Genomic DNA, 54,838 nt, shown 5'->3' with positions numbered 1-54,838 from the left:
ACGACACGGTGAAGGCCTCTCGCGGAAGCGAGGGGCCTTCACCGCGTCCACCGTGCGTCTACCGTGTGGTGATCCGTACCGTCCACGCCCCCGACGGCGTACGCCCCTCCACCGCCACTCGTACGGACTCCCCGGGCACCGTGAAGCTCTCGCCGAGGGCGACCGGGGCGTCGGCGAGAGGCGGGTAGACCGAGTCCTCCCGGCACGCCTCCGTGTGCGGGTGGGCGTCGACGACCTCGATGGGGCCGCGCCCCGACCGGGTGCCGCTGCTCACCCGGTACACCAGCACCCCCTGCCGGCAGACCGCGTGATCGTTGCCGACCGGCTCGCGGGCCTCGAGGACGAGCACGCTGTCGGGCCCGGTGCGCACGACCGCCAGCTTGGTGCCCTGCCCGAGACCGAAGGACGGCGTCCCGGCGGCGCCCGTCACCGGCGTCCCCGGCCCCGCCCCGAGCGGCTCCAGCGTCAGCCGTACCGGTCCCGCGTCCCGCACGCACCGCACCTGCCGGGACCCCAGCCAGCCCAGCTTCCACTTGTGCCACCCGAAGAGGTCGGGTGCGAGGGCGAACTGGCTGCCCATCAGGTCCCAGTCGCCGACGTGGGTGTCCCAGTCGCCCTTGCCGTCCATGGGCCGGTGGTAGAGGTCGGGCAGGTCGAAGACGTGCCCGGTCTCGTGGGCGAGGACGAGCCGGTCCGGGGGGTGGTTCTCGAACACGGTGACGATCCGCCGGATGTCGGCGCCGTCGACGCGCAGCGGACGGTCGAGGTTGACGACCTTGGTGGCGTCGGAGTCCACGCCCGGCGCGTCCGGGTCGGCGACGAAGTACACGATGTCGTAGCGCGAGAAGTCGACGTGCCGGTCGGCCACCGAGAACGCGTCGCGCAGGTAGGCGGCCCGGTGGGGGACGGTCCAGTCGCGCCGTATGCCGTACGCCGTGGAGGGGCGCGGCATGCGGAACCACTGCCGCAGGGCGTGCGGGCGGAGGGTGAACCTGCCGTAGGAGGCACGCTCGAAGAAGCGGCTGGTGGCGGGGAAGTGGTCGGCGGAGAGTTCGGCGGGCGTGGTCAGGGGGTGGGAGTCGGGGAAGGACAGGAACACCATCACCGCGTCCAGGCCGCGGGTGGGGCGGGGGTAGGCGGTGTTCCAGGTGTCCAGGCCCTCGGAGTGGTGGGCGGCGGTGCGGCTGAGGGCGCAGGGCGCCGCGGAGAAGGGCTCGGTGGCGGAGGGGACGTTCACCATCGAGGTCGCCGCGAGCGCCGACATCGTGGTGCACATCGCGGCGGTGCTGCGCAGCCGGGGCCGTACGCCCGAGGCACCCGATCGGCGCAGTCGTTCCCGGAGAGTCTCCCGGCCGAGGCCTCTCGGGATGAGCTGACGCGGCACGGGGACCTCCGGGAGACGGTTCACGGGACACCGCACCCAGATTGTGGGGACTTGTCGTACCGCGTCATGTCCGGCTGCACCGGACGAGTGAGAAACACGGGTATCCGGGCGGGACCGACATCCCGGACACTCACGGAACGTCACAACTGGTCGGACGTCCGCAGAACCCGTCCCTCCCTGAGCAGAAACGGTCGGGCGGGGATGCGGATCCGTCCTGGAAACCGGACAGTGACTGGAAGGCCCCGACGTGGGCCTCTATGATCGGCACACTTTCCTGAGACTTTCTGCACGGACAGCGATCGAGTGCACTGCGGGAGCGAGCGGTGAGCGGAACGTCCGAAGGGCCGGCGCCCGCGACGGAAATCGACCGGTCGAACGTCACAGAGAGTGAGATCACTACGTCTCCGCGTGCGGAATCCCCGCCCCCGTCGTCCCCCTCCGTCCCCTCGCCCTCCTCCGCCCCACCGCCCCCGTCGTACCGCTCCGTCTTCACGGCCGCGCCGCTCGCCATGGCCGTGGTCGACCGCGCGGGCACGGTGACCGGTGCCAACCCGGCCCTCGCCACCCTGCTGGGCCGCGCCCCGGAGGCCCTGACCGGTGCCGTCGCCGCCGATCTGGTGGACCTGGCCTCCGACGCCCGCGTCCGGCACGCCTACCAGGAACTGCTGCGCGGGGGCCGGGCCGGGCTGAGCTGCACGCGCCGGCTGAAGCACCCGGAGGGGCGCGCGCTGTGGGTGCGGGTGACGGTCACCCCGCTGCCCGCCGGCGACGAGGGGGTGCTGCTGTCGGTCGCTGACATCGGCGACCACCGCGAACTCCAGGCCCAGCTGCGGCACCTGCGGATGCACGACCCGGTGACCCGGCTGCCCAACCGCACCCTGTTCCTCGAACGGCTGACGGCCGCGCTGGACGCGGAGTCGTACGAGGAGGGCGGCACCGGCCGGATCGGGCTGTGCTACCTCGACCTGGACGGGTTCAAGGCCGTCAACGACACCCTGGGCCACCGCGTCGGCGACCAGCTGCTGGCCGCCGTCGCCGGGCGGCTGACGCGCTGCGCGGAGGAGGCGGGCCGGGCCAGGACCGGCACCCCGCTGGTCGCCCGGCTCGGCGGGGACGAGTTCGCGCTGCTGGTCGAGGACTCCACCGGCACCGAGCAGCTCGCCGACCTCGCCGAGTCGCTGCTCGACGCGGTCCAGGCCCCCTTCGACCTCTCCGGGCGCCGGCTGTCGGTCTCCGCGTCGATCGGGGTGGTCGAGCGGCACGCCGCCGGGACCACGCCCACCGCGCTGATGCAGGCCGCCGACACCACGCTGTACTGGGCGAAGGCCGACGGCAAGGCCCGCTGGACGCTGTTCGACCCGGAGCGCAACGCCTCCCGCGTGACCCGCCAGGCCCTCGCCTCCACGCTCCGCCCGGCCATCGACCGGGGCGAGTTCGCGCTGGAGTACCAGCCGCTGGTGGGCATGGAGGACGACCGGGTGCACGGCGTGGAGGCGCTGGTCCGCTGGCACCACCCCCGGTTCGGCACGTTGACGCCGAATCGGTTCATCTCACTGGCGGAGGAGGACGGCTCGATCGTGCCGCTCGGCCGCTGGGTGCTGCGCACCGCCTGCCGGCAGGCCCGCGACTGGCAGGTGGAGCACCCGGACGAACCGCCGATCTTCGTCAGCGTGAACGTGGCGGTCCGTCAGGTCTGGGACTCCGACCTGGTGGCGGACGTCGCCGCCACCCTGGAGGAGACGGGCCTCGCGCCGGAGCTGCTGCAACTGGAGCTGACCGAGTCGGCGGTGATGGGCTCCTCCGGCCGGCCGATCGAGGCCCTGAAGGCGCTCAGCGACATGGGCGTGCGCATCGCCATCGACGACTTCGGCACCGGCTACTCGAACCTGGCCTACCTCAGCCGGCTGCCGGTGTCGGTGCTGAAGCTGGACGGCTCCTTCGTCCGGGGCTTCCAGTACGAGGAGCGCGCCGCCGCCCCGCCGAACCCGGCGGACGAGGTCATCGTCGAGGCGATGGTGCAGCTCGCCCACCGGCTCGGCCTGACGGTCACCGCGGAGTGCGTGGAGACCTCGGCGCAGGCCACGCGGCTGCGCCGGATCGGGTGCGACACCGGTCAGGGGTGGCTGTACTCCCGTCCGGTGTCGCCGGACCGCATCTCCGAACTGCTGGGCACGCCCGGGGTTCAGGCGGGCGTGGGCAACCCGTAGGCATCGGCGATCAGTTCGTAGGAGCGCAGGCGTACGTCGCCGCCGTGGGCGTTGGCGGTGAGCATCAGCTCGTCGGCGCCGGTGCGCTTCCGCAGGTCGTCCAGGCCGGTGCGGACCTCGTCGGGGGTGCCGTGGATGACGTTGGCGTTCCAGGAGTCGACGAACTCCCGCTCCATGGGGCTGAAGTCGTACGCCTCCGCCTCCTCCGGGGTGGGGACGAGGCCGGGACGGCCGGTGCGCAGCCGGACCATGTTGAGCGCGGCGGCCAGCACCTGACGGCGGGCCTCCTTCTCGTCGTCCGTGGCGAGCGCGGAGACGCCGATGAGGGCGTAGGGCGCGTCGAGGACCTCGCTGGGGCGGAAGGTCTCGCGGTACAGGTCCAGGGCGGGGACGGTGTTCTGGGCCGAGAAGTGGTGGGCGAAGGCGAACGGCAGGCCGAGCATGCCGGCCAGCCGGGCGCTGAAGCCGGAGGAACCGAGCAACCAGATCGGGGGGCGGTGCGGGGACTGCACGCCGCCGGGTGACGTCGCCTGCACCGGGCCGGGGACGGCGTGGATGCGGCGGTAGGGGTGGCCGTCGGGGAAGTCGTCGTCGAGGAAGCGGGTGAGCTCGGCGAGCTGCTGGGGGAAGTCGTCGGCGCCCTCGTTCAGCCGGTCGGAGCGGCGCAGGGCGGCCGCGGTGGCGCCGTCGGTGCCGGGGGCGCGGCCGAGGCCGAGGTCGATCCGCCCCGGCGCCATGGCCTCCAGCGTGCCGAACTGCTCGGCGATGACCAGCGGCGCGTGGTTGGGCAGCATCACCCCGCCGGAGCCCAGGCGGATGCGCCCGGTGTGGGCGGCGAGGTGGGCCAGGATCACGGCGGGCGAGGAGGAGGCCACCCCGGGCATGGAGTGGTGCTCGGCGACCCAGTAGCGGTGGAAGCCGCGGGACTCGGTGAGGCGGGCGATGTCCACGCTGGTCCGCAGCGCGTCGGTGGCGGTCCGGCCCGCGCCGACGGTCACCAGGTCCAGCACGGAGAGCGGGACGGGTGCGGTGCCGTGGGCGGTGCCCCGGATCTCCTCTGCGGCGTCTGCGGCCATGGTGGGGTGCCTCCTGTGGGGTGTGACGGTCGCTGCGCGACGTAACAGGAGACGGTCCCCGGTTATTCCCTCCCCCGCTCCGGAACCTCGCGGTGTGCGCGCCCGGCGATCATGCGATACGATCATCTTGTTCACCGAGGGGGTCGCCCCCGACAGTGATCACGCGTTGGTGGTCCAAGGAAAGACGCCCCGCTTCCTGCGGGGAGATGCAGGTGCAAGGCCTGCCCGGCGCTCGACGAGAACCCCGGCCCCGCTCCAACGGGACCGGGGTTCTTCCGTGTCCGCCCCGCGACGCCGTCCCCGCGGGCCGGGGCGGAAGCGCCACCCCGGTCCGCGGCGGGCCCGGATCAGCCGAGCTTGGCCTCCTGCGCCTCGATGACGGCGGTCGGCTGCTCGAACGCCTCGCCCCGGCTGACCGCCGCGATGTTGAAGGACGAGAATCCGGCGAGCGTGGTGCCCTGGCGGAAGACGACGACCTTCGTGTCCGCGGCGGTGCCGTCCAGCTCGGTGCCCACCGTCCAGGCGACCGCGTCCTCGCCGGCCGTGAGCTTCTCCTCGGTGACCTTGGTGACCTGCTGCTTCTCACCGTCGATGGACATGCTGAAGCCCCCGGCGCACTTCTTGCCGGCCTCCCGCAGCGCGGTGAGGGCCTGCTCCGCGCCGTCGGCGTCGTAGGACCGCAGGGAGGTCATCGTCTTGGTGATGTCGAGGGAGTCGAGCATCGCCTCCTCGGCCTCCTTCTCCGTCATCCCCGCGAAGTCCGGCGTGCCCTTCTTCGCCGCCTCGGACTCCTGGGTGACGAGCCGCTGGGCGCTCGCCGCGGGCTTGCCCGTCGGCACGGACGACAGCGCCTGGGCGACGGGCTCGCACTCGGCCCGCTCGACCGAGAGGGTGCCGGGGTCGAAGACGTCGTCCTTGCCCGGCTCGGCGACCTCGTGGTCCTCGAGGTCGGCCGAGGCGATCACGAGCTTCTCCAGTTCGGCGGCGGTCAGCGCCTTGGCCGCCGGAGCGCTCGACGCGGCGTCGCTCTTCGCCGCCCCGTCCCCGCCGCTGCCGCCCTTCTCGTCCCCGCCGCCGCACGCGGTGGCCAGCAGGGCGAGGGCGGCCGCGGAAGCGGTCAGGGCGGTACGGCGGACGACGGTGGTTCTCATGGTGCTCACTCCCTGGTTCCGGCGCCCGGCGCCGGGCGCGGCGCAGGGCTCACGGGAGTGAGACCGCCGTGAGTCGATCAAGGTTGTACCGAAGCGCCCTCAGACCTGGACGATGGGCTCCCGGGTGAACAACGCGCCCAGTTGCGGGGCGTTCACCCGGCGGTCGGCCAGGCGCAGGCCCTCCCAGGCGGTGACCTGGTTGGCGGTGAGGACCGGCTTGCCGAGTTCCTTCTCCAGGGCGGGGATGTGGGCGATCGTGTGCAGGGCCGTGTGCGGCAGCAGCAGCGCGTCCGCGTCCGGGGTGTCGGCCGCGCGGGCCAGGGCGAACAGCTCCTCCTCGCCCCAGGTGCCGACCTCCGCCGCCGTGCCGGTCCCCGAGCCGCGCACCCCGGTCACCTCCGCGCCGCCGGCCCGCAGGAACTCGGCGAAGAGCACGGCCACGTCGTCCGGATAGGCCGCGCCGACGGCGACCCGCCGCGCCCCGATCTCCCGCACCGCGTGCACGAAGGCGAACGACGTCGACGACGCCGGCATGCCCGCCGCCCGGGCGAGGCTGCGCACCTGCTCGTGGGCGCCGTCCCAGCCGTGCACGAAGCTGCCGCTGGTGCAGGCCCACACCACCGCCTCGGCACCCGACAGGCGCAGTTGCTGCAGGCCGGCCGCCAGCCGCTCGGGCGCGCCCATCTGGAGCAGCACGTCCACCCGGTGCGCGTCCTCACCGAGGTCGGTGTGCACCAGGTCCACCCGGATGTCGCTGCCCAGCAACTGCTCGATACGCGGATAGTCGTCCTCTGCGGAGTGGCCCGGGTAGAGGAATCCCAGTGCGGTCATGTCCAGCCTTCCTGCTGCTTCTCTTCCGGCACGTCCGGCGCGTCCGGCACGTCCGGCGGTACGGTCCCGGAGCGCGCCGACGCGGTCCCGGCGTCCGGGTACCCCGTCGGCGCGACGCCGCCCCTCACGGCCACCTGGTTGGCCGAGACGAGTGCTGTACGCGATCCGGCTTCGAGCCGTGGGCCGGCCCGGGCTCTGTAACCCTCCGGTGCCCGGCGTCACCGGGGCGCCCCGGCACGCGTCCAGCTCCACCAAGGCCTCCGGGAGCACGCCGGGGGTGATCGCGGGGGCCGAGGTGCGGCGGACGCGGTGTTGTCGACGGAGGTGGCCGGCGGGCCGGGCTCCCGTGACCGGACGGCGTCCGGGTCCTTCCCGACGGGGCCCGCGGGCGGGGTGCGCGGACCGGGGGTGGCGCAAGGGATTTCCGGACGGCTCCGCGGGTGCGCGGCGCCCGGTCGCCGGGGGTCGGGCCGGGTGGCCGATCCCGCGCCCGACCAGGGAGATTTCGGGGAACCGGGCCGCCCCGCCCCTCGTCGTCCCGCGCCGGTCAAGGCCACCCGGCCGCCGGACGGGACCGAAACCGGCTGGAATAACTCGCATCACTTCGGGTAGCGGCGCCGCCATGGCTCCACCACTGCAACCACTGAGACGATTCCGAGATACCTCCGGTCCCTCACGCCGGTCGCTGCTCGCGGGGGTCGCGGCGCTCGGCGCACTGGGGGCCGCGGGCTGTTCCCGCGTGCCGACGGCGGCCACGGGCGGTGGTGACCTGCTGGACCGGCTGAGGGCGGCGGGGGTCGTCCGCCTGGGCATAGCCGGTGAGATCCCGTTCGGTTACATCGACAGGAACGGCGGTCTGACCGGCGAGGCGCCGGAGCTGGCCAAGGTCATCTTCAAACGGCTCGGGGTCGACCGGGTGCAGCCCGTGCCCACCGAGTTCGGCTCGCTGATACCCGGGCTGAACTCCCAGCAGTTCGACGTCGTGGCGGCCGGGATGTACGTCAATCCCGAGCGCTGCGAGCAGGTCCTCTTCTCCGACCCCGACTACCAGATGCTCGACTCGTTCATCGTGCGCAAGGGCAACCCGATGGGCCTGCACGACTACCGGGACGTCGTCGAGAAGAAGGCGAAGTTCGCCACCGGCACCGGGTACGCGGAGATCGCGTACGCCGTCGAGGCCGGGTACGAGGAGAGCGACATCCTGATCGTCCCCGACCAGGTCGCCGGCCTGAACGCCGTCGAGGCCGGACGCGCCGACGTCTTCGCCGGGACCGCCCTGACCACCCGCGAGGTGGTGAAGAAGTCGGCCAAGGCGGAGGTCACGGAGGCCTTCAAGCCGATCGTCGACGGGAAGCCGCACGTCGACGGCGGCGCCTTCGCCTTCCGGCCGACCGAGACGAAGCTGCGGGACGCCTTCAACGCCGAACTGCGCGAGCTCAAGAAGAGCGGCGAACTGCTCCGCATCCTCAGGCCCTTCGGGTTCACCGAGGACGAGATGACGGATCTGACCGCGAAGGAGCTCTGCGGCGGATGACATCGGGACTCTGGGAACTCGTACTCGACGGCGTCTGGGTGACGGTCCAGCTGCTCGTCCTCAGCGCGCTGCTGGCGGCGGCGGTCTCCTTCGTGGTCGGCGTCGCGCGCACCCACCGGCTGTGGATCGTCCGCTTCCTGGCCGGCTTCTACACCGAGGTGTTCCGCGGGACCTCGGCACTGGTGATGATCTTCTGGGTGTTCTTCGTGCTGCCCCCGGCCTTCGGCTGGCAGCTGGTGCCGCTGTGGGCGGGCACGCTGGCACTCGGCCTGACCTACGGGGCGTACGGCTCGGAGATCGTGCGCGGCGCCCTCGCCGCGGTCGACCCGGCCCAGCGCGAGGGCGGTGTCGCGCTCAGCTTCACGCCCTGGCAGCGGATGAGGCTGATCCTGCTGCCGCAGGCGGTGCCGGAGATGATCCCGCCGTTCTCCAACCTGCTGGTCGAGCTGCTCAAGGGCACCGCCCTGGTGTCGATCATGGGCATGGGCGACCTGGCGTTCAGCGGCAACCTGGTGCGGCTGGCGCTGCAGGAGAGCGCGGAGATCTACACGTACGTCCTGCTGATCTACTTCGTGATCGCCTTCCTGCTGACCCGCCTGATGCGCGGTCTGGAGAAGAAGCTGAAGGCGGGGGTCGGCAAGACCCCGGTCCGTGATCCGGACGTGGAACTGAAGCGGCCCGAGACGACCAACGTGGGGGGTGCCGTCTGATGAAGTGGGACTGGAGCGCGGTCTCCGACTTCATGCCGCACTTCTGGGACGGCCTGCTGGTCACCCTGCAGATCCTGGTCCTGGGTTCGCTGATCTCGTTCGCGCTGGGTCTGGTGTGGGCGCTGCTGATGCGGGCGCCGACGCACTGGGTGACCTGGCCGGTGGGCGGGGTGACGGAGTTCGTCCGCAACACCCCGCTGCTGGTGCAGCTGTTCTTCCTGTTCTACGTGCTGCCCGAGTGGGGGATCACCTTCTCGGCGCTGACCACCGGTGTCTTCGCCATCGGGCTGCACTACTCGACGTACACGATGCAGGTCTACCGCGCGGGCATCGAGGCCGTGCCGGTGGGCCAGTGGGAGGCGGCGACGGCGCTGAACCTGCCGCCGCGCCGGACGTGGACCGCGGTGATCCTGCCGCAGGCCGTGCGCCGGGTGGTGCCCGCGCTCGGCAACTACGTCATCTCGATGCTGAAGGACACGCCGCTGCTGATGGCCATCACCGTGCTGGAGATGCTCGGTGAGGCGCGGCTGTTCTCCCAGGAGAACTTCCAGTTCACCGAGCCCCTGACGGTGATCGGCCTCGCCTTCGTCGTCATCTCCTACCTGGCCTCCCTTGCCCTGCGAGCCCTGGAGCGACGCCTTGTCCACTGACACCCACACCCCGTTCGACAAGAAGCCGGAGAGCACGGCGGGCAACGGCGAGCTGATCCGCCTCGAGCAGGTCACCAAGCGGTTCGGGGACCACACGGTCCTGGACCACCTGGACTTCTCCGTGGACGCCGGCAAGCACGTCACGCTGATCGGTCCGTCCGGTTCGGGCAAGACGACGATCCTGCGGCTACTGATGACGCTGCTGAAGCCGGACGAGGGGACGGTCACCGTCGACGGGGAGCGGCTGTTCCCGGCGCCGGAGAAGCAGGTCCGCGAGGTCCGCAAGAAGATCGGGATGGTGTTCCAGCAGTTCAACCTGTTCCCGAACATGACGGTGCTGCGGAACATCACCGAGGCCCCGGTCACCGTGCTCGGCATGTCCAAGGACGCTGCCGAGGAGCGGGCGCGGGAGCTGCTGGAGATGGTCGGGCTGACCGACCACCTCGACAAGCACCCCGCGCAGCTGTCCGGCGGCCAGCAGCAGCGGGTGGCGATCGCGCGGGCGCTGGCGATGCGGCCGCGGGTGCTGCTGCTGGACGAGGTGACCTCGGCGCTCGACCCGGAGCTGGTCGCGGGCGTGCTGGACGTGCTGCGGGACATCGCCCGCTCCACGGACATCACCATGCTCTGCGTCACCCATGAGATGAACTTCGCCCGGGACATCTCCGACCAGGTGCTGATGTTCGACCAGGGCCGGATCATCGAGGCCGGTCCGCCGGAGGAGATCTTCAGCGAGCCGGAGCACGACCGGACACGGGAATTCCTCAGCGCGGTGCTGTAGCTACGGACCGTGAACGGGGCAATGCCCGAGGTCCACGCCATGGAGCATCCCCCTGGCATGTGCCAGGGGGTCGGCGCCGCAGATGAGAAGGCCGCGTTCTCGTCAACACCCGCTTCCCCAGGGCATCTTGAGGGCTATCGTGGAGGGGATTCGCCGACCGGATTACGGCCCCACGAGCGAGCGCAGGGGGAAACCGTGGCGTTGAGGCACGAGCCGACCGCGCCGTACCACTCGGTCCAGGACGCGCTGCGCGTCCTGGAGACGGTGGCGCGGCACACCGCAGGAGTCACCGAGGCCGAACTCGCCCGCGGGACCGGCCTCGGCACGGAGCGGCTGACCGCGCTCCTGCGGATGCTGCGCCGCGAGGCCTACGTCGCGCAGATCACCGACGGCGCCTACGTCACCGGAGCGGCCTTCGCCCGCCTGGGCGCCGCCGAGGGGCACGAGGAGGCGCTGCGCGAGAAGCTCCAGCGCACCCTGGACCGGCTCCGCGACCGCGTGGGCGCCGCCGTCTACCTCAGCCGGTACGTCGACGGCGAGGTCAGGATCACCCAGTACGCCGACGGCCCGGCCACCCCGAAGGTCAACGAGTGGGTGGACTTCCGTCACTCCGCGCACGCCACCGCGATCGGCAAGAGCCTGCTCACCCAGCTCGACCACAACGGCCGGCGCGACCACCTCGCCCGGCACCGGATGGCCCGGCTCACCTCGCGCACCATCACCAGTGACACGCTGCTGCTCTCCCGGCTGGCGGCGCAGCCGCCCTGCGTGCCCGTCCTCGACCTCCAGGAGTACGCGGTCGGCACGGTCTGCGCGGCCGTCCCGATCACGGCCGGCTCCTCGGCGGGCTGTCTGGCGCTCTCCCTGCCGGTCGCGCACGCCCACCGCCTGCGCCAGGCCGCCGACACCCTCAACCGCAACGCGGCCCCGGTGCTGCTGTCGCTGACGATCTAGGCGATCCGGCGGTGGTGCGGACCACCCCCGGGGACCGGGTATTATTTTTCTCGTCGCCGACCGCGGGAGCGGGAGGCGGGAGTCATGCGCCGCTAGCTCAGTTGGTTAGAGCAGCTGACTCTTAATCAGCGGGTCCGGGGTTCGAGTCCCTGGCGGCGCACCGAGAAGGGCCTCTCGTGGGAGCGAGAGGCCCTTTGACATGCCCGGACGGGGATCAGAACGTGACGTCGGAGCAGGCGTAGAACGCGTTACCCGTGTCGTGGACCGTCCACACCGCGAGGATCACGTGGTGTCCGCTGAGCCCGGACGGCAGCCGGCCGCTGTGCGACAGCGTCTGCGGCGGACGCTGGCCGTTGTAGGGCACGGTGAGGAACGGCGTGAGGTTGAGGTCGGACCGGGACAGGTTGTGGTTCTGGTTCCAGCCCGGTTTCGTGACGTAGTACTTGAAGTCGGTGGTGGCGTGCATGGCCGTGAACTGCCACCGGAAGGTGTAGTTCTGGCCGCCGGACACCCGGGTCGTGGGCCAGGCGCCGCCCGAGGGGGTCTTCGGGCTGTCGAGCTGGGCGAACCGCGTGTTGCCCGCGGAACAGAGCTGCCCGTCGGCGGGGCCCGAGGCGGGGAAGCCCTTCGGGCCCTCGACGCTCTGCGGCTCCCACTGGATGGATCCACAGTTGGCCACCGAGCCGTTCTGGCAGAGCTTCTGCCGGCTGACCGGCAGATCGGTGTAGCCGTGGCCGCTGGCACCACCGGAGGAGAGCACGAGTGCTCCGGTCGTGGCCAGCCCCACCGCGGCTGCGTACATCGTGGTCCTGGTGCGCATGCTGCCGCTCCTGGTGAACGTGGGGGAGTTTTCCTGAGCCGTGCAGGTAGGTCTAGACCAAGTCTGAGATTATGGGCGCAGACTGAGCATGTCCATACCAATCACAGGGTCCGTTCCCCCTGCGTTCACGGGCCCGCCTCCCCCCGTCCCGCGCAGAACGCCACCGTCAGGTCCTTCACCAGCGCCTTGCGTTCGTAGTCGTCCAGCTCCACCAGCCCCCGCGCGGTCAGCAGGGTCACCGTGTCCTCCACCGAGTCCACGACCGCACCGAGCACGCTCGCCCGGTGCCGGGCGTCCAGCGCGGCGATCCGGCGCCGGTGCATCGCGGCGGCCACCTCGGGCGCGTACTCCACCCGGACCGGCCGCACCGCGAACACCTCCACCCCCACCGGCGCGGTGTCCGCCGCCACCAGCCGGGTCAGCGCGTCCTGCGCCGCCTCCACCGCACCCCTGTCCGCGCCCGGCGCCGCCACCGGCACCCGCACCAGTGCCGCCTCGACGCACGCGCGCAGGTACGCCTCGTGGTCCTCGACGCCCAGCGTCGCCCGCGCGGTGTCCCGCACCCGCCACACCACCAGGACGGCCACCCGCAGCGCGACCCCGTCGCGGTCGGCCGCCCGCACCGGTTCACCGCGCCAGTGCCGCAGCCGTACGTCGACCCGGCGGCGCAGCAGCAGCGGGTTGACCCACATCAGCCCGGTCCGCCGGACGGTCCCCCGGTAGCGGCCGAACAGGCCGAGCACCCAGGCCCGCCCGGTCCGCCCGCGGGTCAGCCCGCCGAACCCGAACAGGCCGAGCGCCCCGGCCCCCGCGTACGCCGCCCACTGCGCGGGGCCGAGCCCCGCCGCACCGGCGCGCGCCGCCGGCCCGAGCGCCTCCGCCACCGGCGGCGGCAGCACGCCCGCCCACCACGAGGTGACCGCGCAGCCGGCCGCCCCGCACATCCCGGCGAGCACCCCCACGAGGCCGGGCAGCACCCGGGCGGGCCGCTCCACCAGCTCGGGATCGACCCGCGGAACGGTGGTCGTCGCCCGCCCGCCGGCCGGGCCGCGCGGACGGGGCCCCTCCCCCGTGCCGCGCGCACCCCCGTCCGCCCGGCGGGCGACGACCACCGGGCGCAGCCGCACCGGCGCCGGTTCGGGGGCGTCGCGGAACAGCAGGTGGACGGGGATCTCGGTGGTGGACTCGGTACGGATGAGCCGGGCGGACCGGCCACCCACCACACCACCCACCGGACCACGGTCCGCCGGGGCGCGGTCCACGGGACCGCAGTCCACCAGGTCACGGTCCACCGGACCGCAGTTCACCGGACCGCGATCCACGGAGCCGCGATCCACCGGACCGCCGGACTCGGGGAGGCGTCCGGGGACACGCCCGGGAACGTGTTCGGGGGTGCTCTCGGGGACGGGGGATGCCGTCGTGGTCACGCGTGCCTCCAGCCTCCGCGCCAGATGCGTCGCATCGGTCACTTCGAGGGACGTGGACGCCGAGGAGCACCTCGCGCCCGGGGTGGGTCATGCGAAGAGCCGCCGCCAGGTCTCCGGGCCCGGGTAGCCGTTCGCCGCTCCGCCGCGCCAGCCCTGGGACCGCTGGAAGGCCTCCACGTTGCGGCGGTCGGCCTCGCTCCAGCGCGGTCCCGGCCCCTTCGTGTAGTACCGGCCGAACCCCTTCTTCACCAGTTGCCTCCCGAGCCGCGTGACGTGGTCGTTGACGGCGCCCGGCCGGAACGGCGCCCGGCCCGGATAACCCGGCACCCCGTACGGGGCGTGGGCGGGCGCGGGTGGCGGGGCGGACGAGGCGAACGATCCGGAAGCGGAATCTCCGCTTGGGATCTCCCGGCCCTCTCCGGACACCAGCAGCTCCCAGGTCAGCGGCCCCGGCAGCCCGTCCGCCGCCGCGCCCCGCCACCCCTGGGCCTCCTGGAACGCCCGGGTCGCCCTGCGGTCCGCCTCCGTCCAGCGCGGTCCGGGAGGGGCGGGGTAGAAGCGTCCGGCGCCGCGGGCGACGAGCATCCGGCCGAGTTCGGCGACGTACTCGTTCTCCGCGCCGGGGCCGAAATACGCCGCTCCGGGGAACGGCGTCCGGACCTCCGGGAGGGGCGCGGGGAGGGACGCTCCCGCCCCCGCCGCGCCGTCGCGCACCCCTTTGTAGCGGTACGGGACATAGCGCGCGGAGTTCCTCCAGTAGGCGTACGGGGTGGTTCTGCGGAGGGTGTGCGGCGCGGTCTGTTCGTAGGCGACGTATCGGGACCGGTCGCTGTTCGTCCAGCCACCGAAAAGGACCACATGGGATCCGCCGTAGGGGTCGGCCGCATTGTGGAACAACAGCGCGTCACCCGGCTGGAGTTCGTCCTTGGTGATTCTCTCGGCGTATTTCCCGAGGCTTCCGGTCCATTCGTTCCCGGGAAGTCGCCAGGCCATCGAGACATAACCCGAACAGTCCTGCCGGTAACCGTCGGACCAGTACGAGGACACGCCGTACGGAACCTTCCGGGCGACCCAGTCGCGGGCCCGCTCGACGATGTCCGCGCGGGTGATCGCGCGCACCCGCGCGGGATCCGCGGGGCCCGCGAACGGGGCCACCCGGCCGCCGGGACCGTACAGCGGAGCTCGCCCTCCTTGCGGGGTATCTGACCTCTCACCTGCGGGAACGTCCCGATCGGCGGGACGCGGGGGCTGGGGGGCGGCGACCGCGGGGGCGCCGGGCGCGGCGATCACGGCGGAGGTCACGGCGGCCGCGACGAGAGCGGTCCGGCGCGCCGCCGGATGGCCCGGGAAACGGCCGGCCCGGGAATGCGGGAGCACCCGCCGCCAGTGCGCGCAGCCGGGACAGTCGCAGTCGTCCGCCGGATCGATCTCCTCGAATACCGGAGACTCCATGCGATTCCCCTCACACTCCCGCTCGATTTCGCCACGTCCGTGCACGACGGTCATTTTCGCAACTGTCGTCCGCACACGCATGCTGACGGTCCGAACGATGTACGGGTGGTGGACCGGGACCGTACCGGGCGGTGGACCGCGGGTGGCGGCCGGGCGGCCCGTGGTCAAAAGCACCCGGCGGTGTCCTGTAGAGTTAACGACGTCAGCGCGCGCCGCTAGCTCAGTTGGTTAGAGCAGCTGACTCTTAATCAGCGGGTCCGGGGTTCGAGTCCCTGGCGGCGCACCGACCCGACGGGCTCCTCGTGCATGCGAGGGGCCCGTCGGTTTTTGGCCGGATACCTTCTCGCGACTGTTGAACGCAGCACACTCGGCGCACGTATGCAACACCGGCCCCACGACTCTCCCTCAGCGGTCACAATGGTCCCGTATGACCGGTGAACACCACGTTTCACATCTTGCGATCATGCTGGGCACCGTAGAACCTGGGTTCTTCACGTTGCTGCGGATTCGCGGCGGTTGGGGGGCAAGAAACCGGTTGTCGGTGATACGGGGCAAGGGTCCCGCATCATGAAGCGGTGCCGAGGGGGGCATCATGCAACCGGAACAGCGTTGTGCCGTGTCTATAAGGTGTGGCTGACGCGGTGACAGCAGTCAATCACCGAGACGCCCGTGACGGTCGAGGGTGCCGGAGCGGACGTGAGGAAGCGACGAAACACGCGGTGACCGCCGCGTGTCGGGGGGATGACTCATGACGTCGACGCCGACGGGCGCCGGTAGGGACGACGATCCGTCCCGGACCACCCAGCTCAGGGTGCCTCCGCACCGGAACTGGAACACGGGTGCGTTCCGCCGGATCAAGAAGACGCTGCCGCGATACGACTACGAGCACTACAGCCGGCTCGCGGGCCCCCTCACCCAGCCCGATCCGAACAGACCGTACAAGGTGCAGTACCGCTCGCTGATCTCGCAGGAGCCGCACCGCATCCGGATCGCGTTGATGCTGGCCGCGGCCCCGGTGCTGTCGCTGGTGCTGCTGGTGTGGCTGCTGCAGCCCTCGCACTGGACCGAGCGGGACTACGTGGAGTTCGAGTGGCTGCCGGCCCTCGACATCGTCATGCTCGTCTCGATCGGCCTGATCGAGTTCTTCCGCTGCATGAACGTGCTGTCGAACGCGCACGCCACGCTGGTCGCCCGCGACCCGGTCCCGGTGGTGCCCGAGAGCGGCACCCGGGTCGCCTTCCTCACCTCCTTCGTGCCCGGCAAGGAGCCGCTGGAGATGGTGACGAAGACCCTGGAGGCGGCGGTGAAGATCCGTCACCGGGGCCTGATGCACGTCTGGCTGCTCGACGAGGGCGACGACCCGGAGGTGAAGGAGGTCTGCGCACGCCTGGGCGTGCACCACTTCTCCCGCAAGGGCGTCGCGAAGTGGAACCAGCCCAAGGGCGCGCACCGCGCGAAGACCAAGCACGGCAACTACAACGCCTGGCTGGACGCGCACGGCGACGACTACGACTACTTCGCCTCGGTCGACACCGACCACGTGCCGCTGCCGAACTACCTGGAGCGGATGCTCGGCTTCTTCCGCGACCCGGACGTCGGCTTCGTCATCGGCCCCCAGGTGTACGGCAATTACGACAACTTCGTCACCAAGGCCGCCGAGTCCCAGCAGTTCCTCTTCCACGCGCTGATCCAGCGCGCCGGCAACCGCTACGGCTCGCCGATGTTCGTGGGCACCTCCAACGCCGTGCGCATCAAGGCGCTCAAGCAGATCGGCGGCCTGTACGACTCGATCACCGAGGACATGGCGACCGGCTTCGAGATGCACCGCCACAAGAACCCGGCGACGGGCCGGAAGTGGCGCTCGGTCTACACCCCGGACGTGCTCGCGGTCGGCGAGGGCCCCAACGCCTGGACCGACTTCTTCACCCAGCAGATGCGCTGGTCGCGCGGTACGTACGAGACGATCATCGGGCAGTACTGGAAGGGCTTCTACTCGCTCCCGCCGAGCAAGCTCTTCAACTACACCATGATGATCATCTTCTATCCGATGTCGGCCCTGAACTGGATCCTGGCGGCGGTCAGTTGCGCGCTGTTCCTGGGCCTGGGCGCCTCGGGTGTGAACATCGACCCGGTGGTCTGGCTGATGCTCTACGGCAACGCCTCCGCCCTGCAGATCGGCCTCTACGTCTGGAACCGCCGGCACAACGTCTCGCCGCACGAGCCGGAGGGCTCCGGCGGTGTGGCCGGCATGGTGATGTCCGCGCTGTCGGCGCCGCTGTACGCGAAGGCGCTGATCGACTCCGTGCTCCGCAAGAAGAGCAAGTTCGTGGTCACCCCCAAGGGTGATTCGGCCAGCCCGGACACCTGGTTCGGCACCTTCCGGTACCACTGGTACTTCATCCTGATCTTCGCCGGTTCCATCGCCGCGGGCTTCGTCTACGGGCACTCGCACCCGGCGATGGTGATCTGGGCGACCTTCGCCCTGCTGATCACCGCCGCGCCGATGTTCGCCTGGCGGCACGGCATGCGGCAGGACCGGAAGAAGCCCGGCGGCCACGCCTCCGGCGGGCGGCCGGACGACGCCGGGGCGCCCCGCGCGCAGCAGCCGCCGCCGATGCCGCAGCAACAGCGGCACGCCCCGCAGGACCGGCCCACCTGGGCCCCCTCGCACGGCGGCCCCGCGGGCACCGGGGAGGCACCCGGAGACGACCAGACCATGCAGATCGCCCTTGGTGGACTTGGGGGACGTAAGGAATGAAGGACCGTGCAGGCCGCCGTCGGGCCCGTCGGATCGCGATAGGCACGGCGGTGGTGCTGGCGCTGGCCGGGATGAACGGGCCGTGGCTGTACCGCTTCGGCACCGAGAAGTACCACCAGTACAAGATCGACCAGCCCGAGTACAAGGCCGCGAACGGCAAGTGGGAGATCGTCGAGTTCCCCGAGGAGTACCGGCAGAACACCATTCACGCGGCGCTGCTGCGCACCGGCAAGGTGCTGCTCGTCGCGGGGTCCGGCAACGACCAGGACAACTTCGACGCGAAGAAGTACGACACCCGGATCTGGGACCCCGTCAAGAAGACCATCAAGAAGGTGCCGACGCCCACCGACCTGTTCTGCACCGGCCACACCCAGCTCGCCAACGGCAACCTGCTGATCGCGGGCGGCACCAAGCGGTACGAGAAGCTCAAGGGTGACGTGAAGAAGGCCGGCGGCCTGATGCTCGTCCACAACGAGAACCCGGACAAGCCGATCACCCTGCCCGCCGGCACGAAGTTCACCGGCAAGGAGAACGGCAAGACCTTCGTCTCGAAGGACCCGGTGCTCGTCCCGCGCGCCAAGAAGAACTTCGACCCGGACACCGGCGAGTTCCTGGGCAACACCCCGGGCGTGGGCCGCATCTACGTCGAGGCGCAGAAGGAAGGCGCCGCGTACGAGACCGGCACCCAGGACAACTACCGGGTGCACGGCCTGACCGGCGTCGACGCCCGCAACACGTACGGCATCGCGGAGAAACTCGCCCTGGACAAGAAGGACTTCCAGGGCATCGACGACGCCTTCGAGTTCGACCCGGTCGCCGAGAAGTACATCAAGGTCGACCCGATGAAGGAGTCCCGCTGGTACCCGACGCTCACCACCCTGAGCGACGGGAGGATCCTCAGCGTCTCCGGCCTCGACGACATCGGCCAGCTGGTCCCGGGCAAGAACGAGGTCTACGACCCCAAGACCAAGAAGTGGGCCTACACCGACGAGGTCCGCCAGTTCCCGACGTACCCGGCGCTGTTCCTGATGCAGAACGGCAAGGTCTTCTACTCGGGCTCCAACGCCGGCTACGGACCGGACGACGTGGGCCGCGACCCGGGCGTCTGGGACGTGGAGACCAACAAGTTCACCAAGATCCCCGGGCTGAGCGACCCGAACATGATGGAGACGTCCGGCACGGTGCTGCTGCCGCCCGCGCAGGACGAGAAGTACATGGTGATCGGCGGCGGCGGGGTCGGCGAGTCCCGGTTGTCCAGCGAGAAGACCCGCATCGTCGACCTCAAGGCCGACGACCCGGAGTTCGTCGACGGCCCCTCACTGGACAAGGGCACCCGCTACCCGCAGGCGTCGGTCCTGCCGAACGACGAGGTGCTGGTCACCGGCGGCTCGGAGGACTACCGGGGCCGCGGCGACTCCGACATCCTCGAGGCGCGGCTCTACGACACGGAGAAGAACGAGTTCAGACGGGTCGCCGACCCGCTGGTGGGCCGCAACTACCACTCGGGCTCGATCCTGCTGCCCGACGGCCGCGTGATGGTCTTCGGCTCCGACTCGCTCTACGCCGACAAGGCCAACACCAAGCCGGGCGAGTTCGAGCAGCGCATCGAGATCTACACGCCGCCGTACCTGTACGGCGACGACGAGCGGCCCGAGCTGTCGGGCGGGCCGGAGAGCATCGCCCGCGGCGAGTCCGGCACGTTCACCTCCGCGGACGCGGCGTCGGTCAAAAGCGTGCGGCTGATCCGGCCGAGTGCGTCCACGCACGTCACGGACGTGGACCAGCGGTCGATCGCGCTGGACTTCAAGGCCGACGGGGACGAGATCACCGTGACGGTGCCGGAGAACGGGAACCTGGTCCAGTCCGGGTGGTACATGCTGTTCGTCAACGACGGTGACGGGACGCCCAGCAAGGCGCGGTGGGTGCGGGTGCCGTAGCGCCGCGCGGCTCGGCCGTCTCTTCGTCCGCGTGCCCGTCGTGGCCGGTCGCGCAGTTCCCCGCGCCCCTTGGGCACGGGGAACTCGCCGTCACTCAGCCCCTTCGGCCAGTTTCAGGGCGTACTCGGGCCACCACTCGCCGGCCTTCGGGCCGCCCTTGCACTCGCCGTCCGACTCCCCCGGGCGCTTGACCCACAGGTAGGCGTCGACCAGGGGGTCGGCCGTCTTCGTCGTCGGGGTCTCGCCGAGGGCGCGGCCGGGCGGGTTGCACCAGCGTTCGTCCGCGGCGCCCTCGGTGTAGGGGCCGTTGCCGTTGCGGCTGGTGTCGATGACGAAGGGCTTGCCGCCGATCTTGGCGGAGAGTTGCTTGCCGTAGGCGATGGAGTCCTCGGTGGAGTAGAAGTTGGAGACGTTCACCGAGAAACCGTCGGCCTGGTCGATGCCCGCCCGCTTCAGCGGCTCGTGGATCTGGTCGGGGTCGCCCCAGCCGGCGTTGCCCGCGTCCAGGTAGACCTTGGTGTTCTTCAGTCCCTTCAGTGTGGTGACGGCGCCCTTGAGGAGGTCGTAGCGCTCCTCGTGGAACTGGCCCGGGGTGCAGCCGTCCACCAGGTGCAGCACCGCGTCGGGTTCCAGGATCACGGTCGCCGGGCGGTCCCCGATGCCCCGGGCGACGTCGTCGACGAAGGCGCGGTAGGCGTTGCCGTCGGCGGCGCCGCCCTGCGAGTACTGGCCGCAGTCGCGGTGCGGGATGTTGTAGAGGACCAGCAGCGCGGTGCGGCCCGCGTCGTCCGCGCCCTCGGTGAAGCCGCGCGTCTGCTCCTCGGGGTTCTCCGGGTTGATCCACTCGGCGACGGGCTGCTGGGCGATCCTGCGGATCCGGTCGGCCTCCGCCTTCTTGCCGTCCTCCGCCAGCCGGGCCACCTGCCGTGCGGCGGTGCCGTCCGGGTTGACCCAGAACGGGGCGGATTCCTTCGGCTGCTGCGTGATCTTCGTGCCGGCGTCCGGCTCGTCCCCCTTGTCGTCCGAGGAACACCCGGTCATCAGCAGCGCCGCCCCCAGCACCACCGCGGACGCGCGCCCCCCGACGAACGCCCCGACCCCCCTGCTGCCGTACATCAAGCCCCCCTTGGGTGCACTTGTTCCATGTGCTCCGAGCCCCAATCCTGACATACGTCCCGTGACGCCCACGAGGCCGAACACCGGCTTGTCCGCCGTCTGTTACAGCCCGGTGGCACGGGCGCGGCCGGCCGTGCGGCACGGGCCGGCGGCGGGCGTCACCTGCGGTGATCACCGGCCGCGGCCGGACGGGGACGTGGTTCAGGGGCCCGCCGGCCCGCCGTCTCGTCCCCCTCGGGGCGGGGCCGGGGACGGTGGCCGTGCCGCGCGGCCGCCCCGGGTGTCACCGCTCGTTTCCGGCACGGAGCCAGGCGAGGTAGTCGGCGGCAGCGGCGGCGGTGTCGTACCGGGGCTCGAAGCCGGTGTCCTCGCGCAGTCGTGTGATGTCGAGCCAGCTCACGGGCCGCGCCGTGCCCGAGGGCAGTTCCCACCGGAAGCCGGGCTCGACGGACTCGAGCGCGGTGACGACGTCGGCGTTGCTGGTGGCCCGGCCGGAGGCGACGTTGTACGTCGAGTGGCGCAGCTCGTCGGCGAGCTGCAGGAGGGCGAGCGCGCGGCCGGTGTCCTTGACGTAGAGCAGGTCGAGCGCGTCCTCGGCGTGCGGCGGCGCCATGAGCCCCGTCAGGTCGGGCTCGGTCAGCCGCGCGGCGGCGTGTGCGAGCGACGGGGCGGCGAAGAACGGGTCGGGCAGGTGTCCGCCCGGACCCCAGGTGCCGGAGATGCGCGCGTTGACGACGCTCACGCCGGTCACGTCCGACAGGTGGCCGGCGAGCAGTTCGTTGATCTTCTTGAACACCGGGATGACGTGGGAGTACGCCAGGGAGAGCGGCATGTCCTCGGTGAGCGCGCCCTCGGACGCGGTGCCGCCGTAGACGCCGATGGTGCTCGCGGTGACGACGCGGCGCACCCCCCAGGCCTGCGCGGCGCGGCCGATGTTGAGGAACGCGTCGAGTGCCCGTCCGGCCGCGCCGATCGGGTCGTCGTCCGTCACCGGCCAGGGCAGGGCGACGGCGAGGTGCACGATCCCGGTGATCGGGTACTTCCGCCCGACGGCGAGCAGGGTGTCGAGGTCGGCGACGTCGCCCTGGACGACGTGCACGGGCAGGTCCGCGAGAGGGGGCGGGACCTGCGGGCTGCGGCGCTGGAGGAGGACGCACTCCTCACCCGCTTCGGTGAGCGCGCGGACGGTGTGGGTGCCGATGAAGCCGGCCCCTCCGGTGACGAGGATCATGACGATACCTTTCGACGCTTCGCTGATTATCAGTGTTACTGACGATCAGCCTAAGCGTAAGATGGCCGCATGTCCACCGAAGCGAGCGCCTCCGCCGATCCGCACGACGTCCTGGGGTATCTCCTCAAGCACGCGACCTCGAAGTTCACGGTGATGACGGACGCGGCGCTCGAACCGCTGGGGATCGACAGCAAGGACTTCGGGGCGCTGCGCGTGCTGGCCCACCGCGAACCGACGTCGCAGCTCCAGGTGGCGCAGACGCTCGGCATCGACCGCACCACGATGGTGGCGCTGCTCGACGTGCTCGAACGCAAGGGAATCGTCACGCGGCGGCCGGATCCGGCGGACCGGCGCAGGAACGTGGTCGAGCTCACCGAGGACGGGGAGCGCACCTACGACGCCGCGCGGAAGGCGTACGAGGAGACCGAGAGCGCGTTCCTCGCGGTGGTCGGCCCGGACGAGGCCGGCCGGCTCCGCAGCACGTTGCGGGCCCTGCTGGAGGCCTGAGCCGGGCGCGTACGGCAGGGGGCCCGGCGGCCGCCTCACCGCCGCTCGAGTCGCGGCGGGGAAGCGGGACCGGCGCGCGCGTTCCTCTGCGGCCGCCGGTGGGGGCGGGTGCGTACGGGGCTCAGGGTGCCGTCCTCGTCCCGGTCAGGTACGCCGAGACGAGCACGTCGGCCGTGCGGGCGCCGTCGGCGCGGGCCAGCAGCCGGAGTTCGGCCCGTCCGGCAGGGCCCGGCCGCTCGTGGACCCGCTGCACGCCGGGCCGTTCGGCGGTGACGACCCGGACGTCCTCCACGGTGAACTCGGCGGTCGGGGCGTCCGCGCGCCGCACCTGGAGCGTCAGGCCGGGCCGGAGCGCCTCCACGTCCGACGGCGGGACGGGTGCCGCCATCAGCGCGGTGCCGGCCTCGCCCGGCGTCACCCCGTCCGCGGACCAGACGGCCGTGTCCGGCCCCTCACGTCCGGCGGCCACCGGCAGCCGCAGGCCGAGGGCGGGGATGTGCAGGCGCGTCGGCTCCGCGGCGGGCAGCGGACTGTGCGCGGGCGGCAGTTCGCCCCTGGGCGGCCGTCCGGCCGCCGCCATGTCGCCGGTCACGGTCCCGGACGTCCCGGAGGGCGCGCCGGTCCGCCCGCCGCCCCACAGCCACAGCCCGAGCAGCAGCACCACCCAGGCCACACCGGCGAGCAGTCGCCCGGCGCCGGACGGGAAGCCCGTACGGGGAGTGTTGCGCGGGGAACCCATCGTGCACCTCCAGACATGTGGAGGGTCCCGCGCGGGTCCCGGCACCGCATCCCCGCGGCCGCGGCGACTGCTCCGTACGGGTGAACGGCGTCAGATCAGGTCGACGAGGTCCGCGATGGAGTCCACGACCTTGGACGGACGGTACGGCCAGTTCTCCACCTGCTCGGTCCGGGTCAGCCCGGTGAGCACCAGGAAGGTCTGCATCCCGGCCTCGATGCCGGCCAGCACGTCGGTGTCCATCCGGTCGCCGATCATCGCGCTGCTCTCGGAGTGGGCCCCGATGGTGTTGAGGCCGGTGCGCATCATCAGCGGGTTCGGCTTGCCCGCGAAGTAGGGCTGTTTGCCGGTCGCCTTGGTGATGAGCGCGGCCACCGCGCCGGTCGCCGGGAGCGGGCCCTCGGTGGAGGGGCCGGTCTCGTCGGGGTTGGTGCAGATGAAGCGGGCGCCGTCGTTGATCAGGCGGACCGCCTTCGTCATGGCCTCGAAGGAATAGGTCCGGGTCTCCCCGAGGACCACGTAGTCGGGCTCGTGGTCGGTGAGGATGTAGCCGATGTCGTGCAGCGCGGTGGTCAGTCCCGCCTCGCCGATGACGTACGCCGAGCCGTTCGGGCGCTGGTCGTCCAGGAACTTGGCGGTGGCGAGGGCGGAGGTCCAGATGTTCTCGATCGGCACCTCCAGGCCCATGCGGCGCAGCCGGGCGTGCAGGTCGCGCCCGGTGTAGATCGAGTTGTTGGTGAGGACCAGGAAGGGCTTCCCGGAGTCGCGCAGCTTCTTGATGAAGGCGTCGGCGCCGGGGATCGGTACGCCCTCGTGGATCAGCACCCCGTCCATGTCGGTGAGCCACGATTCGATCGGCTTGCGGTCTGCCATGTGCGGGATCTCCTGCCGTACGCGGTCCTGCGTGCGCCCCAGCCTAAACAGGCCGGGATCTTGAGGGAATGCCGGATACGGCTCGGCCTCGCGGGCGGACGGGCGGTCCGGGGCGGCGGGGCGAGGGGCGGTGTTCGCGCCAGACGGCGCGAAAGTGGCGCGAACACGTGTTGCCGCTGTGTCGTGTGCGTCGCAGCCTGAGGTGGCGGGAGCGCTCCCACGACCTCCTGTGCCCCCACAGCCCCGTTCACCGGCCGTCGACAGCACACGGAAAGAAGGAGATCGTGGCTTGTCATATGCATGCCCTTAGGGTGCGGTTCCGTCTGGCGTTCGTCCTGTGCGCGCTGCTCGCGGTGCTGCCGGCCCTCGTCCCGTCCGCCACCGCGGCCACGGAGAAGGAGGAGGGCGCGTCCGCCGTCCCCCTGCCCTCGCTCAGCGCGACCACCACCCAGGTCGCCTCCGGGCTCAGACGGCCCACCGCCGTCGTCGCCCCCGACGACGGCACGGACCGGCTGTTCATCACCGAGAAGTCCGGCACCGTCCGCGTCTACCACCCGGACACCGGCCTGGAGCGGACCCCGCTGATCGACATCACCGCCTCCGTCGACGAGTCGGGCAACGAGCGCGGTCTGCTCGGCATCGCCCTGCCGTCCGACTTCGCCGACAGCCAGGACCTGTACCTGGCGTACACGGCGCTGCCCGACGGCGCGGTCACCCTCGCCCGCTACCGGCTCGACGACTCCCGCCTGGAACCCCTGCTCTCCCAGGAGCACGCCGAGTACAGCAACCACAACGGCGGCCAGCTCGCCTTCGGCCCCGACGGCCACCTGTACTGGAGCATCGGCGACGGCGGCGGCTCCGGGGACCCCTTCAAGTCGGGGCAGCGGCTGGACACCCTGCTGGGCAAGATCATGCGGATCGACGTGAGCCGCGCGTGCGCCCCGCTCGCGTACTGCGTCCCCTCCGACAACCCCTTCGTGGACACGCCCGGCGCCCGCGCGGAGATCTGGCTGTACGGGCTGCGCAACCCGTGGCGGTTCTCCTTCGACCGGGCCGACGGCTCGATGTGGATCGGCGACGTCGGCCAGGGCCACTGGGAGGAGATCGACCACCTCGCCCCAGGCCGAGGCGGACTGAACCTCGGCTGGTCCTGCTACGAGGGCCTGGAGGAGTTCACGGACGGGGACTGCCGGCCCGGCGAGGAGTACACCGAGCCGGTCTTCACCTACTCCCCCTACACCGGCGGCTGTTCGGTCATCGGCGGCCACGTGTACCGGGGCCGGCAGTACGCCGACCTGGTGGGCGGCACGTACATCGCCACCGACTACTGCTCCTCCACGGTGTGGGCGCTGCGGCCCGACGGGCGGGGCGGTTACGAGCAGGCCGAGATCGGCAGGACGCCCACGCAGGTGACGTCGGTCGGCACGACCGTCGACGGGGAGTTCTACATGGTCAACGACCTGCCCGGCGGTCTGCACAAGGTGTCCTTCGCGCGGGAGGAACCCACCTGCCGGGTGGACCGTACGGTGAGGGCCTGGGGCACCGGCATGACGGTCGACCTCACCGTCACCAACACCGGCGGCACCCCGGTGAACGGCTGGAGCCTGGAGTTCCCGCTGACCCTCGACCAGACGATCGTCTCCGACTGGAACACGGACCTGACCCAGTTGAGCAATGTGGTCAGGGCGTCCGACGCCGCGCACAACGCCACGATCGCGCCGGGCGCGAGCATCACCCTGGGCTATCTGGCGGAACACACGGGCGACACGACGGCGCCCCCGCGGTTCACGCTGAACGGCGACGCCTGCGCGGTGGGCCGCTGACGCGCCACGACCACGCCCGCGCGACCACGGCAACCGCGTCTGCGCAGCCGCGGGTGATCGTGCCTCCCCAGTGCCTCAAGGGCCTGGGGAGGCACCTCGCGAACGCCGGTGAGGGTGAACCTCCGTCCGCCGGCCACGCCACGGCCGTACGAGCCCTGATGCCGGAGGGGGCCGAAGCTCCCTCCGGTCAGGCGTCCCCCCGCCCGAACAGCGGGGCGAGGAGCAACTGGGCCGCCCCCTCCGCGACCCCCTGCACCCCGCCGGGCGCGACCCGTACCGGCACGCCCCCGTCACCCCCGCCCTCGCGCCGGGCTCGCGCGGCGAGAACCGCGCCGACCCCCCGTACGAACTCCTCGGGCGCGGCGGCCACGGTGCGTCCCCCGAGGAGCACCAGGTCGATGTCGAGGAGCCCGACGAGGTTCGCCGCGCCCGCCCCCAGCACCCTGGCCGCCTCGGCGACGTCGCCGCGGGCGACGGCGTCCAGGCACAGCGCCTCGACGCATCCGCGGGCCCCACAGGTGCAGAGCCGCCCGTCCAGTTGGACGACCTGGTGCCCGAACTCGCCGGCGCCGGTCCTGGCCCCCCGGTACACGCTTCCGCCGATCACCAGCCCGGCTCCCAGCCCCGTGCCGAGGTGCAGGTAGGCGAAGGAGCCCCCCTCGCCGCCGACCGCCAGTCCCAGCGCCGCCGCGTTGGTGTCCTTGTCGACGACCACCGGTACGCCGAGCCGCCGCGCCAGCGCGTCCCGGAGCGGGAAGCCGTCCCACTCGGGGAAGCCGGTGACCCGGTGCAGCACGCCCTTCTCGTGGTCGAGCGGTCCGGGCAGCGCGACCCCCACCCCGAGCGGGGCCCGGTCCGCCCCGGCCGTCCCCGGCACCCGGAGCGCCTCGACGACCCCGGCGACCCGCGCCAGTACCGCCTCCTCCCCCGCGCCCAGGTCCAGCGGTGCCCGCCTGCGGTCCACCACCGCGCCGTCCAGGTCGACCAGGACCGCCCGCAGCTCGTCCCGGTCCAGGTGGACGCCCACCGCGTGGCCCGCCTCCGGAACCAGCCGCAGCACCGTGCGGGGCTTTCCGCCCGTGGAGGCCCGGCGCCCCGCCTCGGCCGCGAGCCCGTCCGCCCGCAGCCGGGCGGTGATCTTGCTGACCGCCTGCGGGGTGAGCCCGGTCCGCTCGGCGAGTTCCAGCCGGCTGATCCCCTCCGCCCCCGCGGTCCTCAGCAGGTCGAGCACGAGCGCGGTGTTGTGGCTGCGCAGGGCGAGCAGGTTCGCTCCCAGCGGGGCCCCGTGCGCGCCGTATGCGCCATGAGCGCCGTACGCCCCGCCGATGCCGTCGTTCGTCCTCTTCACCCGCCCATTCTCTCCGCTGCTTGCACTTTGGCAACAGCGTTGCGAAAGTAGGGGGCATGACTGGCACCTCTCTCCGCGTCGGCCTCGTCGGCTACGGCCTCGCGGGCTCCGTGTTCCACGCCCCGCTGATCGCCGCGACCGAGGGCCTCGCGCTCGACACGGTGGTCACCTCGAACCCCGAGCGGCAGCGACAGGCCCGCGACGAGTTCCCGGACGTACGCCTCGCCGCGACCCCGGACGAGCTGTTCGCCCGCGCCGGCGAACTGGACCTGATCGTCATCGCGTCCCCGAACAGGACGCACGTCCCGCTCGCCACGACCGCCCTGAAGGCCGGTCTCCCGGTCGTCGTCGACAAGCCGCTCTCCGGCACGGCGGCCGAGGCGCGCGGGCTGGCGGACCTCGCAGAGGAGCGCGGCCTGCTCCTGTCCGTCTTCCAGAACCGCCGCTGGGACAACGACTTCCTCACCCTGCGCAAGCTGGTCGACGAGGGCGAGCTCGGCGACGTGTACCGCTTCGAGTCCCGCTTCGAGCGCTGGCGCCCGCAGCTCAAGGGCGGCTGGCGGGAGTCCGGCGACCCGGCGGAGATCGGAGGTCTGCTCTACGACCTCGGCAGTCACGTCGTCGACCAGGCGCTGGTCCTCTTCGGCCCGGTGACCGCCGTCTACGCCGAGGCGGACGTTCGCCGCGACGGCGCGCGGACCGACGACGACACGTTCATCGCGCTGACGCACGCGAACGGCGTCCGCTCCCACCTCTACGTCTCGGCGACCACGGCCCAGCTGGGCCCGCGCTTCCGGGTCCTGGGCTCGAAGGCCGGCTACGTCAAGCACGGCCTGGACCCCCAGGAGGCCGCCCTCCGCGACGGCCTGCGCCCCGGCACCGGCTGGGGCCTGGAACCCGAGGAGCTGTGGGGCCGCATCGGCGCCGGCGAGTCCCCGGTGACCGGTGGCGGGCACCCCGTGCCGACCCTCCCGGGCGACTACCCCGCCTACTACGCGGCCGTGGCGAAGGCCCTGCTGGCCGGCGCCCCCAACCCGGTGACCGCGCGGGAGGCGGCCGCCGCCCTGGACGTACTGGAGGCCGCGCGGCGCTCGGCCCTGGAGAAGGTGACGGTGACGCTGTGACCACCCCGAAGCAGACCCCGGAACTCGTCCCGAGCGTGGAGGAGCTGGAGGCGCAGGAACGCCGCCTGGTCTTCGAGCGGTTCACGTACGACGACGCGTGGGCGCTCGGCTCCCTGCTGGTGGAGATGGCGCGCGAGCGCCAGGCCCCGGTCGCCATCGACATCCACCGCGCGGGCCAGCAGCTCTTCCACGCCGCCCTGCCCGGTTCCGCCCCCGACAACGACGCCTGGATCGCCCGCAAGCGCCGGGTCGTCGAGCGCTACGGCTCCGCCTCCTACCTGGTGGGCGCCCGCCACCGTGCCAAGGGCACGACGTTCGAGGCGTCCTCCCGCCTGGACCCCGACACCTACGCGGCCCACGGCGGTTCCTTCCCCCTCACGGTGGAGGGCGTGGGCGTCATCGGCGCGGTGACGGTCTCGGGCCTTCCCCAACTCCAGGACCACCAGCTGGTGGTGGAGGCCCTGGAGCACTTCCTGACCCGCACCCGCCCGTAGGCCCCGCCGGACCGCTTCCCGTCCCCCGCGCGGACCGACAGCCGTGCGGGGGCGGGCGCTTCCGCGCCTCCGGGCCGTCCTCGTCGTCCCGGGGCCGGCCTTCCGGGTCCGCCCGGCTCCCGCCGGTACGGCGGAACACGAGGACACGCTCCTCGCGTCCGACGAGCGCGCCCTACCACCGCCTGACCACCGTCCGAGGCCGCTCACCCCCGTCCGACGACCATCCGTCGGCCGCCCGTCGCCCCCTGACGACCGTCCGACGCCCCCCGGCACCCGCCCGGCCCCGCCCCGCCCGCGGCACTGCTCCGGCCGGGTGACACTCGGAGCGCGGTCCCGCGTCGCAGCGGTGACGCTGGCGCCATGACACCCTTCATAACAAGGCGGCTGGCCGCCGCCCTGCTGGCCTGGCTCGCCGTCGCCCCCGGGACGGCCGTGGCGGCGGCCCCGGCCGGCGGGGACCCCGGGGCCTCGGACGGGCCTTTCACGGCCGCGGGCGACGCGTTGTCGCCCCTCGAGGAGGCCGCCCGTCCGCTGCGCACCGTCGAGCCCGTCGGCCCCTTCGACGACCTGCGCCCCTTCGGGAGGGCGGTCGGTGACGCCGTGGTGGTCGGCATCGGCGAGGCCGCCCACGGCTCCCACGACTTCGTCGCCTTCCGGCACCGGGTCCTGCGGTACCTGGTCGAGGAGAAGGGTTTCCGCTCCTTCGTCCTGGAGGCCAACTGGAGCGCAGGGCTCCGCCTGGACGACTACCTGATCACCGGGCGCGGCGACCCCGCCCGGATCATGGCCGAGGAGTTCCGGAACGCCTACCTGCTGCTGCACAGCCAGGAGTACCTGGACATGGTCCGCTGGATGCGCGCGTACAACGTCGCCCACCCCGACGACCCGGTCAGGTTCGCCGGCAACGACAACGGCTACGCCGGCCCGGAACTGTACGACCGGGTCGTCGACCACGTCCGGCGCGCCCACCCCGACCTGCTGCCCACCGTCACCGAGCTGTACCGGGGGCTGCGCCCCACCCTGCCCGTCGACGCGTGGATGCGCGCCGCCGTGACCGCGCCCCTGGACGAGCGCCGCGCACGGGCCGAACGCACCGGCCGCGTCCTGGAACTGCTCCGCGCCCGCGAACCCGCCGGGGCGGACGGGACGGACGGGGCGGACGAGGACCACGCCTGGGCGCTCCAGCACGCCACCGTCATCGACCAGGTGGCGCGCCTGTACGCCTTCGACCTCTCCGACCCCCGGAACGGGCCGGAGGCCATGGCCCACCGGGACACCGCCATGGCGGAGAACACCCTGTGGTGGCACCGCCACACCGGTCACCGGCTCGTGCTCGGCGGGCACAACAGCCACCTGTACACCAGGAGTTCCACCCCCACCCTCCCCCTCCCCCAGGGATCGGTGCTCCGGCGGCGGCTGGGCGACGGCTACCTGGCGGTGGGGCTCTCCTTCGACCGGGGTGCCGTGCACGCCACCGCGCAGGGCCTGCAGAACCCGGCCGACCAGGACGTCGGACGGTTCGAGGTGGAGCCCGCCGCTCCCGGTTCGGCCGAGCACGTCCTGGACCGGGTGAGCCACCGGAACTGGTACGCCGACCTGCGCACCGCGCCGCCCGCCGCCCGCGCCCTGCTGGACGTCACCCGCCCCAAGCGGGAGATCGGCACCGACTACCCACCGCCCGGCGACCAGGTCAACCTGCTGCGGTCGACGGACCTGGTGGTACACCTGGACGAGATCCGACCGAGCCACCCACAGGAGCGCGGGGAACCGCACCCCCTCAGGAACGCGGGGAACTGCGCACCTCCCAGGGGCGCGGGGAACTGCGCGACAAACCACGACGCACCCGCACCGCGGTTCCCCCGCCTCCCCGCGGAGCGCTACGCCTGCTTGAACTCCTGCCGCTGCCGCCCCAACCCGGAGATCTCCAGCTCGACCACGTCCCCCGCCCGCAGGTACGGCTTCGGCTCGGGCCGCCCCATCGCCACCCCCGCCGGCGTCCCGGTGTTGACGACGTCGCCGGGATACAGCGTCATGAACCGGCTGACGTACCGCACGACCTCCCCCACCGGGAAGATCTGCTCGGCGGTCGTCCCGTCCTGCTTCAGCTCCCCGTTGACCCACAGCCTCAGCGACAGGTCCTGCGGGTCGCCGACCTCGTCCGCCGTCACCAGCCACGGCCCCAGCGGGTTGAACGTCTCGCAGTTCTTCCCCTTGTCCCAGGTCCCGCCCCGCTCGATCTGGAACTCCCGCTCGGAGACGTCGTGCGCGACGGCGTACCCGGCGACGTGCGCGAGCCCTTCCTCCGCCGACTCCAGGTACCGGGCCGTACGCCCGATCACGACCGCCAGTTCGACCTCCCAGTCGGTCTTCACCGACCCGCGCGGCACCAGCACCGTGTCGTCGGGGCCGACGACCGTGTCCGCCGCCTTGAAGAAGATCACCGGCTCGGCGGGCGGCTCGGCCCCCGTCTCGCGGGCGTGGTCGTGGTAGTTCAGCCCGATGCAGACGATCTTCCCGATCCGCGCCACCGGCGGCCCGATCCGCAGCCCCTCCCCGTCCAGCGCGGGCAGCTCCCCGCTGTCGGCGGCGGCCCGGATCCGCCCGAGCGCGGCCTCGTCGGCGAGCAGCGCCCCGTCGATGTCGGCGACGAGACCCGACAGGTCACGCAGGGTCCCCTCGTCGTCGAGCAGCGCCGGCCGCTCCTGTCCCGCCGTGCCGACTCGCAGCAGCTTCATGATTCACGTCTCCCTCGATCGCGGGCCCGCCCGATGGACACGGCCCGGATGCGGCGGTGCGCAGCCATCGGAGGACTGGTCGATCCTCCAAGCCCGCGTTCCACTCCGCAAGACCCGGTTCACGTACTGGACCTCGAAGAACCGCACCCCCGGCCACCGGCACCCCGCCCCGCGCTAGCGGTACAGCACGGCCCGCTCCGCCACGCTCCACGTCGTGCTGGTCACCATGTACAGCGCGGCCGCCAGCGGCATGACGGCGACGGTGACGAGCGTGAGGAAGGACATGAACGGCATCACCCGGGTCACCGCCGCCAGCCCCGGCACCTGCTCCCCCTCACCGGCCGCGGGCACCACGGGGCCCGCGGCCGTCATCCGCCGGGAGAGCCGGTACCCGAACCAGGCGACGACGGCGGTGACGGCGAACAGCCCGACGTACACGAGTCCGGGCCCGCCGAAGACCCCGCCGTTCCCGAGCGCGTCCGCCCACCGGTCGCCGAGCGGCGCCTCGAACAGCCGGTGTCCGAGCAGTTCGTTGGTCCGTCCGCCGATCGTCTCGCTGGAGAAGAGGTGGTACAGCAGGAAGAACGCGGGCAGTTGGAGCAGGCCGGGCAGGCATCCGGACAGCGGTGACACCTTCTCCCGCGCGTGCAGTTCCATCACGGCCCGTTGCAGCTTCTCGGGGTCGCGACGGTGCTTGCGCCGCAGTTCGGCGATGCGCGGCTGGAGCGCCGCCCGCGCCTTCTGCCCGCGCGCGGCGGCCCGGGACAGGGGGTGGACGAGGAGTCGTACGAAGGCGGTGAACAGGACGATCGCGGCGGCCGCCGCGGAGACGCCGAACAGCGGCCGGAGCAGGTCGGCCAGGTGCTCGACCAGGCTGGCGAAGACGGACATGGGTGAGCCCTCCGGGGGTCTCGTCGTGCCGGAAGTACGGGAAAGAACGGCATGACGACCCGCGGCAGGGCGTGGTGAACCTACGGAGCGCACGGAGCGCACGGAGCGCACGGAAGGTGCGGAACGTGCGGAAGGAGCGCCCTACGCGGCGGTCGCCGGGAGGGCGTGCCCCGGTGCCCGGGGTCTGGTGCGCCCCCTGGCGTCGGGGTCGCGCTGGGGCAGGAAGGCCGTACGCCGGTCACGGTCGCGTATCGCCGTGCGCACCCGCGTGGGCGCCACGGCGGGCGCGCAGCGGGCGGCGAGGAGCAGGCAGACGGCGAGCGCGGCACCGGCCGCGGCGGTCGCGGCGAGCGCGACGTCGGCCAGGGAGAGCCCGCCGGCGGCGGGCATCAGCAGCAGGAACAGGAGCAGGACGGCCTGGAGCAGCGGCAGGAGCACGGCGAAGGCGGACCGCGCGGTCGCCCGATGACGGATCACTCGCCGCCCCCTCCCTCTCGTCCCCTCGCCCCTGCCCGTACCGGGTTCATACCGGATCGACCTCGACGGGCTGAAGCAGCCGCTTCGGCTTGAGCAGCGCCCGACTGACCGGATCCGCCGGGTCCAGGTTGAGTCCGGGCCCCGGCAGTACCTCAACGTCCGGCACGGGCACGATGGTTCCGCAGGCCGCGCATTCGCCGTACGGGCCGAGTTCGGTGCCGCAGTCGGCGTGCCGGAAGACGCGGAGCTGGACCCGCGTGATGTGTTCGCGTCCCCACAGGCCGAGCGCCCGCACGGTGGGCCACAGCGCGATCCCGCGGTCGGTGAGGACGTACTCCTCCCGGGGCGGCGACTCCTGGTACCGGCGCTTCTCCAGGATCCCCTGCTCGGTCAGCGCCCGGAGGCGGGCGGCGAGCACCGCGCGCGGGATGCCGAGGTGGACGAGGAAGTCGTTGTAGCGCCGCACGCCGTAGAAGGCGTCGCGGATCACGAGCAGGGTCCAGCGTTCCCCGATGACCTCGAGGGCGCTCGCGATCGAGCACTCCTGTGACGCGTAGTCCTTGCCCAGTGCCATGCCGTCCACTGTAACCACTTCCCCCGCCGTTGGTTCAATGACCGAACTCATGGTGCTACGGTGAGCCGTCCGCGTAGGTTCAATGAACGAACCCACCACCCCGGAAGCCCTCGTCCCGGCGAGCCGATCCCGCAGAGGACCCCTGACAGACATGACCGGCACCGACCCCTCCCCCGCGACCGCGCACACCACCGCCCTCACCGCCGTACGGCCGAAAGCGGCCCCCCGCCGGGACCCGTCCGTCCCGCGCCCCGGCGCCACCCTCGCGCTGACCAGCGTCGCCACCGCCGTGTCGCTGATGACGTACATCGCGCCGGTCGTCACGCTCCCCGACACCGCGGCCGCCCTGCACACCCCGCTGTCCGCCCAGGCCTGGCTGCTCAACGGCACCCCGCTGGGCCTCGCCGCCCTGCTCCTGGTCGCCGGCAGCCTCGCCGACGACTACGGCCGCCGCCGGATCTTCGTCTCCGGCACGCTCGCCCTCGGCATCACCACGGCACTCGGCGCCCTCGCCGGCACCACCTGGCTGTTCACCCTGGCCCGCGTCGCCCAGGGCGCGGCCAGCGCGGCCCTGCTGGCCAGCAGCCTCGGCCTGATCGTGCACGCCTTCCCGACACCGGCCGGCCGGGTGCGGGCGACGGGGGTGTGGGGCGCGTTCGTCACCGGCGGCACCGCGGTGGGCCCGCTGCTCGCCGCGGGGATACCCGACTGGCGCGCGGTGTACGGCGTCCTCGGCGCCGCCGCGCTGATCGTCGCCGTCCTCGGCACGCGCGCCCTCACCGAGTCCCGCTCCCCGCGCGGCGGACGTCCGGACTTCGCCGGGGCCGTCACCTTCGGCCTGGCCCTCGTCTCCCTGGTCGCGGCCCTCACCCTGGGCCGCGACGGCTGGCTCCGCACACCGGTGTGGCTGCTGCTCGCGGCGGCCGTCGCGCTCCTGGCCGCGTTCGCCCTGGTGGAGCGCCGGACGGCCACCCCCATGATCGACCTGTCCCTGCTGCGCCGCCCCGGCTTCCTCGCCTCCTCCGTCGGCGGCCTGTTCACGGGCCTGTCCGTGATCGGCCTGTTCAGCTTCCTGCCCGCGGTGCTCCAGCGCAGCCTCGGCATGTCCGCGATGGACACGGCCTGGCTGACCCTGCTGTGGGCGGGTCTCGCCTTCATCGTCGCGCTGCAGGCCCGCCGCCTGGCCGGCCGCGTCCCCACCCGCGTCCAGCTGGCGATCGCCTTCGTCCTCCACGCGGGCGGCGTCCTGACGATGCTGGGCGCGGTCGGCGCGGGCTCCACGGCCCGCTTCGTCCCCGGCATGATCATCGCGGGGGTCGGCAGCGGCCTGCTCAACGCGGCGCTCCCGCTGCTCGCCGTCGCGTCGGTCCCGCCGGCCCGGGCCGCGATGGGCTCCGGCGCCCAGCAGACCTTCCGGTACATCGGCTCCTGCGCCGGCGTCTCCCTGACCATCGCCGTCGCGACCTCGTCGAGCGGCGGCCCGGCCCGGGGCACGGACATCGCGATGATCGTCTCGGCGGTCCTGGCGCTGGTGGCGGCGGTGGCGGTCGTGGGCCTGCGGGAACGGGAGTGACGGAACGGAGGGGCGTTCCCGGCCGCACCCGTTCCGGCCACTCCCCCGTGACGCCTGCTCCGGGCCCCGGGGCGCCCCACGGCCGGTGGCCGTCCCCCCTTTGTCACCCACCGGCAGTACGGTGTCACCCATGCGCCCCGACACGCCTGCCGAAAACGTCGACCACACCGCCGAAGCCGCCCGCCTGGAGCGGACCGCCGACCTTTACCCCGAGGACGCCGAGGCCCTGCTGCTGCGGGCCGCCGCCCACCGCGAGCTCTCCGGCGACCGCCCCGCCGCGACCGCCCTCTACGACCGCCTGCTGTCCTCCTCCCGGGAGCTGGACGACCCGTACCTGGTACGGGCCCTGAAGGCCTCGAACCTCTGGGAGTACGGCCACGAGGCGGAGGCCCGCGCGATCATCACCGGCATCCGCACCGCGGCCCCGCGCGACGCGGCCCCCTGGGTGATCGTCGCGGAGTCCCTGGAGTCGCACGACGAGCTGGAGCAGGCGCACGAGACGTTCACGGAGGCGGTACGCCTCCTCCTGACCGGTGTCGAGAAGCCCCCGCGCGCCACCCACCCGCTCCTCTTCGGCCGCCACCGCGTGCGCAGGATGCTCGGCGCGGCGCACGACGAGTGGGACGCGCTCGCGGACACCGTCCACACCCTCCCGATCACCCTGGACGAGCTCCACGACCCCAAGCGGGTGTGGTCGCTCGGCTCGGAGAACCCGGTGGAGCTGGAGGCGGAGATCGTCCGCCTGCGCGCGGAACTGGGCGCGTACCGGGAGGCGCTGTCCCGCCCGTTCCCGGTGGCGGTGCTGCACTGGCCGGCCGGTGAGCTGGCGGAGCTGACGGAGGCGTACCCGTCCCTGGCGGAGGAGTACCCGTCCTACGAGGCCCACCTGGCGACGACGGAGGCGGCCCTGCGCGAACTGGCCGCGTCCGGCACCCCGAACCTGGGCATCGTCACGGGCACGGTCCCCTCCTACGAGGCCTTCGCCGCCTCGGAGCTCGCCTCCCCCGCCGACCCGGCCCTCCTCCCCCAGTACGCCACGATCCTGGCGGCCCGGGGCCGGGCGGTGGCGTGGCCCCCGGAGCGGCCGGCGGCGTGCTGGTGCGGCTCGGGGCGGACGTACGGGGAGTGCCACGGCGCGGATTAGCCGTGGCGCCTCGGCGCAGGCGTCCTTCGGGGGTCGGCGGTGCGTTCCGACGTCCCCCGCCGAGGGCGCTCCCGGACTCGGCGGCCGCGTTCATCGGGAACCCTGGGCTCCCAGGGCTTCCGGGGCTCCCGCGTGAGCGGCTGTGCGTGGCGTCAGCGTGCGAACTTCTCGACGGCCGCCGGGGTGACGGGCGTGAAGAAGTTGACGAGGTTGCCGTCGGGGTCACGGAACAGCAGCGACCGGTTGCCCCAGGGCATCGTGGTGGGCCCGTTGACGAAGTCGGTGACGAAGCCCGTCAGGTTCCGGTGGACGCGGTCCACGTCGTCGACGAGGAACTCGATGATCACGCTGTGGTTGTCCGCCGGGCGGGCGGAGCCCGGGGCGAACAGCGGGACGGTGCCGGTGCCGGCGATCGCGAGGGTGGCGCCCGCGGTCCTGAGTTCGGCGAATTCCTCGGTGGCCCACGTCGCCCGCGCCCCCGTGGCCCGCTCGTAGAAGTCGACGAGGCGTGCCACGTCGCCGGTGATGATGCGGACAGAGACGAACTCCATGGGGATCTCCTTGGCTGTGCTGGAGGCGTGCACAGCGCAGGCTAGGAGAGATAGTGGACAGAATCGGTCCTGTATGCGCGTTAGGTTGTGCGCATGTCCCGACCCACCGCCCGCGTGCTGACACTCCTGGAGCTGTTGCAGTCGGGCGGCACCCGGACGGTGGCCGAACTGGCCGATCGGCTCGGCGTCGACGGGCGCACCGTGCGGCGGTACGTGGACCATCTGATCGACCTGGACGTGCCCGTGGAATCGGTGCGCGGCCGCTACGGCGGGTACCGGCTCGCCCCCGGGTACCGCCTGCCTCCGCTCATGCTCGGCGACGACGAGGCACTGGCCGTGCTGCTCGGCCTGGTCGCCGGCCGCCGGACGGGCCTGACGACGGCGCAGCACACGGCGAGCGAGACGGCGTCGGCGAAGATCCGGCGGGTGCTGCCCAAGCACATCGCCCGCAGGCTCGACGCACTCCTGGAGGCTCTCGCCTTCACGGAACGGCCCGGCGCGTTCGACGCCCCGGACGCCGGGGTCCTGCTCACCATCGCCGATGCTGTGCGCCACCGCCGGCCGGTCTCGATCCGCTACACCGACCGCGACGGACGGCGCAGCGAACGCACGCTGCACGCGCACGGGATCGTCGCGCATGCGGGCCGGTGGTACGTCACGGGCGAGGACGCCCGGATCAACGAGGACCGGACCTTCCGGCTCGACCGCATCGCGGACGCGCGGGCCCTGCCCGGCTCCTTCGAAGCGCCCGTGGACCCCGATCCGGCACAGCGCGTGCTGTCGGCGTTCGCCACGGCCGAGTACCGGCACGAGGTGACCTTGCGGATCCACGGGACGGTCGAGCAGATCCGCGTCCGCCTGCCCGCCGGCGTCGCGAGCCTGGAGGAGGAGGGCGAGCCCGCCACGGGCCGGAACCGGGCGACCGAGCGCTGGCTGCGCGTCGAACTGCGGGTGGAGCGGCTCGACTGGCTGCCTCCCGTACTCGCCTCACTCGACCGGCCGTTCGCCATCGAGCGCCCCGACGAACTGCGCGACCTCGTCACCGCGCTCGCCGACCGCCTCGCGTCCTACGCCCGCCAGGCCCCACCGCGGGAAACCGATGTCATGAAACGGCACAGTTAGCCGTACCCGCCGGACCCGCCGTACCGGTGGGCACCGGTCCGGCACCGGCGGCCTCGTCCGGCGTCCCCTCCCGCCGGAGCGCCCGGAGAGCACCACGGGAACCGCCGCACGACCGCGTTCGTCTCCGTGAAGACCTGAAGTCGGCCCCGGGGGAGGCCACATGGATCAGCCATGGCTCACGATCACGCTCATCATGGCCGCCGGGGCGCTGGCCCTGGGCGTCGCGACCCTGCGCGGCGCCCTGCGCCAGCGCCGGGCCCTGCACCGCCTCGGCGTCCGGGGCGTCCGCACCCGCGGCGAGGTCGCCCGCGGCGCCCGCCGCGAGGGCCCGGTCGTCCACCCCCCTCAGGTCCGCTACCAGGCCCCGCCCGTGAACAACCTCGACGCCCCGCCCACCCAGACCTACCGCCGCGCCCCCCTCAACCACGAGTCCCACCCCCTGCACGCCGGCATCCCGGTCGTGCTCCGCTACGACCCGAGGGACCCGCGCAGGGTGGTGGTCGTCCACACCAAGGACGGACGGCCGGGGAAGGTGTCGTACTCGGCGACCGCCAACATGACCTGGGGGATCTTCTTCGTATTGTTCGGGATCGGCATGGGGGTGGGGGCGTTCCTCTAGTGACCACATAGGTTCGCCGCATTCTTGTGGTGAGGGCATGTCTGCTGGCGCTTCCCGTGCCACGATGTCGGGATGCAGTTGCCGGATGCTCTCGTGGGTCTTCAGCTGTCGGTCTATCGGAAGCGGATCGGGCTGGCCGAATTCGTCAGGTCCAGCGGCCCTGGCAAGGACTGGAGTGTCGGCGTTCGGGAGGAAGCCGCGAGACGCCAGTGTTCCCTCGAAGAGTCGGAGCGCGCGTTGGAGCGCGCCATGCGGGACCAGGCGCGCACGGAGGAGCAGGTGCGAGAGTTGCGGCGCGCTCTGAGACGACGGGCGGGGGCCATCCTCGCAACGCGGGAATCGCACCAGCCACGGAGTAGTGCTGTGAGCGAGGGCACGATCTGATCACGCGATGAGGGCTGGTCGCTCGCCCCAGCGGATGCCTTTCTCACTGCGGATGCGGACGCGTTCCTTGCGCTGATCCCCGACGCACGATCTGCCGCAGCTTCTGCCCCTCCTGGCCGGTCAACCCGTGCACACGGACAGGCTCTGTCACTCCACCCCAACGATCAGACGGACGTCACCCCACATCCAACCGTCGTCACTACCGACACGGCGAACCCATGTGGTCACAGCACTAGCGACCGGGGGCGTGCGGGTCAGGCCGGCGCCCGGTCGCCGACGGTCACCCGCTCCCCCGGGGCGCACCGCACCAGGCGCGCCGCGTGGCCCCGGCGTCCCGCCTCCGCGAGGAAGTCCTCCAGCGGGGAGCGGAAGACCGTGTAGTCGCCGTGGTGCACGGGCAGCGCGCGTCGCGGACGCAGCAGGTCGAGCAGGTCGGCGCCCTGCCCGGCGTCCATGGTGACCACCAGGCCGCCGGGCAGGGTCGTACCGCCCAGGTGCAGGACGGCCAGGTGGATGTCCGGGTAGCGTCCGGCGATCCCGCGCAGCCCGTCGTACATCAGGGTGTCGCCGGACAGGTAGAGGACCAGCCGGACCTCCCCCGAGCGGTCGCCGAACTCCAGCATGCTGCCCATCACGGGCGGCAGCAGGACCCGCAGCGGGCCGGGCGCGTGGCGGCCGGGCAGCGAGGTGACGCGCACGGAGGAGTCCCCGTGCCGCAGGGTGCGGCCCTGCCAGGTGCGCAGCCCGGTGGCGTGGCGGAACCCGTACAGCCCCTTCAGCAGGCGGGCGGCGTGCGGGGTGGTGACGAACGGCAGGCCCCGGTCCAGCCCGCGCCGGGCCACCCGGTCGAAGTGGTCGCCGTGCAGGTGCGAGAGCACGACGGCGTCCAGGTCCTCGTGCGGGAGTTCCGCCACGTCGACGGCGGGCTCGGTCAGCCGGCGCGAGACCAGCCCGTAGCCGAGGTGGGCGAACTGCCCGCGGTGCAGGAAGTTCGGATCGGTCAGCAGCGTCAGCTCCCCGTAGCGGATCAGCAGGGTGGCGTTGCCGATGAACAGGATCTCCGCGGTGCCCTCGGGCGGATGCTGCCGCACGGCCGACTCCCTCCGTCGTACGTGGGTCCCGTGGGAGCCGGGTGAGCGGCGGGGCCGGTTCTACACCTCCGGGCGCGTACGGTCCTCCGGGCCCGGTCAGTCGCCCGCGCGCAGCACCAGCCGCACGATCCCCTTGACTCCTCGCCAGAGCCAGCCGAACAGTCCCGCCGCCGAAGCGAGGTCGGCGGCGTCCGCGGCAGGTTCCGTCCAGTCCCTCCCCGAGCGGCACCGGGAGCAGGAACGGCGCCAACCGCGCTCGCGCGCACCGCACTTCTTGCATATCGCCATGCCCTCATTCTCCCCTGCCGCCGTACCCTCTCCCGCAAGGTGGCCGGCCTCGCGGCCCTCAGCCCGGCCGTCCGTGGGAGCCCGCCTCGAGGGCCGCGCGCAGGGTGGCCAGGGTCGAGGCGACGCGGGCCAGGTCGTCAGGGGGAACCGCCCCGGTCAGCGAGGCGAGTGCGCTCTCGACGACGGGGCGGGAAGCGGCCAGCCGCTCCTCGCCCTCGGGCGTGAGGCGGAGGACGGACGAGCGACGGTCCTGGGGGTGCGCGACCCGCAGGCACCAGCCCGCCGCCACCAGCCGGTCGACCGCCTTGCTGACGGCCCCCACGGTGATCGCCAGCTCGCCGACGATGTCGAGCACCCGGCACCCCGGCACGCGGTCGATGACCTCCAGGAACTCGAACTGCCCGAGCCCCAGGCCCCGTTCGGCGCGCAGCCGGGCGTTCACTGCGTTGTAGAGCCGGGTCTCGACACGGACGAGATCGACAAAGACAGAAGTGACGTGTCCCACACCAGCCTCCAATGGATTCCTGGGAATCATCTTCCATGGAATCCGGTTGGGGTCGGACAGATGGATTCCCGGGAATCCATCCTCGCATCCGACCCGTGGAGGCCCGCATGTCCCGACAGCAGCGCAAGGCCCTGGACGCCGTACTCCGTTCCGCCCCTCGCGGCGAGACCCGGCCCGCCCCCGAGGAGCAGCGCGACGACTTCGACGCGGCGCTCACCCGCCCCGCGCCGGAGGACGTGGTCACCCGCGAGACCGTCCTGGGCGGACGGCCGGCCCTGGAACTGGAACCGGCCGAGGCCTCCGGCCGCGGCCGGCTGCTCTACCTGCACGGCGGCGGCTACGTCGTCGGCTCACCGGACACCCACGCGGGCCTGGTCGGCGAACTGGCCCGCCGTGCCGGGCTGCGCGCGCTGTCGGTGGACTACCGGCTGGCGCCCGAGCACCCCTTCCCCGCGGCCGTCGACGACGGGCTCGCCGCCTACCGCGCACTGCTGGCGGCGGGCACCGACCCGCGGGACCTCGTCATGGCCGGCGACTCCGCCGGCGGCGGCCTGACCCTCGCCACCCTGCTCGCGGCCCGGGAGGCCGGACTGCCGCAGCCGGCCGCCGTGGCCGTCTTCTCCCCCTGGACCGACCTCACCCTCTCCGGGGAGAGCATCCGCTCCAAGGAGGACGCCGACCCCCTCTTCACCGAGGCCGACATACGCGCCTACGCCGATCTCTACGTCGGCGCGGGCGACCGGACGCACCCCCTGGCCAGCCCGCTCTTCGCCGACCTCACCGGACTGCCCCCGCTCCTCGTCCAGGTCGGGGCGAACGAGGTCCTGCTCGACGACGCGGTCCGGCTGGCCGGCCGCGCGGGCGCCGCCGACGTCGAGGTCACCCTCGAGATCGGCCCCGGCCTCCCCCACGTCTTCCAGCACCACTACGGCCACCTCGACGAGGCGGACGCCGCCCTCGACCGAGCCGCCCGCTTCCTCACCACCCACCTGCACGCCGACCACCCCGAACCGGCCCGCTGACGCCGGCCCCGACGGCCTCCGCACGGATGTCGGCGGCACCGCCGCCGACATCACGCGTCCCGTCCCTGTATCCGTGCGGCCCCTGTCCCCATGGGACCGACAGCGCAGGACCTCAGTCCCCGACGTCGTCCAGGGCCGACCGCGCCGCCGCGGTGAACTCGCCGATGCGTTCGGAGAGCCGGGCCACTTCGACGGCGTGACGCTCCACGAAGTGGACGTTGCCGTCCGGGGCGTTCGCCGACGCGTCACGGAAGGCGAGCAGGGTCGTCTGCGTCGACTTGAGCGTGGTGTAGACGCTCCGGGCGGCCTGCTCCACCGCCTCCGGCCCCTCGACGGCAAGGTTGGCCCACGCGGCCTGCGCAAGCGCCAGCTGCCCTTGCGCCTGCTGCAGCCTGCGATCGACCTCCTCGGTGTCCCGTTCGCCGATGAACGCACGACCGGCCAGCTTCAGGGCGTGCTGGCACTCGGACGCCGGAGCGAGGAAGGCACTGTAGGCGTCCCGACGCACTTGTCTCCGCCAGTGCGCATGCTCGGCCCTCGCCTGAGCCTGCACCTGCTGCCTCGCCGACCACCCGGTGATCGCCGACGCGAGGACGGTCCCGGCCACACCGACCGTCGCTCCGAGCAACGCCGCTAATCCTTGATCCACGGAGGATGTGTTTACCGCACTCGTCATCTCATGGCCATGCCGTTGCCTTCCGAGGCGGGCGCCCATAGTTCACAGCTCCTGATCGGAAGCCCTCTGCTCCCAGTACCTCCGGTGATAACGGAAGTACTCCGGGTGGACCCGGTGGCTCTCCCTAATGGTGAGCTTCGGCAGGAGCCTCGCGCCTGCAAGATCTGATCGCACGATGACGGACCAGTCTTCATCCACTGCGATCGCTCCGATGTCGAGTCGCACGTGGCAATTGGGGCAGAGGCACAGGATGTTGGGCTCGACGTCGGGGCCGTAATGAGGCCTCCCCAGAGGCCGTATGTGGGCGCCCTGGCTGTACGGGCTACCGTCCGGGCCCATCAGACGCAGGCCACACAGCTGGCACTCTCCGTCATAGAGTTGCTTGATCCGCTGCGCGGCAGCCGTGTCTCTGATCAAGCGGCGCACCTGCATGCTGCGCGAACGCGGGAACTTCTCCACGACCCGCTGCTCGCCAGGAGGTTCCTCGCCTTCCTGCTGCCCGTCTCCTTGCTCATCTTGCTCGTGGTCGAGCTCTTCCAGTACGTCGATGACATGCCGTTCGACCGGTGTCTGCACTTGCTCCTGATCGCGCAAGCGCCTCAGGTCGAACTGGCAGATTTCAATCGGCGAACCGTCGGGAGCCGGGTACTTGGAGGTCGCCGTGCGCACTTCCGTGATCTCGTACAGGCCGTCATACCTGTAGGAGTCGAAGGGCGAGTACCGCGAATCTCCCTCGTAGCCTCGAATCACACGGATGGGATAGCCGCGCTCATAGCTGAGCAGGAGCGCAGCATTGTCCGGGTAGGACCACGACTGGCTGCGGAGAAGCCTTCCGGTGGATTCGTCCTTGTCCTTCCCCTCCGAAGCCCCCGTGTATCGGATCCACTCCCAGTGGTCCTCGTCGTCCACATAGCCGCCGTGCAGGACGATCGCATCCCCGACCTTGCTGCCATCCTTGTCGAGCAACCAAGAGATGCCCTTTTGGTTCGTTTGGTGCAGTTTTGCATGCTGCACGTTTCTTCGTCGGTGGAAGACCATGCCCACGGGCACGCCCTCTATATGACCGATGACACGTTCGATTCTCACCCATCCATATTGGATCGAAGATGATCATTTCTCGCCGAACTCCTCGCTAGCGCAGCCAAGTTGTGACCACTCAGCGAACAGTGTCGGCCAACCTCGCCCTGGATTGTCAGAGCGCTCTGTTACACATGAGTCGAGTTGTCCGGCGTGATCGAAGGAGTCCGTGTGTCTGAGCTGGAGGATCTGTCCCAACCTGCCGCGGGCCTGTACGAGCAACTGATCACGCTCCGTTTCGAACAGAAGCTTCAGCAGCTCTCCCAACTTGGCTGGCATCCGATGAGCGAAGCCGTGGGTTCGGAGTCGGTCCCTCACGTACTTGCGCGACACGTCTCACACACCGTGCGCCACGTTCTACAGAACTTGCCGGCCGAGGAGCGCGTGCACGCGGCCAACCACATCCTGGAGTCCATCAGCACGCTGAAGGGCGCCCAAGAATGGGTGGACCTCGTCGCAGACGGCCCTCAGCAGCTCCTAGCGATCACGCGGCAGGAGGCGCCAGGAGTCTTCGCCGTACGCCCCGGCATCCCGCTCTCAGATACCGCGCTCCTGACCAACTCACCCGAGGACCCCAGCCTCGGATTCGAACTGCGCGCAGAGCTCGCTACGGCCGACCGCGTAGATCTCCTATGCGCCTTCGTCAAGTGGCACGGACTGCGGGTCATCGAGCGGTCCTTGCGGGCAGCTCATGAGCGAGGTGTACCGATAAGGGTCTTGACCACGACGTACATCGGCGCCACTGAGCGGCGAGCGCTGGACCGCTTGGTCGAAGAATTCGAAGCCGAGGTCAAGGTCAACTACGAGACCCGCTCAACACGGCTCCACGCCAAGGCTTGGCTGTTCCGACGGGACAGCGGCTACGACACCGCGTACGTCGGTAGCTCAAATCTGTCGAAGGCCGCTCTCCTCGATGGTCTGGAGTGGAACGTTCGCTTGTCCTCCGTAGCCACGCCCGATGTGATGCGGAAGTTTGAAGCAACGTTCGAGTCGTACTGGAACGACCCGTCCTTCGAGGCATACGACCCTCACACTGATGGCGAGCGTCTGCAAAAAGCGCTGGCAGTGGCTGGCGGTGCGCCATCAGTAGACCGCCCCATCACACTGTCCGGCCTTGAGGTACGGCCGTATCCCTACCAGCGGGACATGCTCGAGCGCCTCCATGTCGAGCGTGAGGTACACGACCGACACCGGAACCTCTTGGTAGCGGCAACCGGCACGGGCAAGACCATCATGGCTGCACTTGATTACAAGCGGCTCCGCGAGAGACACAAGCGCGATTTGCGCCTGCTGTTCGTAGCTCACCGCAAGGAGATCCTGCAGCAGTCATTGCGGACCTATCAGGAAATTCTGTTCGATGCGAACTTCGGAGAGTCCCTGCACAGCGGTGAGATCCCGGAGCGCTGGATACACGTCTTCGCGAGTGTTCAATCGCTCAACGCACGGACACTTGATCGTCTCGCCCCCGATCACTTCGACGTCATCGTGATCGACGAGTTCCACCACGGAACCTCACCGACTTACCGGAAGATCATCGATCACTTCCGGCCGATGGAGCTGCTGGGCCTGACTGCCACGCCAGAGCGCATGGACGGCAAGAACATTCAGGACGAGTTCTTCGATGGCCGTATCGCCGCAGAGATGCGGCTGTGGGAAGCCCTGGACAACAAGCTCTTGTGCCCCTTCCACTACTTCGGCATCAGTGACACCACTGACTTGAGCGATGTGGAGTGGAAGCGCGGATCGTACGACGTGAGCTCGCTCAGCAACGTCCTGACGGGCAACAAGGTCCGCGCTGGCCTCGTCATTAAAGCCGTCAAGGAGAAGGTGGCAGACCCACACCGCATGCGTGCCTTGGGGTTCTGCGTCTCCGTCGCTCATGCGCACTTCATGGCGGAGTGCTTCCGCTCGGCTGGCTTTAACGCCGTCGCGGTGTCCGGGGAGACGCCGGCCGATCAGCGCCGGCAAGCGCTCGCAGACTTGAGGTCGGGGACGCTCCAGGTGGTCTTCTCGGTCGACCTCTTCAACGAAGGCGTCGACGTCCCGGACGTGGACACCCTGCTCCTCCTCCGTCCGACCTCGAGCGCGACTGTGTTCCTTCAGCAACTCGGCCGTGGACTACGGCGCTCCGAGAACAAGGCCGTGTTGACCGTGCTGGACTTCATCGGTCAGCACCGTAAGGAGTTCCGCTTCGAGAACCAGTTCCGGGCCCTCACGAACCTGACGCGCAAGCGACTGCTGGACCACATCGAGCATGACTTCCCGAAGCTCCCCTCAGGCTGCGAGATCGTGCTGGAGGAGAAGGCGAAGCACACCATCATCGCCAGCATCAAGGACCAACTCAGCGTCAACGTGACCACGCTGGCCCGTGAAGTCGCCGACTACGGCGAGCTCCTCCTCGGCCGCTACCTGGAGGAAAGCGGCCGAGAAATCAAGGAGGTATACCGAGGGACCGGGAACTCCTGGACCGGGCTGCTCCGCCGCTCCGGCCTGATGGACCTTGAGGCACCTGGAGGAGAGGACGCCCTCCTCAGGCGCATGCCGGCGTTCCTGCATGTCGACGACCCTCTGCGGGTGAAGAGATACACCAGCATGCTCGAAGACGATGCCGTCTCCTACAGCGACCTCGATGAGCAGGGGAAGGCATACGCCCGCATGCTGTTCTTCCAGCTATGGCCGCTGGGCGGTGTCACCAGGAAGGGCTTCGCAAGCTACGACGCAGGGTTTGCCATGCTCCGAAAGCAGCAGGCCTTCCGTAGCGAGCTGCGCCAAGTCCTGGCGTACAACCTGGCCCACACTGAACACGCACCCATCCCCCTCCTCGGCGTGACCGGCGACCGGGGTATCCCGCTGACCGTGCACGCCTCCTACAGCCGAGAAGAGATCCTCCCTGCGCTCGGACAGGCGGACATCGGAGGGTTCATGCCCGGCGACTTCCGTGAGGGCGTGAGGTGGTGCGAGTCGATTGCGACGGACGCGCTCTTCATCACCCTGGAGAAGGACGAGAAGGACTTTTCCCCTCAGACCCGTTACCACGACTTCGCACTGAGCGAGACGCAGTTCCATTGGGAGTCCCAGAACCAGACCTCCGAAACATCCCCGACCGGGCTGAGATACCAACATCACGCCACCCAGGGCAGCCAGGTACTGCTCTTCGTCCGCCGCTACAAGACCACCGACATAAACGGTGCTCAGCCATGGATGCTTCTGGGACCTGCCGAGTACCAGAGTCACGAGGGCAGCAAGCCGATGGCCATCACCTGGAAGTTGAAGCATGAGATCCCGGCGGATGTGCTGTCGTACGCCAAGGCGGTAGCGGCGGGCTGACCGTCAGCGGGAGGCGCGGGTCGCCTCCCGCTCGGCCTCGAAGTGCGCCTGTGCGCGGTCCAGGATCTCGTCCGTGTCATGGCCGTACGTCTGGAGCCAGTGCAGCAGGTCGGCGATGACGTCGATGGCGGCTGCTTCTGCCGCCATCGCACCCAGTCGACTACGCCGGGAAGTGCTGAACAGCTCGCCGTCACCGTAGGAGCTGAGAACCTTGGCGGCTCTTGTGACGCGCACACCAGCATGCCCATCAGGTGCGGCAGGAGTGGCGACAAGCTCACACCACGTCACCTTGCTGTTGTCGTACAGTTCGACGCCCCAGCGTTCCGTCAGGGCTTCGACCAGCGCCATGCCTCGTCCGCCTTCCGCGTCGTCACTCGCCTCTACGAGCGTGGGAAGTGCACGAGCGTCCGGGTCTCGTAGTTCGATGCGGAGGCGGGCTCCCCTCAGGGAGACAGTGAGGTTGACGGGGGTGCCGCAACCGACGTGCGTGATCACGTTGGACACGAGCTCGCTGACACACAGTTGAGCCGAGTCGCTGAGCTCTTGCAGCCCCCAGTCGCTCAACCGGGCCCGCGTAAGGCCACGCAGGACTGAAACTTCCTTTGGCTCGGCAAGGAACGGGATCCCCCAAGACGCTAGGGGGATGTTGGCGAATTCGTCCACGGTTCTACTCCTACCTGGGACACGATGGTCACGCCTTGCAAGGTGACCCATACTGAGAGTTGCACTGAAACTCTCAAAATGGAACTCTCATTAGCGACCTGCTGGAGCGCGCTACTGCCGTACGCGCCCCCGGCGCACACCGTCTGACTGCTCTTGTCAGCGGGCGGGCATGACCATTCGACAAGCAAGAAGGGCTTGAGGCATGGCAGTCGGACCCACCACCCGGAGGCGTCAACTGGGCGCCGACCTGCGTCGACTCCGTGAACTGAAGGGGCTAACGCTGGAGGAGGCGGGAGCCCGAGTCGGTATCTCGAAGGCAACTCTCAGCCGCTACGAGACCAAGGAGGGCACGGTCAAGTGGCCAGCCGTCGACGCCCTGTGCCGTGAGTACGGAGCGACAGACGAGGAACGCCTTGCACTGGTCGAACTAGCCAAGGGCGCCAAGATCCAGGGCTGGTGGCGGTCCCTCGCCGACCCCATCCCCGAGTCCATGAACCTCATGCTCACTCTCGAAGACGAGGTCGTACGCGAGGACCACTACGCCTGCATGTACATCCCCGGCCTGCTCCAAACCCGCGCGTACGCCGAAGCCGTACACCGGGCTTCAGAGGTGCGGTGTGAGGAGCGCGAGGTCCAACACATGGTCGACATCCGCATGAAGCGTCAGGAGTTGTTGGACCGCCAAGAGCCACCACGCATCTGGGCCGTGATCGACGAGGCAGCGCTGCGGCGGCAGGTAGGCGGCCCGGAAGTCATGCGGAAGCAACTGCAACACCTGCTCGCCTTGGCTGAACGCCCGCACATCAACGTGCAGGTCCTACCTTTTGACCGAGGCGCTCACGCAGCGGCTGTCGGTAGCTTCGCCTTCCTACGTGGCCAGGCTCCCGAGCTGGACGTCGTGTACGTGGATCTCCTCGGCGGTGGGTTGTTCATGGAGAAGCCGGAGGAACTGGAGCGTTATAAATTGGCGTTCGAATACCTCAGCGCACAGGCACTCGACTTTGAGTCCTCCACCGATCTCATCGACCGGATCAGCAAGGAGTCCTGATGACAGCACTGCCACAGCCCACCTGGTTCAAGTCCTCCTACAGCGGCGGCAGCGGCACCGAGTGCGTGGAATGCGCCTTCGTCGACGACGGCACGCTCATACGCGACTCCAAGAACGTGGAAGGCCCTGTGATCGCAGTAGGCCACGACGCCTGGGCATCCTTCGTGCAGACGATCTGGGGAAGTAAAAGCCGTTGAGGACCATCGGCGACATCCGGGCCGCTCTGCGGTCCGGGCACGGCTTCCCCGGTGACCGGGAAACCTTTGAAGTGGATCTCCAGCGTGCGTTGGAGGCCTCCTCGGAGGTGGACCTCGATGCAGTCGCCGCGGTGATCGTCGACTACCGGGGGCGGATCCGCCTCTGCCAGGACCCGGACTTCGGCATCGCCGTACAGGAGGGCCTCGTCCTGGCGGCACAGCTGAAGCAGAAGAATCCACGCGCGTGAGCGGTGTGATGGCGGCCGTCACCGTGCGGGGGTGAACGACGTGCTCGGGTCAGCCCAGTCAGCAACGGCCAAGGGCGGTGCGTACGTTGTTGAGGCCCTCGACTCGCCAGTGGGATCGGTCGGGCATCTGGTCGGCTGTGCGCCAGCGCCAGGCTGAGAACATCGCCCAGTTCAGGGCGCGGCAGCGGTGGGTCAGGGTCTGGTCGGCTCCCGGGTAGTGGGCTGCCACTTCTTCGGGCGCGTGGGCCAGGTCGAATTCGATCGGGCCGCGGCAGCATGTGGCGAGGTCCACGAAGAGGGGGCCTCGCCTTGTGTTCAGGAGATTGCCCGGGTGGGGTTCGCCGTGCAGCAGCTGGTCGGCGACCGTGTCGGAGCTGATGGCGGCGCTCAGGTCGGTGAGGGTGTCGCGGAGGAGTGTGCGGTCGGGGTCGGGCAGGTCGGGGGACTGCTCGCGGTCGTTCACCGCTCTCAGTGCCGCGGTGACCCGGTCGGTGAAGTGCGGTGCGTCCAGATGGGTGCGGCGCAGGGCGGCGTGGTGCCGTAGGAACGCGGCCGCGTAGGCGGCCGGCGCGGTCTCCGGTCCCATGGGTTCGTAGTAGGTCCACAGGGAGATGGCGAAGGTGTCGCGTACGTGGACCCTCGGGGCTACGCGGGGGTCGAGTTCGGCCACCGGAGCGCCGGTGCCGGTGAGGCGGCGGGCGACCTCCACCTCGAACTCCGAGTCGGCCAGATGTCCCGGGGGTGCGACCCGGGCCAGGGTGTCGCAAGGGAGCAGGCGCAGTGCGACGCGGTCCGAGTTGTGGATGACGACCACGTCGTCGACCGCGAGGCCCAGGTCCGACGCCGTAGCCCGTGCCGCCTCGACAGCTCGGCGGAGTTCCAGCGGTTCCATGCGGTCCCCCTCGTGGGCTCTCTCGCGTTTCCGCGGGAGATCTTCCTCCGGCCCGGCGAGTCCCGGCAACGCCTTTTGGGCCGACCGGGCGCCTGGGGCACCGCATGCGGTGTGTGGACGGGCAGGGCAGTGCCGTTGTCCTGGGACTTCCGTACGGGTCGCACCAGTGCGTCCGGTTCGGCACCGCGGTCGGTGAAGGCCGCCGTGTCACGCGGTGATGAGCGCGGGAGCAGGGCTGCTCCGCGGAGTCGGTCGTCCCCGTCGTGGTCCGTACGGCCTTCCCTCGGCTCCGCCTACGCGTCAGGGCCTGAGCAGTCCGCTTGCAGTGCGTCCGCGCGTCTCGTCAGGTCCGCCGCGATGTGGTCCCAGTCCGGACCGTGCAGCCATAGGCTCTCGGCGGCCTCGCGCATCAGGGGCGCGTCGTCGGGGCGTTGCAGCAGCGCCAGTCGGTAGGCGAGGTTGCGGATCCGGACGGGCAGGTGGCCGTCGACGAGGTGGGGGCAGAGTGCGTGCAGCATGGTGAGGATCGCGTCCGCGTCGGCGAAGGTCAGCTCCTCGACGAAGTGGCGCTCGTCGTGGTCGAGGTCGCACTCCGGTGCGGGGCGGTACTCGTCGCCGTAGAGGCACCGGGCGTGCTCCGTCAGGGTGCTGTGCATGAGACTCGACCTTACGGTCCCCGGTCCTCGGTTCGCCGGGCGGGAGCCGGTGCCGTGACCGGGAGGGCCCCGCGTTTCCGGAAAAGGGGCCGTAGGACGGACTTCGCCGCGGACGGACTGGTATGACTGGCACATGCATGAAGAGACCGCGCAGGCCGCGATCGACACGTTCCTCTCCGCGTTCAACGCCTCGGACGACAGCTATGTGACGGGGCTGCTCTCCCAGGCGCTGACCTCTGACGTCGTCTTCTGGGGGCCGTTGGGGCGCAGTGAGGGGATCGAGGCGGTCGAGCGGTTCGTGCTGGACATCCGGCGGCACCCGGCGGGAACCGGCACGATGGTGCGCTGCTCGGCGGTGGACATGCCGGACGAGTGGGCCCGGTACCAGTGGGTCTTCACCACTCCGGACGGTGGCCCCCGCCTGGCGGGAACGGACGTCGTCCATCTGAGGCGGAGCCTCATCGACCAGGTCATCGTCTTCGCGGGAGAGATCGGGCCCTCCGCGTCCTGAGCCGTCCTCGGCCCGGTCCGCTCCTGTCCGCAAGGGCGGCCCTCGGCCGCACTGATCGCCGGCGGCGCCCGGGCGTCTACTCCACCATGCGCTCCGCGTCCTCCGGCACCCAGGGAAACGGCACGTCGGGCCATCGTGCGGAGGCCCACGCGTCGGCGCCGCCAACCTGGCGGCACGGCTGAAGCAGGAGGATCCACGCGCGTGAGCGGTGTGATGGCGGCCGTCACTGTGCGGGCTGCCCGGTGAGCGAGGGGGGTGGGAGAGGCGGCGCCGGCCGACGGAGCCCGCGAAGAGCAGGAACGGTCGCGTCACACCGCCCCGGCGTCCACCCGGTACACGATCTTCCCGTCGAACTCGGTGAAGCCCAGCGTCCGGTAGAAGGCGCGGGCGTGGGGATTGTCCCGGTCCGTCATCCACTCGACCCTGCTGCACCCGGGCCGGGCCGCCGCCAGGGCGCGGAGTTCGTTCATGAGGCGGGAGCCGACGCCCTGGCGGCGGAGCGTGTCACGGACGTAGAGCTCCTTCAGGAACAGTGAGTGGGAGGAGCCCGCGGCCGGCCAGAGGAAGGAGTAGGCGGCGAGGCCGGCCAGTTCACCGGCCGCGTCCTCCACCACCAGTGCGGACGCGAGGGGCGGCGAGCCGAACAGCGCCTCCTCCACCTGTGTCCGGCGTTCCTCCAGCGGCTGGATGCCGGTGGATCCGTAGAACCGCTCGATCTCCTCGATCAGTTCGGCCAAGGCCTCGACGTCCCGCTTGTCGGCGGGGCGGATCGTCACGGTCATCGACAGCTCCTGTTCCTCGGTCTCTTCATTCGCCCGCATCCACGGATGGTTCCGGCACGGTGGCACGGTCCGGGCTCAGGTGCCAGCCATGGTGCCGCAGGGAGCCCTGGACATGGCGGATGAGGTACTCGAGGTCCGCGCAGTAGACCGACGGGTTGCGGTAGCCACGGGCCGTGCTGAAGCGGTGCGGGAGGTAGCCGCCGCCGCACACCTCCAGCAGTGGGCACGCCCGGCACTTCTCGGCGAGCGTGGCCGTTCCGGTCCTGCGGTGTGCGAGCTTCGGGTGCCGGCGTACCGCGTCGAAGGAGTGCCGGTGCACGTCGGCGTCGAGCCGGGAGGCGCCTTCCTCGACGGACCTCAGGGTGTCGACGTCCTCGATGGTTCCGTCGGACTCGATGACGATGCTCGCCGACGGGGCCAGCCCGAGGGTCTCCACCGAGCTCCGCACCCCGGAGCTCAGGGCCACGATGTCCTCCAGCATCCGGACGCTGTGCCGGTTCCCGTCACCGGCCAGCCAGGCGTCGTACACGCGGCTCATCCAGATCCCGTACTCGGGCAGGCCCGGATCGTTGCGGTGCGGCGGTTCGTCGTGGGTGGCGTGCGGCAGGTTGAAGTCGATCACCGGAGGCTCGAAGGAGGCCAGGTGGTCATGGACCTCGCCCGGTTCGTTGGCCAGGTCGACGACGGCCAGCAGGCCCGCGAACAGGTGCGGGCGGGAACGCAGCAGCTCAATGCCGCGTACGGCGGACGAGACGCTCGAACGCTGTGAACGCGTCAGCCGGTGGCGGTCGTTGGCGGCCTGCGGCCCGTCCAGGCTGACGCCCACGACGACCCCGTACTCCTCGAAGAGATCGAGCCACTCCTCCGTGATCAGTGTCCCGTTGGTCTGGAGCTCGAAGTGAACCGTCGTGGCGGTGGGGATGCCCTCCCGTACGGCGGCGAGCAGGGCGGCCGTATGGCGGGGGCCGGCCAGTAAGGGTTCGCCACCGTGCAGGATCACGTGTACGGCGGACAGGCTGTGCGCTGCGGCGTGTTCGCCGATCCGGTGGGCGGCGGACCGGGCCACGGCCGTGCTCATCCGGGCGGGCAGGTGCCGCCATGCCTGGTCGGCGGAGTTGAAGACGTAGCAGTAGTCGCAGTCGATGTTGCAGCGGTTGGCGACCTTGAGGATGAAGGCCGTGAAAGGCGCGGCGTCTTCGCTGTGAGCCTTCAAGCGGGTGTGCTCGCAGCGGGCCACGGCCGGGTGAGGGAGGCGGCGTGGCCGCTGTCGGCCGTCCGTGCGGCTGCGGCGGCCCGCTCCGTTTCGAGCCGCTGCCGCACACGGGACTCGACACGGGCCAGAACGGCACTTCCCTGCGAGGGGTCGCCGTCCGGTGAGGTCGCGGCGTGCGGGGCGGACGCTGGCGGCATACGGCGCTCCTCGGGGCGTGACCACCGGTGGGTGGCGAAGGGCGGTATCAGCTCGAAAGGTAGCAGCGGCGGGGATGTCCGGGGCACGGAGAATCCGGCCATGGTTCCCGGTCAGCCCGTTTGCGCGGTAAGCAGCGCCTGTACGGTGTCGGCCGCGGTGTCCGCGCCCAGGCGCCGGAAGATCTCCAGTGCCTGGCGCAGTGATTCCGCAGCACGCGCGGGGCCCTCGGTCATGCGGTCGCAGCGGCCCACGCCTTCCAGCGCCCGCCCTTCCTCGAGGGGACAGCGGACCTCCCTGGCCAGGCGTAAGGCGTCCGTGTAGTGGCTGCGGGCGGCCGTCGGGTCGCCGGAGGCGCGCAGCAGGTCTCCGTAGTGGTTCAGGACCTGGGCCTCACCGCAGCGGTCACCGAGGGCGCGCAGGATCACAAGGCTCTGCCCGAACGCCGTGGCGGCGTCTTCTTCCTCTCCTGCCAGCGCGCGTGCTGCCCCCAGTTCTCCCAGGGTGGCTGCCTCTCCGCCGCGGCTGCCGAGTTCGCGGTAGGCGTCCAGTGCCCGTTCGAGCAGGGTGACGGCCTCGGTGGCCCTGCCCTCCGTCCGGTCGAGTGTCCCGAGGTGGCGGACGCTGTTCGCGTGGCCGAAGCGTTCTCCGAGCTCCGTGTAGTGCTCCAGGGCCTGGTCGTGCATCAGGCGTGCCTGGGCGAAGTCGCCGGTGAGCCGGTGCACGACACCGAGTTCGTTGAGGGCGTAGGCCTGGTGGACGCGGTCGTCGAGGGAGCGGTAGATCTCCAGCGCCTCGTGCTGGCAGCGCGCCGCCGCCGCGTAGTCGCCCATCAGGCCGTGCACGATGCCGAGGTCGCGCAGCGAGTTGGCTTCTCCGTAGCGGTCGCCCAGCTCGCGGTAGAGCGTCAGGGCTTCGCTCTGTGCCTCCACGGCCGCGTCGAAGCGGCTGCTCTGCCGGCGCACCATACCGAGGTCGGCGAGGGCGTTCGCCTGACCGAGCCGGTCACCGGCCTCACGGTAGAGGCTGAGGGACTCGGTCTGCGCCTCGGCCGCCGCCTCGTTGTCGGCGATCATGTACCGGACGATGCCGAGCTGGTTGAGGGCTTCGGCCTTGCCGCGTTTCTCGCCCACCGCCTCGTACTCGGTGATCGCCTGCTCCAGGGCTTCGATCGCTTCGGGGTAGGCGGCCATGAAGCGCCGGATGACGCCCGACTCGGTGAGCGCCGCCGCCAGTGCACGGCGGTCGCCGGTCTGCCGGGCGGCCTCCGCTGCCGTTCGGTGGAGGCCGACGGCCTGGTCCCACGGTCCGGCCTGCCGCAGGAACGGTGCCATGGCCGCGGCCATGCGGACCACCAGTTCGTGCAGCCCCAGCCCGTTCGCACGGCGGATGCAGGCCAGGACATTGGCCCGCTCGTCCTCCAGCCAGCCCAGTGCCTCGGAGCGGGACGTCA

At 71.1% G+C, this 54,838-nt stretch carries 51 protein-coding genes, 3 tRNA genes and 1 pseudogene (2 of these 55 only partly in view); 26 read left to right on the top strand and 29 right to left on the bottom strand.

The window, feature by feature from the left end; genetic code table 11:
- A tRNA-Lys gene (locus tag ACH5AO_RS03800) sits at position 1 on the top strand (it extends 73 nt beyond the left edge of the window).
- Positions 2-58: 57 nt separating this feature from the next.
- On the opposite strand, the gene ACH5AO_RS03795 is transcribed toward ACH5AO_RS03800, so the two are convergent.
- Complete coding sequence (locus ACH5AO_RS03795) at positions 59-1,276, bottom strand: M6 family metalloprotease domain-containing protein (RefSeq protein ID WP_398921990.1); 1,218 nt, start codon at positions 1,274-1,276, stop codon at positions 59-61.
- A gap of 617 nt (positions 1,277-1,893) precedes the next feature.
- Between ACH5AO_RS03795 and ACH5AO_RS03790 the strand changes: the two genes are divergently transcribed.
- Positions 1,894-3,591, top strand: a complete 1,698-nt coding sequence (locus ACH5AO_RS03790) for a putative bifunctional diguanylate cyclase/phosphodiesterase (protein WP_398921430.1) — start codon at positions 1,894-1,896, stop codon at positions 3,589-3,591.
- On the opposite strand, the gene ACH5AO_RS03785 is transcribed toward ACH5AO_RS03790, so the two are convergent.
- The 3 genes from ACH5AO_RS03785 to ACH5AO_RS03775 all read right to left on the bottom strand — a co-directional run bounded on the left by ACH5AO_RS03785 (position 3,567) and on the right by ACH5AO_RS03775 (position 6,649).
- A complete protein-coding gene (locus ACH5AO_RS03785; protein ID WP_398921428.1) occupies positions 3,567-4,667 on the bottom strand; it encodes an LLM class flavin-dependent oxidoreductase in 1,101 nt (366 codons plus the stop codon). The genes ACH5AO_RS03790 and ACH5AO_RS03785 overlap by 25 nt on opposite strands.
- Before the next feature lie 347 nt (positions 4,668-5,014).
- On the bottom strand, positions 5,015-5,818 hold the full coding sequence (locus tag ACH5AO_RS03780; RefSeq protein ID WP_398921426.1) for a hypothetical protein: 804 nt from the start codon (positions 5,816-5,818) through the stop codon (positions 5,015-5,017).
- Between the two features lie 99 nt (positions 5,819-5,917).
- Positions 5,918-6,649: a decarboxylase gene (locus tag ACH5AO_RS03775; protein WP_398921424.1), complete on the bottom strand. Its 732-nt coding sequence runs from the start codon at positions 6,647-6,649 to the stop codon at positions 5,918-5,920.
- A gap of 622 nt (positions 6,650-7,271) precedes the next feature.
- Here ACH5AO_RS03775 and ehuB point away from each other — a divergent pair.
- The 6 genes from ehuB (at position 7,272) to ACH5AO_RS03745 (ending at position 11,438) form a co-directional block, all read left to right on the top strand.
- Positions 7,272-8,183: an ectoine/hydroxyectoine ABC transporter substrate-binding protein EhuB gene (gene ehuB, locus ACH5AO_RS03770; RefSeq protein WP_398921422.1), complete on the top strand. Its 912-nt coding sequence runs from the start codon at positions 7,272-7,274 to the stop codon at positions 8,181-8,183.
- Positions 8,180-8,893 (top strand): ectoine/hydroxyectoine ABC transporter permease subunit EhuC, encoded by a 714-nt coding sequence (ehuC, locus tag ACH5AO_RS03765; protein WP_398921420.1) that lies wholly within the window; start codon positions 8,180-8,182, stop codon positions 8,891-8,893. Before ehuB ends, ehuC begins: the two co-directional genes overlap by 4 nt.
- Entirely contained in the window at positions 8,893-9,543 is a 651-nt protein-coding gene (gene ehuD / locus ACH5AO_RS03760) for an ectoine/hydroxyectoine ABC transporter permease subunit EhuD (protein ID WP_398921418.1), read from the top strand. Before ehuC ends, ehuD begins: the two co-directional genes overlap by 1 nt.
- The gene (ehuA, locus tag ACH5AO_RS03755) at positions 9,533-10,324 is read left to right on the top strand and encodes an ectoine/hydroxyectoine ABC transporter ATP-binding protein EhuA (RefSeq protein WP_398921416.1); all 792 of its coding nucleotides are present in this window, start codon (positions 9,533-9,535) and stop codon (positions 10,322-10,324) included. Before ehuD ends, ehuA begins: the two co-directional genes overlap by 11 nt.
- Before the next feature lie 195 nt (positions 10,325-10,519).
- On the top strand, positions 10,520-11,278 hold the full coding sequence (locus tag ACH5AO_RS03750) for an IclR family transcriptional regulator (protein ID WP_398921414.1): 759 nt from the start codon (positions 10,520-10,522) through the stop codon (positions 11,276-11,278).
- A gap of 86 nt (positions 11,279-11,364) precedes the next feature.
- A tRNA-Lys gene (locus tag ACH5AO_RS03745) sits at positions 11,365-11,438 on the top strand.
- 54 nt (positions 11,439-11,492) lie between these two features.
- Here ACH5AO_RS03745 and ACH5AO_RS03740 read toward each other — a convergent pair.
- The 3 genes from ACH5AO_RS03740 to ACH5AO_RS03730 form a co-directional block, all read right to left on the bottom strand.
- Complete coding sequence (locus ACH5AO_RS03740; RefSeq protein ID WP_398921413.1) at positions 11,493-12,098, bottom strand: lytic polysaccharide monooxygenase; 606 nt, start codon at positions 12,096-12,098, stop codon at positions 11,493-11,495.
- Positions 12,099-12,223: 125 nt separating this feature from the next.
- Positions 12,224-13,360: an SPFH domain-containing protein gene (locus ACH5AO_RS03735; RefSeq protein ID WP_398921987.1), complete on the bottom strand. Its 1,137-nt coding sequence runs from the start codon at positions 13,358-13,360 to the stop codon at positions 12,224-12,226.
- 252 nt (positions 13,361-13,612) lie between these two features.
- Positions 13,613-14,977, bottom strand: coding sequence for a peptidoglycan-binding protein (locus ACH5AO_RS03730; protein ID WP_398921411.1), 1,365 nt, complete (start codon positions 14,975-14,977; stop codon positions 13,613-13,615).
- 209 nt (positions 14,978-15,186) lie between these two features.
- Between ACH5AO_RS03730 and ACH5AO_RS03725 the strand changes: the two genes are divergently transcribed.
- The 3 genes from ACH5AO_RS03725 to ACH5AO_RS03715 all read left to right on the top strand — a co-directional run bounded on the left by ACH5AO_RS03725 (position 15,187) and on the right by ACH5AO_RS03715 (position 19,672).
- A tRNA-Lys gene (locus tag ACH5AO_RS03725) sits at positions 15,187-15,260 on the top strand.
- Between the two features lie 465 nt (positions 15,261-15,725).
- Positions 15,726-17,735, top strand: coding sequence for a glycosyltransferase family 2 protein (locus ACH5AO_RS03720; protein ID WP_398921409.1), 2,010 nt, complete (start codon positions 15,726-15,728; stop codon positions 17,733-17,735).
- Entirely contained in the window at positions 17,732-19,672 is a 1,941-nt protein-coding gene (locus ACH5AO_RS03715) for a galactose oxidase-like domain-containing protein (RefSeq protein WP_398921407.1), read from the top strand. The genes ACH5AO_RS03720 and ACH5AO_RS03715 overlap by 4 nt, the downstream gene beginning before the upstream one ends.
- A gap of 90 nt (positions 19,673-19,762) precedes the next feature.
- Here ACH5AO_RS03715 and ACH5AO_RS03710 read toward each other — a convergent pair whose 3' ends face one another.
- Positions 19,763-20,788 carry a glycoside hydrolase family 6 protein gene (locus tag ACH5AO_RS03710; protein ID WP_398921405.1) on the bottom strand — a complete coding sequence of 342 codons (1,026 nt, stop codon included), beginning with the start codon at positions 20,786-20,788 and terminating at the stop codon, positions 19,763-19,765.
- A 283-nt stretch (positions 20,789-21,071) separates the two neighbouring features.
- Positions 21,072-22,019 (bottom strand): NAD-dependent epimerase/dehydratase family protein, encoded by a 948-nt coding sequence (locus ACH5AO_RS03705; RefSeq protein ID WP_398921403.1) that lies wholly within the window; start codon positions 22,017-22,019, stop codon positions 21,072-21,074.
- Positions 22,020-22,088: 69 nt separating this feature from the next.
- Between ACH5AO_RS03705 and ACH5AO_RS03700 the strand changes: the two genes are divergently transcribed.
- Positions 22,089-22,526 (top strand): MarR family winged helix-turn-helix transcriptional regulator, encoded by a 438-nt coding sequence (locus tag ACH5AO_RS03700; RefSeq protein WP_398921401.1) that lies wholly within the window; start codon positions 22,089-22,091, stop codon positions 22,524-22,526.
- Between the two features lie 121 nt (positions 22,527-22,647).
- On the opposite strand, the gene ACH5AO_RS03695 is transcribed toward ACH5AO_RS03700, so the two are convergent.
- Positions 22,648-23,265, bottom strand: coding sequence for a class F sortase (locus tag ACH5AO_RS03695; RefSeq protein WP_398921399.1), 618 nt, complete (start codon positions 23,263-23,265; stop codon positions 22,648-22,650).
- A gap of 90 nt (positions 23,266-23,355) precedes the next feature.
- A complete protein-coding gene (locus tag ACH5AO_RS03690; RefSeq protein WP_398921397.1) occupies positions 23,356-24,135 on the bottom strand; it encodes an HAD-IIA family hydrolase in 780 nt (259 codons plus the stop codon).
- A 311-nt stretch (positions 24,136-24,446) separates the two neighbouring features.
- Between ACH5AO_RS03690 and ACH5AO_RS03685 the strand changes: the two genes are divergently transcribed.
- The gene (locus ACH5AO_RS03685; RefSeq protein WP_398921395.1) at positions 24,447-25,958 is read left to right on the top strand and encodes a PQQ-dependent sugar dehydrogenase; all 1,512 of its coding nucleotides are present in this window, start codon (positions 24,447-24,449) and stop codon (positions 25,956-25,958) included.
- A 187-nt stretch (positions 25,959-26,145) separates the two neighbouring features.
- Here the strand turns inward: ACH5AO_RS03685 and ACH5AO_RS03680 are convergent, their stop codons facing one another.
- Positions 26,146-27,285, bottom strand: coding sequence for an ROK family protein (locus ACH5AO_RS03680; protein ID WP_398921985.1), 1,140 nt, complete (start codon positions 27,283-27,285; stop codon positions 26,146-26,148).
- A 77-nt stretch (positions 27,286-27,362) separates the two neighbouring features.
- Between ACH5AO_RS03680 and ACH5AO_RS03675 the strand changes: the two genes are divergently transcribed.
- The 3 genes and pseudogenes from ACH5AO_RS03675 to ACH5AO_RS03665 form a co-directional block, all read left to right on the top strand.
- Positions 27,363-28,430, top strand: a complete 1,068-nt coding sequence (locus ACH5AO_RS03675; protein WP_398921393.1) for a Gfo/Idh/MocA family oxidoreductase — start codon at positions 27,363-27,365, stop codon at positions 28,428-28,430.
- Entirely contained in the window at positions 28,427-28,924 is a 498-nt protein-coding gene (locus ACH5AO_RS03670; RefSeq protein ID WP_398921391.1) for a heme-degrading domain-containing protein, read from the top strand. Before ACH5AO_RS03675 ends, ACH5AO_RS03670 begins: the two co-directional genes overlap by 4 nt.
- A gap of 360 nt (positions 28,925-29,284) precedes the next feature.
- Positions 29,285-30,646 (top strand): annotated as a pseudogene (locus ACH5AO_RS03665) (erythromycin esterase family protein); the annotation flags it as partial.
- A 155-nt stretch (positions 30,647-30,801) separates the two neighbouring features.
- On the opposite strand, the gene ACH5AO_RS03660 reads toward ACH5AO_RS03665, so the two are convergent.
- From ACH5AO_RS03660 to ACH5AO_RS03645, 4 genes are all read right to left on the bottom strand, one after another.
- A complete protein-coding gene (locus ACH5AO_RS03660; RefSeq protein ID WP_398921983.1) occupies positions 30,802-31,659 on the bottom strand; it encodes a fumarylacetoacetate hydrolase family protein in 858 nt (285 codons plus the stop codon).
- 174 nt (positions 31,660-31,833) lie between these two features.
- Positions 31,834-32,550: a YidC/Oxa1 family membrane protein insertase gene (locus ACH5AO_RS03655; protein WP_398921389.1), complete on the bottom strand. Its 717-nt coding sequence runs from the start codon at positions 32,548-32,550 to the stop codon at positions 31,834-31,836.
- Positions 32,551-32,691: 141 nt separating this feature from the next.
- Positions 32,692-33,027 (bottom strand): DUF6412 domain-containing protein, encoded by a 336-nt coding sequence (locus ACH5AO_RS03650; RefSeq protein WP_398921387.1) that lies wholly within the window; start codon positions 33,025-33,027, stop codon positions 32,692-32,694.
- A 46-nt stretch (positions 33,028-33,073) separates the two neighbouring features.
- On the bottom strand, positions 33,074-33,610 hold the full coding sequence (locus tag ACH5AO_RS03645) for a winged helix-turn-helix transcriptional regulator (RefSeq protein WP_398921981.1): 537 nt from the start codon (positions 33,608-33,610) through the stop codon (positions 33,074-33,076).
- A 142-nt stretch (positions 33,611-33,752) separates the two neighbouring features.
- Between ACH5AO_RS03645 and ACH5AO_RS03640 the strand changes: the two genes are divergently transcribed.
- Positions 33,753-35,174, top strand: a complete 1,422-nt coding sequence (locus ACH5AO_RS03640) for an MFS transporter (protein ID WP_398921385.1) — start codon at positions 33,753-33,755, stop codon at positions 35,172-35,174.
- Positions 35,175-35,304: 130 nt separating this feature from the next.
- Positions 35,305-36,318, top strand: a complete 1,014-nt coding sequence (locus tag ACH5AO_RS03635; protein WP_398921383.1) for an SEC-C domain-containing protein — start codon at positions 35,305-35,307, stop codon at positions 36,316-36,318.
- A gap of 152 nt (positions 36,319-36,470) precedes the next feature.
- On the opposite strand, the gene ACH5AO_RS03630 is transcribed toward ACH5AO_RS03635, so the two are convergent.
- On the bottom strand, positions 36,471-36,869 hold the full coding sequence (locus ACH5AO_RS03630; RefSeq protein ID WP_398921381.1) for a VOC family protein: 399 nt from the start codon (positions 36,867-36,869) through the stop codon (positions 36,471-36,473).
- A 93-nt stretch (positions 36,870-36,962) separates the two neighbouring features.
- Here ACH5AO_RS03630 and ACH5AO_RS03625 point away from each other — a divergent pair, with 93 nt between their 5' ends.
- Complete coding sequence (locus ACH5AO_RS03625; protein WP_398921379.1) at positions 36,963-37,991, top strand: helix-turn-helix transcriptional regulator; 1,029 nt, start codon at positions 36,963-36,965, stop codon at positions 37,989-37,991.
- 160 nt (positions 37,992-38,151) lie between these two features.
- Complete coding sequence (locus ACH5AO_RS03620; protein ID WP_398921378.1) at positions 38,152-38,610, top strand: DUF3592 domain-containing protein; 459 nt, start codon at positions 38,152-38,154, stop codon at positions 38,608-38,610.
- 638 nt (positions 38,611-39,248) lie between these two features.
- On the opposite strand, the gene ACH5AO_RS03615 is transcribed toward ACH5AO_RS03620, so the two are convergent.
- The 3 genes from ACH5AO_RS03615 to ACH5AO_RS03605 form a co-directional block, all read right to left on the bottom strand.
- Complete coding sequence (locus ACH5AO_RS03615; protein ID WP_398921376.1) at positions 39,249-40,085, bottom strand: MBL fold metallo-hydrolase; 837 nt, start codon at positions 40,083-40,085, stop codon at positions 39,249-39,251.
- Positions 40,086-40,181: 96 nt separating this feature from the next.
- Entirely contained in the window at positions 40,182-40,373 is a 192-nt protein-coding gene (locus tag ACH5AO_RS03610) for a hypothetical protein (protein ID WP_398921374.1), read from the bottom strand.
- A gap of 58 nt (positions 40,374-40,431) precedes the next feature.
- Positions 40,432-40,878, bottom strand: a complete 447-nt coding sequence (locus ACH5AO_RS03605) for a MarR family winged helix-turn-helix transcriptional regulator (RefSeq protein WP_398921373.1) — start codon at positions 40,876-40,878, stop codon at positions 40,432-40,434.
- A 107-nt stretch (positions 40,879-40,985) separates the two neighbouring features.
- On the opposite strand from ACH5AO_RS03605, the gene ACH5AO_RS03600 reads away from it, so the two are divergent.
- Entirely contained in the window at positions 40,986-41,900 is a 915-nt protein-coding gene (locus ACH5AO_RS03600) for an alpha/beta hydrolase (protein ID WP_398921371.1), read from the top strand.
- Positions 41,901-42,012: 112 nt separating this feature from the next.
- On the opposite strand, the gene ACH5AO_RS03595 is transcribed toward ACH5AO_RS03600, so the two are convergent.
- Together ACH5AO_RS03595 and ACH5AO_RS03590 are read right to left on the bottom strand one after the other, a co-directional pair.
- On the bottom strand, positions 42,013-42,528 hold the full coding sequence (locus ACH5AO_RS03595) for a hypothetical protein (RefSeq protein ID WP_398921369.1): 516 nt from the start codon (positions 42,526-42,528) through the stop codon (positions 42,013-42,015).
- Between the two features lie 90 nt (positions 42,529-42,618).
- On the bottom strand, positions 42,619-43,662 hold the full coding sequence (locus tag ACH5AO_RS03590) for a YDG/SRA domain-containing protein (protein ID WP_398921367.1): 1,044 nt from the start codon (positions 43,660-43,662) through the stop codon (positions 42,619-42,621).
- 162 nt (positions 43,663-43,824) lie between these two features.
- On the opposite strand from ACH5AO_RS03590, the gene ACH5AO_RS03585 reads away from it, so the two are divergent.
- Positions 43,825-46,980, top strand: a complete 3,156-nt coding sequence (locus tag ACH5AO_RS03585; RefSeq protein WP_398921365.1) for a DUF3427 domain-containing protein — start codon at positions 43,825-43,827, stop codon at positions 46,978-46,980.
- A 3-nt stretch (positions 46,981-46,983) separates the two neighbouring features.
- On the opposite strand, the gene ACH5AO_RS03580 is transcribed toward ACH5AO_RS03585, so the two are convergent.
- The gene (locus tag ACH5AO_RS03580; protein ID WP_398921363.1) at positions 46,984-47,643 is read right to left on the bottom strand and encodes an ATP-binding protein; all 660 of its coding nucleotides are present in this window, start codon (positions 47,641-47,643) and stop codon (positions 46,984-46,986) included.
- A 202-nt stretch (positions 47,644-47,845) separates the two neighbouring features.
- Between ACH5AO_RS03580 and ACH5AO_RS03575 the strand changes: the two genes are divergently transcribed.
- From ACH5AO_RS03575 to ACH5AO_RS03565, 3 genes are all read left to right on the top strand, one after another.
- Positions 47,846-48,691: a helix-turn-helix transcriptional regulator gene (locus ACH5AO_RS03575; protein ID WP_030868785.1), complete on the top strand. Its 846-nt coding sequence runs from the start codon at positions 47,846-47,848 to the stop codon at positions 48,689-48,691.
- Complete coding sequence (locus ACH5AO_RS03570) at positions 48,691-48,888, top strand: DUF397 domain-containing protein (RefSeq protein ID WP_030868782.1); 198 nt, start codon at positions 48,691-48,693, stop codon at positions 48,886-48,888. Before ACH5AO_RS03575 ends, ACH5AO_RS03570 begins: the two co-directional genes overlap by 1 nt.
- A gap of 71 nt (positions 48,889-48,959) precedes the next feature.
- The gene (locus ACH5AO_RS03565; protein ID WP_398921361.1) at positions 48,960-49,136 is read left to right on the top strand and encodes a hypothetical protein; all 177 of its coding nucleotides are present in this window, start codon (positions 48,960-48,962) and stop codon (positions 49,134-49,136) included.
- Positions 49,137-49,194: 58 nt separating this feature from the next.
- Here the strand turns inward: ACH5AO_RS03565 and ACH5AO_RS03560 are convergent, their stop codons facing one another.
- Both ACH5AO_RS03560 and ACH5AO_RS03555 read right to left on the bottom strand, forming a co-directional pair.
- Positions 49,195-50,028 carry a phosphotransferase family protein gene (locus ACH5AO_RS03560; protein ID WP_398921359.1) on the bottom strand — a complete coding sequence of 278 codons (834 nt, stop codon included), beginning with the start codon at positions 50,026-50,028 and terminating at the stop codon, positions 49,195-49,197.
- 293 nt (positions 50,029-50,321) lie between these two features.
- The gene (locus tag ACH5AO_RS03555) at positions 50,322-50,684 is read right to left on the bottom strand and encodes a hypothetical protein (protein WP_398921356.1); all 363 of its coding nucleotides are present in this window, start codon (positions 50,682-50,684) and stop codon (positions 50,322-50,324) included.
- A gap of 133 nt (positions 50,685-50,817) precedes the next feature.
- Here ACH5AO_RS03555 and ACH5AO_RS03550 point away from each other — a divergent pair, with 133 nt between their 5' ends.
- The gene (locus tag ACH5AO_RS03550; protein ID WP_030868772.1) at positions 50,818-51,195 is read left to right on the top strand and encodes a hypothetical protein; all 378 of its coding nucleotides are present in this window, start codon (positions 50,818-50,820) and stop codon (positions 51,193-51,195) included.
- 308 nt (positions 51,196-51,503) lie between these two features.
- On the opposite strand, the gene haaN is transcribed toward ACH5AO_RS03550, so the two are convergent.
- The 4 genes from haaN to haaT all read right to left on the bottom strand — a co-directional run.
- Positions 51,504-52,016, bottom strand: a complete 513-nt coding sequence (gene haaN, locus ACH5AO_RS03545) for a cyclophane-containing RiPP N-acetyltransferase HaaN (protein ID WP_398921353.1) — start codon at positions 52,014-52,016, stop codon at positions 51,504-51,506.
- On the bottom strand, positions 52,003-53,190 hold the full coding sequence (locus ACH5AO_RS03540; RefSeq protein ID WP_398921350.1) for an FxsB family cyclophane-forming radical SAM/SPASM peptide maturase: 1,188 nt from the start codon (positions 53,188-53,190) through the stop codon (positions 52,003-52,005). The genes haaN and ACH5AO_RS03540 overlap by 14 nt, the downstream gene beginning before the upstream one ends.
- Positions 53,187-53,387, bottom strand: coding sequence for a HaaA family cyclophane-containing RiPP peptide (haaA, locus tag ACH5AO_RS03535; protein WP_398921348.1), 201 nt, complete (start codon positions 53,385-53,387; stop codon positions 53,187-53,189). The genes ACH5AO_RS03540 and haaA overlap by 4 nt, the downstream gene beginning before the upstream one ends.
- Before the next feature lie 111 nt (positions 53,388-53,498).
- Positions 53,499-54,838 carry the 3' end of a cyclophane-containing RiPP biosynthesis TPR protein HaaT gene (gene haaT / locus ACH5AO_RS03530; protein ID WP_398921346.1) on the bottom strand. Its footprint extends 1,441 nt past the window's final position, so 1,340 of the gene's 2,781 nt are visible here — the last part of the coding sequence; the start codon falls outside the window, past its right edge — the gene reads right to left on this strand; the stop codon is at positions 53,499-53,501.

Source organism: Streptomyces sp. NPDC018964, assembly GCF_044390325.1.
Classification (GTDB): Bacteria; Actinomycetota; Actinomycetes; order Streptomycetales; family Streptomycetaceae; genus Streptomyces.
The sequence above is the reverse complement of the archived record's forward strand: the minus strand, read 5'-3'. Positions and strand labels throughout refer to the sequence as shown.

Bases quoted from the DNA above. Each gene is read 5' to 3' on its own strand.
- ACH5AO_RS03795 (WP_398921990.1), bottom strand. From the start codon at position 1,276: ATGTGCACCACGATGTCGGCGCTCGCGGCGACCTCGATGGTGAACGTC.
- ACH5AO_RS03790 (WP_398921430.1), top strand. From the start codon at position 1,894: ATGGCCGTGGTCGACCGCGCGGGCACGGTGACCGGTGCCAACCCGGCC.
- ACH5AO_RS03785 (WP_398921428.1), bottom strand. From the start codon at position 4,667: ATGGCCGCAGACGCCGCAGAGGAGATCCGGGGCACCGCCCACGGCACC.
- ACH5AO_RS03780 (WP_398921426.1), bottom strand. From the start codon at position 5,818: ATGAGAACCACCGTCGTCCGCCGTACCGCCCTGACCGCTTCCGCGGCC.
- ACH5AO_RS03775 (WP_398921424.1), bottom strand. From the start codon at position 6,649: ATGACCGCACTGGGATTCCTCTACCCGGGCCACTCCGCAGAGGACGAC.
- ehuB (WP_398921422.1), top strand. From the start codon at position 7,272: ATGGCTCCACCACTGCAACCACTGAGACGATTCCGAGATACCTCCGGT.
- ehuC (WP_398921420.1), top strand. From the start codon at position 8,180: ATGACATCGGGACTCTGGGAACTCGTACTCGACGGCGTCTGGGTGACG.
- ehuD (WP_398921418.1), top strand. From the start codon at position 8,893: ATGAAGTGGGACTGGAGCGCGGTCTCCGACTTCATGCCGCACTTCTGG.
- ACH5AO_RS03740 (WP_398921413.1), bottom strand. From the start codon at position 12,098: ATGCGCACCAGGACCACGATGTACGCAGCCGCGGTGGGGCTGGCCACG.
- ACH5AO_RS03730 (WP_398921411.1), bottom strand. From the start codon at position 14,977: ATGGAGTCTCCGGTATTCGAGGAGATCGATCCGGCGGACGACTGCGAC.
- ACH5AO_RS03720 (WP_398921409.1), top strand. From the start codon at position 15,726: ATGACGTCGACGCCGACGGGCGCCGGTAGGGACGACGATCCGTCCCGG.
- ACH5AO_RS03715 (WP_398921407.1), top strand. From the start codon at position 17,732: ATGAAGGACCGTGCAGGCCGCCGTCGGGCCCGTCGGATCGCGATAGGC.
- ACH5AO_RS03710 (WP_398921405.1), bottom strand. From the start codon at position 20,788: ATGTACGGCAGCAGGGGGGTCGGGGCGTTCGTCGGGGGGCGCGCGTCC.
- ACH5AO_RS03705 (WP_398921403.1), bottom strand. From the start codon at position 22,019: ATGATCCTCGTCACCGGAGGGGCCGGCTTCATCGGCACCCACACCGTC.
- ACH5AO_RS03700 (WP_398921401.1), top strand. From the start codon at position 22,089: ATGTCCACCGAAGCGAGCGCCTCCGCCGATCCGCACGACGTCCTGGGG.
- ACH5AO_RS03695 (WP_398921399.1), bottom strand. From the start codon at position 23,265: ATGGGTTCCCCGCGCAACACTCCCCGTACGGGCTTCCCGTCCGGCGCC.
- ACH5AO_RS03690 (WP_398921397.1), bottom strand. From the start codon at position 24,135: ATGGCAGACCGCAAGCCGATCGAATCGTGGCTCACCGACATGGACGGG.
- ACH5AO_RS03675 (WP_398921393.1), top strand. From the start codon at position 27,363: ATGACTGGCACCTCTCTCCGCGTCGGCCTCGTCGGCTACGGCCTCGCG.
- ACH5AO_RS03660 (WP_398921983.1), bottom strand. From the start codon at position 31,659: ATGAAGCTGCTGCGAGTCGGCACGGCGGGACAGGAGCGGCCGGCGCTG.
- ACH5AO_RS03655 (WP_398921389.1), bottom strand. From the start codon at position 32,550: ATGTCCGTCTTCGCCAGCCTGGTCGAGCACCTGGCCGACCTGCTCCGG.
- ACH5AO_RS03640 (WP_398921385.1), top strand. From the start codon at position 33,753: ATGACCGGCACCGACCCCTCCCCCGCGACCGCGCACACCACCGCCCTC.
- ACH5AO_RS03635 (WP_398921383.1), top strand. From the start codon at position 35,305: ATGCGCCCCGACACGCCTGCCGAAAACGTCGACCACACCGCCGAAGCC.
- ACH5AO_RS03630 (WP_398921381.1), bottom strand. From the start codon at position 36,869: ATGGAGTTCGTCTCTGTCCGCATCATCACCGGCGACGTGGCACGCCTC.
- ACH5AO_RS03625 (WP_398921379.1), top strand. From the start codon at position 36,963: ATGTCCCGACCCACCGCCCGCGTGCTGACACTCCTGGAGCTGTTGCAG.
- ACH5AO_RS03620 (WP_398921378.1), top strand. From the start codon at position 38,152: ATGGATCAGCCATGGCTCACGATCACGCTCATCATGGCCGCCGGGGCG.
- ACH5AO_RS03610 (WP_398921374.1), bottom strand. From the start codon at position 40,373: ATGGCGATATGCAAGAAGTGCGGTGCGCGCGAGCGCGGTTGGCGCCGT.
- ACH5AO_RS03600 (WP_398921371.1), top strand. From the start codon at position 40,986: ATGTCCCGACAGCAGCGCAAGGCCCTGGACGCCGTACTCCGTTCCGCC.
- ACH5AO_RS03575 (WP_030868785.1), top strand. From the start codon at position 47,846: ATGGCAGTCGGACCCACCACCCGGAGGCGTCAACTGGGCGCCGACCTG.
- ACH5AO_RS03570 (WP_030868782.1), top strand. From the start codon at position 48,691: ATGACAGCACTGCCACAGCCCACCTGGTTCAAGTCCTCCTACAGCGGC.
- ACH5AO_RS03560 (WP_398921359.1), bottom strand. From the start codon at position 50,028: ATGGAACCGCTGGAACTCCGCCGAGCTGTCGAGGCGGCACGGGCTACG.
- ACH5AO_RS03555 (WP_398921356.1), bottom strand. From the start codon at position 50,684: ATGCACAGCACCCTGACGGAGCACGCCCGGTGCCTCTACGGCGACGAG.
- ACH5AO_RS03550 (WP_030868772.1), top strand. From the start codon at position 50,818: ATGCATGAAGAGACCGCGCAGGCCGCGATCGACACGTTCCTCTCCGCG.
- haaN (WP_398921353.1), bottom strand. From the start codon at position 52,016: ATGCGGGCGAATGAAGAGACCGAGGAACAGGAGCTGTCGATGACCGTG.
- haaA (WP_398921348.1), bottom strand. From the start codon at position 53,387: ATGCCGCCAGCGTCCGCCCCGCACGCCGCGACCTCACCGGACGGCGAC.